This window comes from Streptomyces sp. NPDC104096 (genome assembly GCF_055584385.1).
On sequence record NZ_JBVJMD010000036.1, the window covers coordinates 1 to 56,734 of the forward strand.

49 protein-coding genes (1 of these 49 cut by a window edge) are annotated in these 56,734 nt (G+C 72.0%); 34 read left to right on the plus strand and 15 right to left on the minus strand.

All coding sequences use genetic code 11. The annotated features are described in order from the left end of the window. The 9 genes from ACZ60B_RS28960 to ACZ60B_RS29000 all read left to right on the plus strand — a co-directional run. Nucleotides 1-594, plus strand: a 594-nt coding sequence (locus ACZ60B_RS28960) for an IS630 family transposase (RefSeq protein WP_469391980.1), incomplete at its 5' end; no start/stop codon positions are given. A 296-nt stretch (nt 595-890) separates the two neighbouring features. Continuing rightward, nucleotides 891-1,511: an RDD family protein gene (locus ACZ60B_RS28965; protein WP_469391982.1), complete on the plus strand. Its 621-nt coding sequence runs from the start codon at nt 891-893 to the stop codon at nt 1,509-1,511. Between the two features lie 400 nt (nt 1,512-1,911). After that, nucleotides 1,912-3,438, plus strand: coding sequence for a leucyl aminopeptidase (locus tag ACZ60B_RS28970; RefSeq protein WP_469391985.1), 1,527 nt, complete (start codon nt 1,912-1,914; stop codon nt 3,436-3,438). A 350-nt stretch (nt 3,439-3,788) separates the two neighbouring features. Next, nucleotides 3,789-5,177 carry a dihydrolipoyl dehydrogenase gene (lpdA, locus tag ACZ60B_RS28975; protein WP_469391987.1) on the plus strand — a complete coding sequence of 463 codons (1,389 nt, stop codon included), beginning with the start codon at nt 3,789-3,791 and terminating at the stop codon, nt 5,175-5,177. A 58-nt stretch (nt 5,178-5,235) separates the two neighbouring features. Further along, nucleotides 5,236-7,023 (plus strand): 2-oxoglutarate dehydrogenase, E2 component, dihydrolipoamide succinyltransferase, encoded by a 1,788-nt coding sequence (gene sucB / locus ACZ60B_RS28980; protein ID WP_469391989.1) that lies wholly within the window; start codon nt 5,236-5,238, stop codon nt 7,021-7,023. Between the two features lie 240 nt (nt 7,024-7,263). After that, complete coding sequence (locus ACZ60B_RS28985) at nt 7,264-7,887, plus strand: GntR family transcriptional regulator (RefSeq protein WP_392617076.1); 624 nt, start codon at nt 7,264-7,266, stop codon at nt 7,885-7,887. A 302-nt stretch (nt 7,888-8,189) separates the two neighbouring features. Then, nucleotides 8,190-10,895, plus strand: a complete 2,706-nt coding sequence (gene aceE, locus ACZ60B_RS28990) for a pyruvate dehydrogenase (acetyl-transferring), homodimeric type (RefSeq protein ID WP_469391992.1) — start codon at nt 8,190-8,192, stop codon at nt 10,893-10,895. A gap of 107 nt (nt 10,896-11,002) precedes the next feature. Continuing rightward, nucleotides 11,003-12,079 carry a helix-turn-helix transcriptional regulator gene (locus tag ACZ60B_RS28995; protein WP_469391994.1) on the plus strand — a complete coding sequence of 359 codons (1,077 nt, stop codon included), beginning with the start codon at nt 11,003-11,005 and terminating at the stop codon, nt 12,077-12,079. Between the two features lie 56 nt (nt 12,080-12,135). Further along, the gene (locus ACZ60B_RS29000; RefSeq protein WP_469392117.1) at nt 12,136-12,654 is read left to right on the plus strand and encodes a DUF4240 domain-containing protein; all 519 of its coding nucleotides are present in this window, start codon (nt 12,136-12,138) and stop codon (nt 12,652-12,654) included. Nucleotides 12,655-12,680: 26 nt separating this feature from the next. Here ACZ60B_RS29000 and ACZ60B_RS29005 read toward each other — a convergent pair whose 3' ends face one another. Both ACZ60B_RS29005 and ACZ60B_RS29010 read right to left on the minus strand, forming a co-directional pair. Next, a complete protein-coding gene (locus ACZ60B_RS29005; RefSeq protein ID WP_469391996.1) occupies nt 12,681-12,926 on the minus strand; it encodes a hypothetical protein in 246 nt (81 codons plus the stop codon). A 50-nt stretch (nt 12,927-12,976) separates the two neighbouring features. After that, nucleotides 12,977-13,789, minus strand: coding sequence for a peptidoglycan recognition protein family protein (locus tag ACZ60B_RS29010; protein ID WP_469391999.1), 813 nt, complete (start codon nt 13,787-13,789; stop codon nt 12,977-12,979). A gap of 265 nt (nt 13,790-14,054) precedes the next feature. Here ACZ60B_RS29010 and ACZ60B_RS29015 point away from each other — a divergent pair, with 265 nt between their 5' ends. Beyond that, nucleotides 14,055-15,239 (plus strand): MarP family serine protease, encoded by a 1,185-nt coding sequence (locus tag ACZ60B_RS29015; RefSeq protein WP_469392001.1) that lies wholly within the window; start codon nt 14,055-14,057, stop codon nt 15,237-15,239. Nucleotides 15,240-15,305: 66 nt separating this feature from the next. Here ACZ60B_RS29015 and ACZ60B_RS29020 read toward each other — a convergent pair whose 3' ends face one another. Then, entirely contained in the window at nt 15,306-15,815 is a 510-nt protein-coding gene (locus ACZ60B_RS29020) for a GNAT family N-acetyltransferase (protein WP_469392003.1), read from the minus strand. 119 nt (nt 15,816-15,934) lie between these two features. Between ACZ60B_RS29020 and ACZ60B_RS29025 the strand changes: the two genes are divergently transcribed. After that, nucleotides 15,935-16,828 carry a TIGR01777 family oxidoreductase gene (locus tag ACZ60B_RS29025; RefSeq protein ID WP_469392006.1) on the plus strand — a complete coding sequence of 298 codons (894 nt, stop codon included), beginning with the start codon at nt 15,935-15,937 and terminating at the stop codon, nt 16,826-16,828. 161 nt (nt 16,829-16,989) lie between these two features. Beyond that, on the plus strand, nt 16,990-18,390 hold the full coding sequence (locus tag ACZ60B_RS29030; RefSeq protein WP_469392008.1) for an NAD(P)/FAD-dependent oxidoreductase: 1,401 nt from the start codon (nt 16,990-16,992) through the stop codon (nt 18,388-18,390). A gap of 90 nt (nt 18,391-18,480) precedes the next feature. On the opposite strand, the gene ACZ60B_RS29035 is transcribed toward ACZ60B_RS29030, so the two are convergent. Continuing rightward, nucleotides 18,481-20,007, minus strand: coding sequence for a regulator (locus ACZ60B_RS29035; protein ID WP_469392010.1), 1,527 nt, complete (start codon nt 20,005-20,007; stop codon nt 18,481-18,483). A 243-nt stretch (nt 20,008-20,250) separates the two neighbouring features. Between ACZ60B_RS29035 and lipB the strand changes: the two genes are divergently transcribed. The 4 genes from lipB to ACZ60B_RS29055 all read left to right on the plus strand — a co-directional run bounded on the left by lipB (nt 20,251) and on the right by ACZ60B_RS29055 (nt 23,427). After that, on the plus strand, nt 20,251-21,048 hold the full coding sequence (gene lipB, locus ACZ60B_RS29040) for a lipoyl(octanoyl) transferase LipB (protein WP_384733488.1): 798 nt from the start codon (nt 20,251-20,253) through the stop codon (nt 21,046-21,048). Nucleotides 21,049-21,173: 125 nt separating this feature from the next. Further along, nucleotides 21,174-22,139 (plus strand): lipoyl synthase, encoded by a 966-nt coding sequence (lipA, locus tag ACZ60B_RS29045; RefSeq protein ID WP_162468769.1) that lies wholly within the window; start codon nt 21,174-21,176, stop codon nt 22,137-22,139. 300 nt (nt 22,140-22,439) lie between these two features. Beyond that, on the plus strand, nt 22,440-22,646 hold the full coding sequence (locus ACZ60B_RS29050) for an SCO2195 family GlnR-regulated protein (RefSeq protein ID WP_469392013.1): 207 nt from the start codon (nt 22,440-22,442) through the stop codon (nt 22,644-22,646). Between the two features lie 79 nt (nt 22,647-22,725). Further along, nucleotides 22,726-23,427, plus strand: a complete 702-nt coding sequence (locus ACZ60B_RS29055) for a DUF4191 domain-containing protein (protein WP_469392015.1) — start codon at nt 22,726-22,728, stop codon at nt 23,425-23,427. A gap of 106 nt (nt 23,428-23,533) precedes the next feature. On the opposite strand, the gene ACZ60B_RS29060 is transcribed toward ACZ60B_RS29055, so the two are convergent. Continuing rightward, nucleotides 23,534-24,004: an RDD family protein gene (locus ACZ60B_RS29060; protein WP_469392017.1), complete on the minus strand. Its 471-nt coding sequence runs from the start codon at nt 24,002-24,004 to the stop codon at nt 23,534-23,536. 209 nt (nt 24,005-24,213) lie between these two features. Here ACZ60B_RS29060 and glnA point away from each other — a divergent pair, with 209 nt between their 5' ends. The 4 genes from glnA (at nt 24,214) to pspAB (ending at nt 27,741) form a co-directional block, all read left to right on the plus strand. Continuing rightward, a complete protein-coding gene (gene glnA, locus ACZ60B_RS29065) occupies nt 24,214-25,623 on the plus strand; it encodes a type I glutamate--ammonia ligase (protein WP_152889348.1) in 1,410 nt (469 codons plus the stop codon). A 238-nt stretch (nt 25,624-25,861) separates the two neighbouring features. Then, complete coding sequence (locus ACZ60B_RS29070) at nt 25,862-26,119, plus strand: SCO2583/SCO2584 N-terminal domain-containing protein (RefSeq protein ID WP_469392020.1); 258 nt, start codon at nt 25,862-25,864, stop codon at nt 26,117-26,119. 105 nt (nt 26,120-26,224) lie between these two features. Continuing rightward, entirely contained in the window at nt 26,225-27,148 is a 924-nt protein-coding gene (htpX, locus tag ACZ60B_RS29075) for a zinc metalloprotease HtpX (protein ID WP_469392022.1), read from the plus strand. A gap of 2 nt (nt 27,149-27,150) precedes the next feature. Continuing rightward, entirely contained in the window at nt 27,151-27,741 is a 591-nt protein-coding gene (gene pspAB, locus ACZ60B_RS29080) for a PspA-associated protein PspAB (protein WP_469392024.1), read from the plus strand. A 61-nt stretch (nt 27,742-27,802) separates the two neighbouring features. On the opposite strand, the gene ACZ60B_RS29085 is transcribed toward pspAB, so the two are convergent. Further along, complete coding sequence (locus ACZ60B_RS29085) at nt 27,803-28,081, minus strand: hypothetical protein (RefSeq protein ID WP_469392026.1); 279 nt, start codon at nt 28,079-28,081, stop codon at nt 27,803-27,805. 252 nt (nt 28,082-28,333) lie between these two features. After that, nucleotides 28,334-29,668, minus strand: coding sequence for a DUF2252 domain-containing protein (locus ACZ60B_RS29090; protein WP_469392028.1), 1,335 nt, complete (start codon nt 29,666-29,668; stop codon nt 28,334-28,336). 255 nt (nt 29,669-29,923) lie between these two features. Here ACZ60B_RS29090 and ACZ60B_RS29095 point away from each other — a divergent pair, with 255 nt between their 5' ends. After that, nucleotides 29,924-31,111 (plus strand): winged helix DNA-binding domain-containing protein, encoded by a 1,188-nt coding sequence (locus ACZ60B_RS29095; RefSeq protein ID WP_469392030.1) that lies wholly within the window; start codon nt 29,924-29,926, stop codon nt 31,109-31,111. Between the two features lie 204 nt (nt 31,112-31,315). Here ACZ60B_RS29095 and ACZ60B_RS29100 read toward each other — a convergent pair whose 3' ends face one another. Next, nucleotides 31,316-31,630, minus strand: coding sequence for a hypothetical protein (locus ACZ60B_RS29100; protein ID WP_469392032.1), 315 nt, complete (start codon nt 31,628-31,630; stop codon nt 31,316-31,318). A gap of 174 nt (nt 31,631-31,804) precedes the next feature. Here ACZ60B_RS29100 and ACZ60B_RS29105 point away from each other — a divergent pair, with 174 nt between their 5' ends. The 8 genes from ACZ60B_RS29105 to ACZ60B_RS29140 all read left to right on the plus strand — a co-directional run bounded on the left by ACZ60B_RS29105 (nt 31,805) and on the right by ACZ60B_RS29140 (nt 40,470). Then, a complete protein-coding gene (locus tag ACZ60B_RS29105; protein ID WP_469392034.1) occupies nt 31,805-32,173 on the plus strand; it encodes an ArsC/Spx/MgsR family protein in 369 nt (122 codons plus the stop codon). Between the two features lie 242 nt (nt 32,174-32,415). After that, nucleotides 32,416-33,129 (plus strand): hypothetical protein, encoded by a 714-nt coding sequence (locus tag ACZ60B_RS29110; RefSeq protein ID WP_469392036.1) that lies wholly within the window; start codon nt 32,416-32,418, stop codon nt 33,127-33,129. A gap of 610 nt (nt 33,130-33,739) precedes the next feature. Continuing rightward, nucleotides 33,740-34,768 (plus strand): glutamine synthetase, encoded by a 1,029-nt coding sequence (gene glnII / locus ACZ60B_RS29115; RefSeq protein ID WP_469392038.1) that lies wholly within the window; start codon nt 33,740-33,742, stop codon nt 34,766-34,768. A gap of 322 nt (nt 34,769-35,090) precedes the next feature. After that, on the plus strand, nt 35,091-35,669 hold the full coding sequence (locus ACZ60B_RS29120) for a winged helix-turn-helix domain-containing protein (RefSeq protein ID WP_469392040.1): 579 nt from the start codon (nt 35,091-35,093) through the stop codon (nt 35,667-35,669). Nucleotides 35,670-35,738: 69 nt separating this feature from the next. Further along, on the plus strand, nt 35,739-36,779 hold the full coding sequence (locus ACZ60B_RS29125) for an NAD-dependent epimerase/dehydratase family protein (RefSeq protein WP_469392042.1): 1,041 nt from the start codon (nt 35,739-35,741) through the stop codon (nt 36,777-36,779). Between the two features lie 31 nt (nt 36,780-36,810). Beyond that, nucleotides 36,811-38,091 carry a sensor histidine kinase gene (locus ACZ60B_RS29130; RefSeq protein WP_469392044.1) on the plus strand — a complete coding sequence of 427 codons (1,281 nt, stop codon included), beginning with the start codon at nt 36,811-36,813 and terminating at the stop codon, nt 38,089-38,091. After that, a complete protein-coding gene (locus tag ACZ60B_RS29135) occupies nt 38,076-38,729 on the plus strand; it encodes a LuxR C-terminal-related transcriptional regulator (RefSeq protein ID WP_469392046.1) in 654 nt (217 codons plus the stop codon). Before ACZ60B_RS29130 ends, ACZ60B_RS29135 begins: the two co-directional genes overlap by 16 nt. 169 nt (nt 38,730-38,898) lie before the next feature. Then, nucleotides 38,899-40,470, plus strand: coding sequence for a DUF1996 domain-containing protein (locus ACZ60B_RS29140; protein ID WP_469392048.1), 1,572 nt, complete (start codon nt 38,899-38,901; stop codon nt 40,468-40,470). A gap of 97 nt (nt 40,471-40,567) precedes the next feature. Here the strand turns inward: ACZ60B_RS29140 and ACZ60B_RS29145 are convergent, their stop codons facing one another. Continuing rightward, nucleotides 40,568-40,975, minus strand: coding sequence for a hypothetical protein (locus ACZ60B_RS29145; protein WP_469392050.1), 408 nt, complete (start codon nt 40,973-40,975; stop codon nt 40,568-40,570). A 119-nt stretch (nt 40,976-41,094) separates the two neighbouring features. Between ACZ60B_RS29145 and ACZ60B_RS29150 the strand changes: the two genes are divergently transcribed. The 3 genes from ACZ60B_RS29150 to ACZ60B_RS29160 all read left to right on the plus strand — a co-directional run bounded on the left by ACZ60B_RS29150 (nt 41,095) and on the right by ACZ60B_RS29160 (nt 44,557). After that, complete coding sequence (locus ACZ60B_RS29150; protein WP_469392052.1) at nt 41,095-41,595, plus strand: tetratricopeptide repeat protein; 501 nt, start codon at nt 41,095-41,097, stop codon at nt 41,593-41,595. Between the two features lie 166 nt (nt 41,596-41,761). After that, the gene (locus ACZ60B_RS29155; RefSeq protein WP_469392054.1) at nt 41,762-43,675 is read left to right on the plus strand and encodes a hypothetical protein; all 1,914 of its coding nucleotides are present in this window, start codon (nt 41,762-41,764) and stop codon (nt 43,673-43,675) included. A 117-nt stretch (nt 43,676-43,792) separates the two neighbouring features. Continuing rightward, complete coding sequence (locus tag ACZ60B_RS29160) at nt 43,793-44,557, plus strand: TetR/AcrR family transcriptional regulator (RefSeq protein ID WP_469392056.1); 765 nt, start codon at nt 43,793-43,795, stop codon at nt 44,555-44,557. Between the two features lie 29 nt (nt 44,558-44,586). Here ACZ60B_RS29160 and ACZ60B_RS29165 read toward each other — a convergent pair whose 3' ends face one another. Both ACZ60B_RS29165 and pulA read right to left on the minus strand, forming a co-directional pair. Beyond that, nucleotides 44,587-44,946, minus strand: coding sequence for a 5-carboxymethyl-2-hydroxymuconate Delta-isomerase (locus ACZ60B_RS29165; RefSeq protein ID WP_469392058.1), 360 nt, complete (start codon nt 44,944-44,946; stop codon nt 44,587-44,589). A gap of 171 nt (nt 44,947-45,117) precedes the next feature. Then, the gene (gene pulA / locus ACZ60B_RS29170) at nt 45,118-50,526 is read right to left on the minus strand and encodes a pullulanase-type alpha-1,6-glucosidase (RefSeq protein ID WP_469392060.1); all 5,409 of its coding nucleotides are present in this window, start codon (nt 50,524-50,526) and stop codon (nt 45,118-45,120) included. Between the two features lie 231 nt (nt 50,527-50,757). Between pulA and ACZ60B_RS29175 the strand changes: the two genes are divergently transcribed. Beyond that, nucleotides 50,758-50,925 carry a hypothetical protein gene (locus ACZ60B_RS29175; RefSeq protein ID WP_469392063.1) on the plus strand — a complete coding sequence of 56 codons (168 nt, stop codon included), beginning with the start codon at nt 50,758-50,760 and terminating at the stop codon, nt 50,923-50,925. 13 nt (nt 50,926-50,938) lie between these two features. On the opposite strand, the gene ACZ60B_RS29180 is transcribed toward ACZ60B_RS29175, so the two are convergent. Further along, nucleotides 50,939-52,228, minus strand: coding sequence for an RNA-guided endonuclease InsQ/TnpB family protein (locus ACZ60B_RS29180; protein WP_469392065.1), 1,290 nt, complete (start codon nt 52,226-52,228; stop codon nt 50,939-50,941). Nucleotides 52,229-52,413: 185 nt separating this feature from the next. On the opposite strand from ACZ60B_RS29180, the gene ACZ60B_RS29185 reads away from it, so the two are divergent. Next, complete coding sequence (locus ACZ60B_RS29185; RefSeq protein WP_469392067.1) at nt 52,414-52,752, plus strand: carbohydrate-binding module family 20 domain-containing protein; 339 nt, start codon at nt 52,414-52,416, stop codon at nt 52,750-52,752. Nucleotides 52,753-52,762: 10 nt separating this feature from the next. Here the strand turns inward: ACZ60B_RS29185 and ACZ60B_RS29190 are convergent, their stop codons facing one another. The 3 genes from ACZ60B_RS29190 to ACZ60B_RS29200 all read right to left on the minus strand — a co-directional run. After that, a complete protein-coding gene (locus tag ACZ60B_RS29190; protein ID WP_469392069.1) occupies nt 52,763-54,139 on the minus strand; it encodes an alpha-amylase in 1,377 nt (458 codons plus the stop codon). A 134-nt stretch (nt 54,140-54,273) separates the two neighbouring features. After that, complete coding sequence (locus tag ACZ60B_RS29195) at nt 54,274-55,938, minus strand: glycoside hydrolase family 13 protein (protein ID WP_469392071.1); 1,665 nt, start codon at nt 55,936-55,938, stop codon at nt 54,274-54,276. Between the two features lie 183 nt (nt 55,939-56,121). After that, nucleotides 56,122-56,734, minus strand: the 3' portion of a protein-coding gene (locus tag ACZ60B_RS29200; protein WP_469392073.1) for a sugar ABC transporter permease. It continues 299 nt past the right edge of the window; the window shows 613 of its 912 coding nt (coding positions 300-912); its start codon lies beyond the right edge, outside the window; it ends in the stop codon at nt 56,122-56,124.

The window sequence follows — 56,734 nt, forward strand, 5'->3', positions numbered from 1 at the left end:
CTGGACCCGCCCGAGCGGGCCCTGGTGTTCTGCGTCGACGAGAAGTCGCAGATCCAGGCACTGGACCGGTCCCAGCCCGTGCTGCCGATGATGCCCGGGGTTCCCGAGCGGGCGACCCACGACTACGTCCGTGCCGGCACCACCACGCTGTTCGCCGCGCTCGAGGTCGCCACCGGCAAAGTGATCGGCTCCCTGCACCGCAGACATCGGGCGGAGGAGTTCAAGAAGTTCCTGATCAAGCTCGACAAAGAGGTGCCTGCCGGTCTGGATATCCACCTGATCTGCGACAACTACGCCACCCACAAGACCCCTGCGATCAAGAAGTGGCTGCTGGCCCACCCCCGGTTCCATCTGCACTTCACGCCGACCGGCTCGTCCTGGCTGAACCTCGTCGAGCGCTGGTTCGCCGAACTGACCAACAAGCAGATAAGGCGAGGCGTCCACAGGTCCGTCCAGGCCCTGGAGAAGGACATCCGCAACTGGATCGCCGCCTGGAACACCGACCCCAAGCCCTACGTCTGGACGAAGACTGCGGACGAGATCCTCGAACGCCTCGCCTCATATCTGAACAGAATTCCCGACTCGGAACACTAGGGCGTGTTTCGAAAGTGGCGTCGTCCGCCCGAAGGGCGGGCCCGGCGGCGTCTGGTGCGTGCGATCGCAAGACGGAGGATCACCCCGATACTGGACGTATCGGAGTGATCCCGACAACGCGGCTGGGGGTGCCCCCTCTGGGGGAGTGCGTGCCAGACGCCGCCGGGCAGACGGGACTTTCGAAACACGCCCTGGTTCGCCGTCGGCCGGCGCTCGCCCCTCGAACGGAGCGCGGCCTGCGACGTACTAGTCTGTTGCGCCTCACACGGACGGATGATCACGATCGGGGGACGTTCGTGCCGAAACTGCGCCGCGCCATGGCCTGGTTCATCGATTTCGCGCTGGTGCTCGCGGGGGCGTCGGCGCTCGCGGTGCTCACCTTCCACCGGATCTCCGGGCTCGTCACCGACGTGCCCGAACTCGCCACCCGCGGCGGCCTCGACCTGCTGGCCTCGCGCGGCGACGTCGTCGGCGCCGGGGAGCACTTCGGGCTGTCCCTGTGGAACAAGGCGGTGCGGTACGTCGAGGAGGCCTTCGGCGTGCTGGTCGTCGCCACCTTCCTCTACCAGTGGGCCTGTCTCGCCCTGGCCGGACGCACCCTCGGCAAGGGCCTGCTCGGCCTGAAGGTCGACCGCACCGCCCCGCGCCGGGCCGCGCTGCGGGCCGCGGTGACCACCGCCGCGGACGTCGCGGTGTACGCCGTCGCCTGCGTGCTGCTCGTCGAGGGCCGCTTCCTGCTGTCGCTGACGATGTGGGCGGTGGCGGTCGCCGTCTTCTTCCTCAACGCCCTGCCGGTCCTGCTGCCCGGCCGCCGCTCCCTCGCCGACCGGGTGGCCGGCACGGCGGTGACCGGGTTCGGGCTCGGCCGCGGCCGAGCCGCGTCCACGCCCGCTCCCGAGGCGGCACCGGCTTCGTAGCGAACTCCGCCGGGCCGTACGGGAGTCGGCGCGACGGCGGCTCGCGGGCCGCGCCCCGGAAGGCGCCACGGACCGGGCCCCGACGGCGACGCCTGCGGCGGCCCGCCCGTGGCGCGGTCCGGGCGGCGCGAGGCCGTTCGCGACCCGCCGGGTGTGGCCCGGGGCGGGGAGTGCGAGGATCGGGAAGTGACGACGACGCCACCGACGGGTGAACGCCCGCAGGAATGAGCGAAAGCCCTTACGCGCGTAGGCTCCTCCCAGACGTCCGCACCGGTCCGCCGCACCGGTGAGGGCCCTGGTGGAGACCGCTCCCGCCGGCCCGCCAGGTCGGCACACGGGCCAGGTCGACCCACACAGTTCGGCCACAGACACTCCTCACCGGAAGCGAGATTCCACCACCGTGACTGCTCTCACTCTCAGCACCGCCGCGGCGCCCGGTCTCCGGGCCGACGCCATCGTGATCGGTGTCGCCAAGGGCTCGAAGGGTCCGGTCGTCGCACCGGGCGCCGAGGCCGTGGACCAGGCTTACGACGGCAGGCTCGCCGGCGTCCTCGAGACCCTCGGCGCCTCCGGTGCCGAGGGCGAGGTGACGAAGCTGCCCGCACCGACGGGCTTCAAGGCCCCCCTCGTGGTGGCGGTCGGCCTGGGCGCGCAGCCCGAGAAGGACGCCGCCTACGACGCCGAGGCGCTGCGCAGGGCCGCCGGCGTGGCCGCCCGCACCCTCACCGGGGTCAAGAAGGCCGCCTTCGCGCTGCCCCTCACCGACGCCGCCGCCCTGGGCGCGATCGCCGAGGGCGTGCTGCTCGGCGCGTACGCCTTCACCGCCTACAAGGAGAACGGCAAGGACGCCAAGGCCCGGGCCGGCAAGGCCCCGCTGGCCGAGGCCGCGCTGCTCGGCGGCAGGTCCCGCGACAAGGAGCACAAGGCCGCCGTCGAGCGCGCCACGGCCGTCACCGAGGAGCTCAACCGCGCCCGCGACCTGATCAACATGCCGCCGAACGACCTGGACCCGGCGGCCTTCGCCGCCATCGCCCAGGCCGCGGCCAAGGAGCACGGCCTCAAGGTGCAGGTGCTCGACGAGAAGGCCCTGGAGAAGGGCGGCTACGGCGGCATCTTCGGCGTCGGCAGGGGCTCCGCCTCCGGCCCGCGCCTGGTCAAGCTCTCGTACACCTCCTCGAAGGCGGACAAGCACCTCGCCTTCGTCGGCAAGGGCATCACCTACGACTCGGGCGGCATCTCGCTGAAGCCCGCCGGTCACAACGAGACGATGAAGTGCGACATGAGCGGTGCCGCCGCCGTGTTCGCCGCGGTCGTCGCGGCCGCCCGCCTGGGCCTGGAGGTCAACGTCACCGGCTGGCTGGCGCTGGCCGAGAACATGCCGTCGGGTTCCGCCACCCGTCCGGGTGACGTGCTGCGCATGTACAGCGGCAAGACCGTCGAGGTCCTCAACACCGACGCCGAGGGCCGCCTGGTCCTCGCCGACGCGCTGTGGGCGGCCTCCCAGGAGAAGCCCGACGCCGTCGTGGACGTGGCGACCCTGACCGGCGCGATGGTGCTGGCGCTGGGCAGCCGCACCTTCGGCATCATGGCGAACGACGACTCCTTCCGCAGCGCGCTGCACGAGGCCGCCGAGGAGGTCGGCGAGCCGGCCTGGCCGATGCCGCTGCCGGAGCACCTGCGCAAGGGCATGGACTCCCCCACCGCCGACATCGCCAACATGGGCGAGCGGATGGGCGGCGGCCTGGTCGCCGGCCTCTTCCTGCGCGAGTTCGTCGGCGAGGGCATCACCTGGGCGCACCTCGACATCGCGGGACCGGCCTTCAACGAGGGCGGGCCCTTCGGTTACACGCCCAAGGGCGGTACCGGCAGCGCGGTGCGCACCCTGGTGCGTCTCGCCGAGCTCACGGCGGCCGGCGACCTCGGCTGAGGACCGCGGCCCGCTCCGGCAGGGGGACTGTGCGTCTGATCACTCGGCCCGCCCCGCCCACCTCCGGGTACGGCGGTGCGGACCGGGTGCGGCCGGCCGCGGACCCGCGGCCCAGCCGCTGATCGGCGCGGTCCCCCGGCCGTTCGGGGGAGCGCTCCCCCGGTCGCCACGACCGGACGTGGGACGCCTCACACTCAGGCCCCGCGTCTCGTCCACCCTCGACAAGTGCGAAGATGGGGCTCGGCAGGACAGGGCCCCCACCGAAGGGCCGAACGCAAAAGAGCGGCCGGACACCAGCCGCCGACCGGTCACTGGAGACCGGCGTGGCGCACATGCATGGAGGACGTGACGTGGCGAACGACGCCAGCACCGTTTTCGACCTAGTGATCCTCGGCGGTGGCAGCGGTGGTTACGCCGCGGCCCTGCGCGGGGCGCAGCTGGGTCTGGACGTCGCCCTGATCGAGAAGGACAAGGTCGGCGGTACCTGCCTGCACCGGGGTTGCATCCCCACCAAGGCCCTGCTGCACGCGGGCGAGATCGCCGACCAGGCCCGCGAGAGCGCGCAGTTCGGCGTCAAGGCCACCTTCGAGGGCATCGACGTACCGGCCGTCCACAAGTACAAGGACGGGGTCATCTCGGGCCTGTACAAGGGCCTCCAGGGTCTCATCGCGTCCCGCAAGGTGACGTACATCGAGGGCGAGGGCCGGCTGTCCTCCCCCACCTCCGTCGACGTGAACGGCCAGCGCGTCCAGGGCCGCCACGTCCTGCTGGCGACCGGCTCCGTGCCGAAGTCGCTGCCGGGCCTGGAGATCGACGGCAACCGCATCATCTCCTCGGACCACGCCCTCGTCCTGGACCGCGTGCCGCAGTCCGCGATCATCCTGGGCGGCGGCGTCATCGGCGTCGAGTTCGCCTCGGCGTGGAAGTCCTTCGGTGCCGACGTGACCGTCATCGAGGGCCTCAAGCACCTCGTCCCGGTCGAGGACGAGAACTCCTCCAAGCTTCTTGAGCGCGCGTTCCGCAAGCGCGGCATCAAGTTCAACCTGGGCACCTTCTTCTCCAAGGCCGAGTACACCCAGAACGGCGTCAAGGTCACCCTCGCGGACGGCAAGGAGTTCGAGGCCGAGGTCCTCCTCGTCGCCGTCGGCCGCGGCCCGGTCTCGGCCGGCCTCGGCTACGAGGAGCAGGGCGTCGCGATGGACCGCGGCTACGTCCTGGTCGACGAGTACATGCGTACGAACGTTCCCACCGTCTCCGCCGTCGGCGACCTGGTCCCGACGCTCCAGCTCGCGCACGTCGGCTTCGCCGAGGGCATGCTGGTCGCCGAGCGCCTGGCCGGCCAGAAGGTCGTCCCGATCGACTACGACGGTGTCCCCCGGGTGACCTACTGCCACCCCGAGGTCGCCTCCGTGGGCATCACCGAGGCCAAGGCCAAGGAGATCTACGGCGCGGACAAGGTCGTCGCGCTCAAGTACAGCCTGGCCGGCAACGGCAAGAGCAAGATCCTGAACACCTCCGGCGAGATCAAGCTCGTCCAGGTGAAGGACGGCGCCGTGGTCGGCGTCCACATGGTCGGCGACCGGATGGGCGAGCAGGTCGGCGAGGCCCAGCTGATCTACAACTGGGAGGCGCTGCCCGCCGAGGTGGCCCAGCTCATCCACGCCCACCCGACGCAGAACGAGGCGCTCGGCGAGGCCCACCTGGCGCTGGCCGGCAAGCCCCTGCACGCGCACGACTGACCCTCGGTCGAAGACGCCACACACAGACTTCCGCAATTCGTTAGGAGCAACCGAAACCATGGCGGTTTCCGTAACCCTTCCGGCGCTCGGCGAGAGCGTCACCGAGGGCACCGTCACCCGCTGGCTGAAGGCCGAGGGTGAGCGCGTCGAGGTCGACGAGCCGTTGCTCGAGGTCTCGACCGACAAGGTCGACACCGAGATCCCCTCCCCCGTCTCCGGTGTGCTGTCCTCCATCAAGGTCGCCGAGGACGAGACCGTCGAGGTCGGCGCCGAGCTCGCCGTCATCGACGACGGCACGGGCTCGCCCGCCGCCGCCCCCGCTCCGGCCGCCGAGCCGGCTGCGGCTCCGGCCGCCGCCCCGGCCCCCGTGGCCGAGGCCCCCGCCCCGGCCGCCGCCCCCGCCCCCGCTGCGGCGCCGGCCGCCGCCCCGGCCGCCGGCGCCTCGGGCACGGACGTGGTCCTGCCCGCGCTCGGCGAGTCCGTCACCGAGGGCACCGTCACCCGCTGGCTGAAGGAGGTCGGCGAGGAGGTCTCGGAGGACGAGCCCCTGCTCGAGGTCTCCACGGACAAGGTCGACACCGAGATCCCGGCGCCCGTCTCCGGCGTGCTGCTGGAGATCGTGGTCGGCGAGGACGAGACCGCCGAGGTCGGCGCCAAGCTCGCCGTCATCGGAGCGGCTGGCGCCACCCCGGCCGTGGCTGAGGTTCCGGCCCCCGCGGCTCCGGCCCCCGCCGCCCCGGCGCCCGCCGCCGCTCCGGCCCCCGCCGCCCCGGTGGCTCCGGCCGCTCCGGCCCCCGCGCCCGCCCCGGTCGCCGCCCCTGCTCCGGTCGCGGCTCCGGCCCCGGTCGCCGCTCCGGCCCCCGCGCCGGTCGCCCCCGCGCCGGTCGCCCCGGCCCCGGCCGCCACCGCCGGTGACGACGGCGCCTACGTGACCCCGCTGGTGCGCAAGCTCGCCGCCGAGAACGGTGTCGAACTGTCCGCCGTCAAGGGCACCGGCGTCGGCGGCCGTATCCGCAAGCAGGACGTCCTCGCCGCCGCCGAGGCCGCGAAGGCCGCCGCCGCTGCCCCGGCTCCGGCCGCCGCCGCCCCGGCCGCCCGCAAGACCCCGGCGCTGGAGGTCTCCCCGCTGCGCGGCCAGACCGTCAAGATGCCTCGCATCCGCAAGGTCATCGGCGACAACATGGTCAAGGCCCTGCACGAGCAGGCCCAGCTGTCCTCGGTCGTCGAGGTCGACATCACCCGTCTGATGAAGCTGCGCGCGCAGGCGAAGGACTCCTTCGTGGCCCGCGAGGGCGTCAAGCTCTCCCCGATGCCGTTCTTCGTGAAGGCGGCGGCCCAGGCGCTGAAGGCCCACCCGGTCATCAACGCCCGGATCAACGAGGCCGAGGGCACGATCACCTACTTCGACTCCGAGAACATCGGTATCGCGGTGGACTCGGAGAAGGGCCTGATGACCCCGGTCATCAAGGGTGCGGGCGACCTGAACATCGCCGGCATCGCCAAGGCCACCGCCGACCTGGCGGGCAAGGTCCGCGCCAACAAGATCACCCCGGACGAGCTGTCCGGCGCGACCTTCACCATCTCCAACACCGGCTCGCGCGGCGCGCTGTTCGACACGATCATCGTGCCGCCGAACCAGGTCGCGATCCTGGGCATCGGTGCCACGGTCAAGCGCCCGGCCGTCATCGAGACGGAGGAGGGCACGGTCATCGGCGTCCGCGACATGACGTACCTGACCCTGTCCTACGACCACCGCCTGGTGGACGGTGCCGACGCCGCGCGTTACCTGACCGCGGTCAAGGCGATCCTGGAGGCCGGCGAGTTCGAGATCGAGCTCGGCCTGTAGTCCTTGCGGGAGGCTTGGAGGAGCAGTCCTCGCACGGCGCTCCCACGGTGCCCCCGGCCGGAACCTCCGGCCGGGGGCACCGGCGTATGTCCGGCGGGTCAACGGCCGTGGACAGCGTGTAAGCCTCGTCTCACCTGCGCGAAAGCGCCCCGATGCGCCCCTGCGGGACGTGTCCGCGGCCTTATTGTCTAATGGTCAAACGCCCCCGGGGGCCTGTGGGTCCCTCCCTAAGGAGCTCTCATGACCGCGCCCGTCGTCCACTCGCTGCGCGAACAGATCCGCGAGCACATCGTGGAGGGGATCGTCAGCGGGCGCTGGCAGCCGGGCGAGCGGATCGTGGAGCGGCGGATCGCGACCGAGCTGGAGGTCAGCCAGACGCCGGTGCGCGAGGCGCTGCGCGAACTGGAGTCGCTGCGGCTGATCGAGTCGGCGCCCAACAAGGGCGTACGGGTGCGCAACCTGACCGCGGCCGATCTGGAGGAGAGCTATCCCGTTCGGGCCGGTCTGGAGGCCATCGCGGCGGAGCTGGCGGCGGACCGGCTGGCGGCGGACTGCTCGGCCCTGGAGCCGCATGTCGCCGCGCTGTACGAGGCCGACCGCAAGGCGGACGGCACGGCCCAGGTGCGGCACACCGTGGGCTTCCACCGGGAGCTGGTGCGGGCGGCCGGCAACTCGGTGCTGCTGCACACCTGGGAGGGGCTCGGCATCGAGGTGTTCACGGCGCTGTCGATCCGCTGGCTGGGGACGGTGCAGCAGTCGTACGCCGAGGAGCACGAGGAGCTGGTGCAGGCGTTCCTGCGCCGCGACCCGCGTATCGCGGAGCTCGTGAAGGCCCACGTCCTGGGCTGCGCTCCGCGCCCCTGACACCCCCCTGACACGCCCCTGACACGACCGGGCGCAGCCGAGCACAGCCGCGCTCACCTGCGGGAATCCGAGCGGAATCAGCGAAAAAAGTCGGCACCGCGTGCCTGCCCGAAGGGCACGCGGTGCCGACTTTCTCGTCATCAAGAGATTTTGCCCTCGACTCTTTGATCGATCATCGATCAGGGGGTTAGAGTCACCGACGGGCTTCCACCAGAAAGCCCATGCCCTGTCCTGCCAAAGACCAAGGGCAACCCCCCGAAAGACCTCACAGGGAACCCCCTTCGACTGAGGAAGGCGGCGTAATGACCGACCCCAACGCCATCCAGCCGAGCGCGCTCGACCAGCTCCCGGACCGTGACCCGGAGGAGACCGCCGAGTGGCAGGCCTCGCTGGACGCGGTCGCCGAGGCGGCCGGGCCGCACCGTGCGGCATACCTGATGCGCCGCACGCTGGAGCGTGCCGAGGGCAACGGCATCGCGCTGCCCAAGCTCCTGGAGACGGACTACGTCAACACCATCCCGACCGCCGCCGAGCCGACCGTGCCCGGTGACCCGGAGATGGAAGCCCGCATCACCGCGTGGAACCGCTGGAACGCGGCCGCCATGGTGACCCGCGGCGCGAAGCACGGCGTCGGCGGCCACATCGCCACCTTCGCCTCCGCGGCCTGGCTGTACGAGACCGGCTTCAACCACTTCTTCCGGGGCAAGGAGGCCGACGGCTCGGGCGACCAGCTCTACATCCAGGGCCACGCCTCCCCCGGCATCTACGCCCGCGCCTTCCTCGACGGCCGGCTGAACGAGCACCACCTCGACAACTTCCGCCAGGAGGCGGCCGGCAACGGCCTGCCCTCCTACCCGCACCCGCGGCGGCTGCCCTGGCTGTGGGAGTTCCCGACGGTCTCCATGGGCCTCGGCCCGCTGTCGGCGATCTACCAGGCCCGCTTCAACCGCTACCTGACGGCGCGCGGTATCAAGGACGTCTCCGACTCCCACGTCTGGGCGTTCCTCGGCGACGGCGAGATGGACGAGCCCGAGTCGACGGCGGCTCTCGCGCTCGCCTCCCGCGAGGGTCTGGACAACCTGACCTTCGTCATCAACTGCAACCTCCAGCGCCTCGACGGCCCGGTCCGCGCGAACTTCAAGATCGTGCAGGAGCTGGAGGCCCAGTTCCGCGGCGCGGGCTGGAACGTCGTCAAGTCGCTCTGGGGCACCGCCTGGGACGAGCTGTTCCAGCTGGACACCACCGGCGCGCTCGTACGCCGACTGCGCGAGGTACCCGACGCCCAGGTGCAGACGTACCAGACGCGCGGCGCCGCCTACATCCGCGAGGACTTCTTCGGCAAGGACCCGGCGCTCGTCGAGATGGCGAAGCTGCTGAGCGACGACAAGATCCTCGACTGCTTCCACCTCTCCCGCGGCGGCCACGAGTCCCGCAAGGTCTACGCGGCCTACCGGGCGGCGCTGGAGTTCAAGGGCGCGCCGACCGTCATCCTGGCGCAGACCGTCAAGGGCCACACCCTGGGCGAGGGCTTCGCGTCGAAGAACGCCAACCACCAGATGAAGAAGCTGACGGTGGACGAGTTCAAGACGATGCGCGACCTGCTCGAACTCCCCATCCCGGACAGCAAGTTCGCCGACGGCGTGGTCCCCTACGGCCACCCGGGCGCGGACGCCCCCGAGGTGCGCTACCTCCAGGAGCGCCGCGCGGCGCTCGGCGGACCCGCCCCGGCCCGCCGCACGCACGCGCTCGCCCCGCTGCCGGCCCCCGCCGAGAAGGCGTTCGCCTCCTTCGACAAGGGCTCCGGCTCCCAGAACGTCGCCACCACCATGGCCTTCGTCCGCCTGATCAAGGACCTGGTCCGCGACAAGGAGACGGGCAGGCGCTGGGTGCCGATCGTCCCCGACGAGGCGCGCACCTTCGGTATGGAGTCGCTCTTCCCGTCGCTGGGCATCTACTCGCCCAAGGGCCAGACGTACGAGCCGGTCGACCGCGACCAGCTGATGTACTACAAGGAGGCCAAGAACGGCCAGATCCTCAACGAGGGGATCACCGAGGCCGGTTCGATGGCCGACTTCATCGCCGCGTCCACCGCGTACGCCACGCACGGCGAAGCGATGATCCCGTTCTACATCTTCTACTCGATGTTCGGCTGGCAGCGCACCGCCGACCAGATGTGGCAGCTCGCCGACCAGCTCGGCCGCGGCTTCCTGGTCGGCGCCACGGCCGGTCGCACCACGCTGACCGGTGAGGGCCTCCAGCACGCGGACGGCCACTCCCCCGTCATCGCCGCGACCAACCCGGCGGCCCTGACGTACGACCCGGCCTTCGCCTACGAGGTCGCGACGATCGTCAAGGACGGTCTGCGCCGCATGTACGGCGAGGCCGCCCCGGGCGAGGACCCGAACGTCTTCTACTACCTCACCGTCTACAACGAGCCGATGCCGCAGCCGGCCAAGCCGTCCGGCCTCGGCATCGACGAGGGCATCGTCAAGGGCCTGTACCGCTTCAACACGGCGGAGTCGGCGGGTCTGAACGTGGCCGGGGCCAACCCCCCGCGCGTCCAGCTGCTGGGCTCCGGCACGGCCATCCACTGGACCCTCCAGGCGCAGCGGATGCTCGCCGAGGAGTGGGGCGTGGCCGCGGACGTCTGGTCCGCCACGTCCTGGACCGAGCTGCGCCGCGACGCGCTGGAGGCCGACGCGGCCCTGCTGCGCGGCGAGGAGCGCGTCCCGTACGTCCGTCAGGCGCTGCACGGCGCCGAGGGCCCGGTGCTCGCGGTCTCCGACTACATGCGCCAGGTCCCCGACCAGATCGCGCAGTGGGTCGAGCAGGACTGGTCGTCGCTGGGCGCCGACGGCTTCGGCCTGTCGGACACCCGCGAGGCGGCCCGCCGCCACTTCGGCGTCGACGCCCAGTCGGTCGTCGTCGCGGCGCTGGCGCAGCTCGCCCGGCGCGGTGAGGTCAAGGCGACCGCGGTGAAGGAAGCACGGGACCGGTACGGCCTGTAACACTGGATCCGGTGGAGGGGCACGGCGACCGACCGCCGTGCCCCTCCACTGTCATGTGCCCCGGACGCGTCCCCCGCGCTGTCGGTGGGGCCCGGCATCATGACGGTATGCGCGCTGCCCGGCTGATCAAGATGGTCCTGCTGCTCCAGTCCCGGAGCTCCATGACCGCCGCCGAGCTGGCCGGGGAGCTGGAGGTCTCGGAGCGGACCGTCACCCGGGACGCGCAGGCCCTGTCCGAGGCGGGGGTCCCGGTGTACGCGGAGCGGGGGCGGGCCGGCGGGTACCGGCTGGTCGGCGGATACCGTACGCGGCTGACCGGGCTGGCCCGCGGCGAGGCCGAGGCGCTGTTCCTGAGCGGGGTGCCGGGGGCGCTGCGGGAGATGGGGCTGGAGGACGCGGCCTCGGCCGCCCGGCTGAAGGTGTCGGCGGCGCTGCTGCCCTCGCTGCGGGACGCCTCGCGTTCGGCGGCGCAGCGCTTCCACCTCGACGCCCCCAACTGGTTCGCCGAGCCCGCCACGCCCGGGCTGCTGCCCGCCGTGGCGGACGCCGTGTGGGACGACCGACGGATCACGGCCCGCTACCGGCGCACGGAGCGCGGTGGGCGGGCCGGGCCCGTGGCCGGACGGGAGCCCGCCCGGGACGCCGGGCGGGAGGTCGGGCGGAAGACCGAGAGGGAGACCGAGCAGGAGGTCGGGCAGGAGGTCGAGCGGGAGCTGGAGCCGTACGGGCTCGTGCTCAAGGCGGGCGTCTGGTACCTGTGCGCGCGGGTGGCGGACGGCGGCGCCCTGCGGGTCTACCGGATCGACCGGTTCACGGCGGTGGCCGCCCACGAGGAGCGCTTCACCCGCGACGAGGCGTTCGACCTGCCCGCCTTCTGGCAGGAGCGCGCCGAGCAGTTCGCGCGCTCCCTGCTGCGGGCCGAGGTCGTGGTGCGGCTGTCCGGCGAAGGCATACGCAGACTGCCGTACGCCGTCGATCCGCGCGCCGCCCGGCGGGCGCTGGCGGCCGCGGGCGCCCCGGACCGGGACGGCTGGGTGACGGCGACCCTGCCGGTGGAGTCCGAGGAGGTCGCCCACGGTCAGCTCACCGGGCTCGGGCCCGAGGTCGAGGTGCTGGCGCCCGCGGGGCTGCGGGAGCGGTTCGCGCGGGACGCGGCGCGGTTCGCCGGGCTGTACCGCTCATAACGATCCGCCGCACTCCACGTGCGTCGCCCTCCGCCAGGCACGATGCTGGACCCGTGATGGACGAGACGGAGTTCTGGGAACTCGTGGACACCGCCCGCGAGGCCGCCGACGGCGACCCCGAGGAGCAGGCCGACGTGCTGACGGACCGACTGCTGCGGCTGGACCCGGACTCGGTGCTCGACTTCGCACGTCACTTCGAGTCCCGCTACAACCGCGCCTACACCTGGGACCTGTGGGGGGCCGCCTGGGTGCTGCTCGACGGGGCCAGTGACGACGCGTTCGACTTCTTCCGGTGCTGGCTGATCGGCCAGGGCCGGGACGTCTTCGAGGGCGCGCTGCACGGCCCGGACTCGCTGGCCGACCTGCTGGGCGAGTTCGACGAGGAGATCGACGGCGACGGCGAGGAGCTCGGTTTCGCGGCCGACGAGGCCTACGAGCAGCTCACCGGCACCGTCGCCCCGGACCTGGGCATCCCGGCCCCGCCCGCGGAGCCCGAGGGCGCGCCGATCGACTTCGAGAGCGAGCAGGCCCTCGCGGAGCGCTACCCCAGACTGTGGGACCGCTTCCGGGGCTAGCCGCTCGTACCGACCTCGAGCGGTGTTCACACGGACGCGCGCCGGCGGCCCGGGTCCGAGGGGAGGTACGCCTGCGGCTGCTCGGCGTTCACCGCGTGGTGCAGCGGTGCCCTGTTGGCCTGGTCGAGGGCGGACGCGGTCACCGCGGCCGGTCCCAGGACGACGGTCGCGACCGCGCAGAGCACCGCCCACGGGCTGCGCGCGGCCCCCGGGCGGCCGGCGTCCCGCTCCGTGGTGTCCGTGCGGCGGTCGGTCGTACGCCTGCTGCTCATGAGTTCCCCGCCTCCGGTCGGCTGCTGTCGCCACCGACCGTAGGCCGCCGTCATCTGAGGACCCTGCGGCCCGTCTGTGGCGTCGCTGTGGGTGTCCTGCCCTGGAGCCGTGCCGCCGCCTGCCGGATGGCCGGCAGCTTGGCGATGAGGGCCGCGCCGGGGCAGCTGGTCATGAAGCCGTCCTGGTGCGCCGCCAGGGCGGGCAGCATGGCGGCCTGGCCGGCCGGGTACCGGCTGAGGTTGTTGCTGGACACGAGGCGCACCTTGATGCGCGGGTCGATGTCGGCCAGGCCCAGCTTCCAGGCGGCCAGCGCGGCGATCGAGTCGGTCATCGCCTTGGGCACGGCCACCCCGTCCGTGAAGGTGCCCAGCGCGGCGATGCCGGCGGTGCGGTGGTTGAAGCCCTGGGTGTGGGCGCCGGTGACGGCGCGGTCGACACCGCCCGCGCGGCCCTCGTAGATGGTGCCGCAGCGGTCGACGACGAAGTTGTAGCCGATGTCGTCCCAGTCGCGGGCGCCGGTCTGGCCCGAGTACAGGTAGCGGATGATGCGGGGCGCGTCGGCGCAGGCGTAGCCGTTGGGCGAGTCCGTGTGGTGGATGAAGACGGCGACGACCTTGTCGTCGTAGCGCGGCGGCGGCTGCGGGTGCGAGGCGGTGGCGTCCAGCCAGCCGGAGCGCGGCACGATGCGCGGTTTCGCCGCGGTGTGGACGGCGTGCGGGCTCTGGCTGAGGGCCGGGTGCTCGGGCCGGGCGGCGAGGGAGGCCGTCGCGGCGCCGTCGCCACCGCCCGCGTACAGCGCCAGCGCGACGAGGGCGGTGAACCCGGGCAGACAGGCCAGCAGCACCAGCACGGGGCTCGGCACCCGTGGGAAACGCCGTTCTCGTTTCCCACGCACTCTTCGAAAGCCGGGTCTGAAGACACACATGGTCCCACTGTCGGGGCGCACGACATCGTCCGCGATATGCGCTGTGCCACTCGGTGGAACCATCGTCCCGGTCCGTGGCGTTTCTGTGGGTACACGCGTACGCGGCGGCCTCCGCTCGGCCGGCCGCGCGCGGCTGATCACCGGGACCGTCCCGCGCGTACTAGGAGACGCCCCTTGAGGGGTCCGAGAGAAAGGCGGCTCCGTGGACCTGCTCGACTTGGTGCTGTTGCTGGTGATCCTGGCCTACGCCGGGTCCGGCTACCGGCGTGGGCTGGTGGCCGGCTGTGTGTCGCTCGCCGGGTTCGTGGGCGGCGCGGTGATCGGCGTGTGGATCCTGCCGTGGGTGATGCGCCTGGTGACGCCGGGGACGACGGCGGCGACGGTCACCGCGGTGCTGACGGTGCTGGTGCCCGCGGCGGTGGGGCACGAGCTGGCCGGGCGGCTGGCGCTGAAGCTGAGACGGGAGCTGGACCGGGGGCCGCTGCGGGTGCCGGACGGGATCGGCGGGGCCGCGGCGAACACGGTCGCCGTGCTGCTCGTGGCGTGGGTGGCCGCGAGCGTCCTGGGCGCGTCCTCGTCCCCGCTGGTGACGACGGCGATCCGTGACTCGGCGCTGCTCGGCGGGGTGCAGCGGGTGATGCCGGACACCACTCCGGCCTGGTTCTCGAACGCCACGTCGGCGCTGACCCAGGCGGGCTTCCCGCAGGTCTTCAACCCGTTCGAGAACGAGTCGACCGCGCAGGTGGCCGAGCCCTCCGGCGACAACGTCACCCCGCGCGCGACCCGCGCGGCCGAGCGGAGCACGGTGAAGATCGAGGGCTCCTCGGGCGACCAGGGCCGCGAGGGCAGCGGTTTCGTGTACGCGGCGGAGCATGTGATGACCAACGCGCACGTGGTGGCCGGCATCGACCGCCCGAGCGTGCGCGTCGGCGGCGTCGGGCAGTCGTACCGGGCCCGGGTGGTGCTGTTCGACCCGGACAAGGACGTGGCGGTGCTGTACGTGCCCGATCTGCGCGCCCCCGTGCTGCGCCTCGACGACGAGGCCGGGCGCGGCGAGGCGGCGGTGGTCGCGGGGTATCCGCAGGACGGCGACCTGAACCTCCAGGCGGCGACGGTCGCGAACCGGATGAAGGCGACCGGCCGGGACATCTACAACGACTCCGTCGTCACCCGGGAGATCTACTCGATCCGCTCGACCGTGCGGCCGGGCAACTCCGGCGGCCCGCTGCTGACCACCGACGGGCGGGTGTACGGCGTCGTCTTCGCGCGCTCCACCTCGGACCACGAGACCGGCTACGTGCTGACGGCGGCCGAGGTCTCCTCCGACGCGGAGCGCGCGGCGCGCTCGACGGCACCCGTGGACACCGGCGAGCTGATCACGTCCTGAGCGCCGCGGCGGGCCGCCGCTCCCGTCCTGGACGTCACGGCACGCCCGCCGATCACGTCCTGGGCGTCACAGCGGGCGGCCCATCAGTACGTCGTCGACGTACTCGCCGCCCAGGAAGAACTCCTCGGGCTGCACGCCCTCGACGACGAAGCCCTCGGAGGCGTACAGCGCACGGGCCGCCGTGTTGTGCCCGAGGACGCGCAGGCTGATCCGCCGGGCGCCCTGGCGGCGGGCCTCCACCACGGCGGCGCGCAGCAGCGCGCGTCCGACGCCCCGGCCGCGGGCCTCCTCGGCGACGGCGAGGCCGCGGATCTGGCGGACGTGCGCGTTCGAGGCGAGCGAGGTGGCCAGGCCCAGGCGGATGTAGCCGACGACCCGGCCGTCGAGTTCGGCGACCAGATGGTCCCGGGGCCCGGTGCGCTCGGTGAAGAACGGCTCGTACGGCTGCCGCGGCGGCGGGCCGACCGCGTGCAGGTACGACCAGACCGCGCGGTCGAGACGGCCGAGGGGCTCCTCGTCGTCGAACGTGGCCAGGCGTACGTCGAACAGGGCAGGGCGTATCTCGGGCACCGGCATGGGGGCAGCCTACGACGCGGGGCAGCGGAGCCCGCACGGCGTCCGGAACGGGCACCCCGGCCGGGAACGGCGGGTCGCGTCATGGGTTTTCGCCGGCCCGACCGGTGAGGATGGACGGTATGGAACGCAAGCGAATCGCGGTGGCGGGCGCCTCCGGTCTGATCGGCGGTGCTCTGGTGCGGTCCTTGACCGCGGACGGGCACGAGGTGGTGCGGCTGGTGCGCCGTGCGGCCCGGGGCGGGCACGAGGTCTGCTGGGACCCCGGAGGAAGGTACGTGGACACGGCCGGGCTCGACGGCTGCGACGCCGTGGTCAATCTGGCGGGCGCCGGGGTCGGCGACCGGCGCTGGACGGAGGCGCGCCGCAAGGAGATCCACGACAGCCGGGTGCTGGGTACGGCGGCGCTGGCGGAGGCGGTGGCCGCGCTGGACCGGCCGCCGCGGGTGTTCGTCAACGGCAGCGCGATCGGCTTCTACGGGGAGACCGGGGACCGGATCGTCGACGAGGACGCGCCGGCCGGGCGGGGCTTCCTGGCCGAGCTGTGCGTGGAGTGGGAGGCGGCCGCGGCGCCCGCGCGGGAGGCGGGCGTGCGGACGGTGTTCCCGCGGACCGGGCTGGTGGTGGCGCGCGGGGGCGGGGCCTGGCAGCGGATGTTCCCGCTGTTCGGGGCGGGGCTCGGGGGGCGGATGGGCGACGGGCGGCAGTACTGGTCGTACATCTCGCTGCACGACGAGGTGGCCGCGATCCGGCATCTCCTCGCGCGCGAGGACCTGTCGGGGCCGTTCAACCTGACGGCCCCGCAGCCGCTGACGAACCGTGAGATCACCGCGGCGATGGGGCGCGTACTGAACCGGCCGACCCTCTTCACGGTGCCGCAGGCGGTGCTGCGGGCGGCCCTCGGGGAGCTGGCCGGAGAGGTGCTGGGCAGCCAACGGGTGGTGCCCAAGCGGCTGCTGGAGTCGGGGTTCGCCTTTGCGTTTCCGGGGATCGAGGACACGATCCGGGCGGCCTGACTCCGGAGACGACCGTATGCGACCGCCGTGCGACCGTGCTCTGTCCATGCGCGACTGCCGCTGACCGATCACCGCCCTAACCTCGATCCGAACTCGGGCATCCCGGACGCCCGTTGGGGGCATGACGTCTCCACCGGCCGCGCAACCTCGAGGAGGGGCACGTGCTTGAGCCCGCGTACCAGGCAGACGTCGTCGTCGTGGGAGCCGGCATCGCCGGCCTCACGGCGGCACATCGGCTGACCAGCGCAGGAATCACGACCGCAGTCCTGGAGGCCGCCCCCTGCCCGGGCGGCCGCATGTCGACCGAGAAGGTCGACGGCTTCCGGCTGGACCGGATCGGACAGCTGCTGAACACGGCGTATCCCGAACTGCACCGCACCCCGGGGCTCGACGGGCTCGTGCTGCGCCCCTTCGCCCCGGGCGTCCTGCTGCACAGCGACGGCCGTCGGCGCCGGGCGGGCGCACCGGCGGGCGGAGGGAGCGCAAGGGGCGCACTCCATGCCGTGCGCGCCCTCGCAACCGCCCCCAGGCCGTCCACCACCCTGCCCAGGCCCCTGCCCCGGCCCCGCGGCGGCTCCCCTCGCGGCGCGTCCGTGCCCCGGGCCCGCGCGGGCGCCCCGCTGGGGACCGCCGTCGACCAGGCCCGGCTCGGCGCCGCCCTCACCCGGATCGCGCACACGCCCCTCGAACGGCTGCTGTCCCGCCCCGAGGCCCCGGCGGGCCTCGCCCTCGCCGCCCGCGGTGTGCCCGCGCGGACGGTCGACGGCTTCCTGCGCCCCCTGCTCGCCGCCCTGCTGTGCGACCCGGACCTGACGTCCTCCAGCAGGTGCGCGGACCTCGCGCTGCGCGCCTTCGCCTCGGGCCGGCTGTGCCTGCCCGAGGGCGGCGCCGAGGCACTGCCCGAACTGCTCGCCCGGGCCCTGCCGCCGGGCACCCTGCACACCGGGGTGCGGGTCACCTCGGTCGCCACCAACGCGGTGACCACCGCGGAGCACGGCGTGTTCCGCTGCCGCGCCGTCCTGGTGGCCACCGACGCGCGCAGCGCCGCCGAACTGCTGCCCGGTCTGCGCGTGCCGGAGTTCCACCCGGTGACGGTCGTCCACCACGCCACCGACGAGCCGCCTCGGACCGGCGCGTCCCTGCTGCTGGACGCCGACCGCGGCGGCCCCGTCGCGCACACCGCGGTGGTCAGCCAGGTCGACCCCAGCCGGGCTCCCGCGGGCCGGGCGCTGGTCTCGTCCACGGTGCTGGGCCCCCCGCCGGCCGACCTCGACACCGCCGTACGGATCCATCTGGCGCGGATGTACGGCACCTCCACCGCGCGCTGGGAGACCCTCGCCGTGCACCACGCCGCCGACGCGGTGCCCGCGATGCGCCCGCCGCACGACCTGCGCCGGGCGGTACGGCTGCTGGCGGGGCTGTACGTGTGCGGCGACCACCGCGACACCAGCACCGTGCAGGGCGCGCTGCACTCGGGCCGACGGGCCTCGGCGGCGATCCTGGCGGACCTGGGCGCGGCGGGGCCGATGCACACGGCGGAGCCGCTGCGCACGGCGGCCTGAACCGGCCCGCCGCCGCCCGCTCGTCCGGACCGGCCGCCACCCGCCCGCCCCGGGGCGGGCGGCGGCCGGCCCGTGCCGGTACGCGTCCGCTCACCCGAGGACGGCGGCCACCTTGTCGCGGTACCCGCGCACCGGCGCCGCGTCCTTGTACGGCTCCAGCCGCCGCTCGAAGTCCCGTACGTACTCCGTGGCCCGCACCGACCGCATCTCCGCCGCCTGTCCGGCGGCCTCGGCGCCGAGCTGGCAGGCCTGGTCGAGTTCGCCGAGGCCGAGCCGGGCGGTGGCGAGCACGATCCGGCAGAACACCCGGCTGCGGGCGAAGGAGGGGGCGCGCAGTTGCAGGGAGCGCTCGGCGTGCTGGGCCGCGGCCCGGAACTGCTGGAGGTCCCGGTGGCAGTGCCCGAACTCGTCGGCGAGCTGCGCCTCGTCGAAGAACCGCGCCCAGTACGGCACCTCGTCCCCGGGCCGGGCCGCCTCCAGGGCCCGCTCGGCCCGTACCAGGGAGGCGGTGCAGGCGCGCACCTCGCCCAGCACGCCGTGCGCGCGGGCCTCGACCGAGTGCAGCAGCGCCTGGAGGACCGGCGGGGCGCTGGTGCCCACGCCCTGCTGGGCGACCCGCGCGAGCTGCACCGCCTCGCGCCCGTGCGCCAGGTAGACGGCCTGCCGGCTCATGGTGACCAGGACGTACGAGCCGTACGCACGGTCCCCGGCCGCCTGGGCCAGCCGCAGCGCCTGCACGAAGTAGCGCTGGGCGAGTCCGTGCGCGGCGATGTCGTACGAGGTCCAGCCGGCCAGCCGGGTCAGGTCGGCGGCCGCGGCGAACAGCCGGCGGCCGGTCTGCTCGCCGTAGACGCCCCGCAGCATCGGTTCGCACTCGTGTTCCAGATAGCGCACCAGGGCCTGGCGGGCGTGGCCGCCGCCGTAGGCGTCGTCGAGGGTGCGGAACAGCTCGCCCACCGAGCGCAGCGCGGCGATGTCGCCGCCGCTGACGCGCTGGCCGGGACCGCGTTCGCTCTGGCCGCGCCGCCGGACGGGGGGTCCCTGCTGCTCGGGCGGGAGCGCCGGCCTCGGCACGGCGGCGCGGACCTGGGCCGGCACCTGCCCCGGCAGCAGGGCCGACACCTGGGCCACGGGCTGGGCCGGCACCCGGGCGGGCGGTTCGCCGCGGGCGACCCGTTCGTCGGCCCGGCCGATCAGCCAGTCCCGGCTGGGCACGACGAGCCCCGCCGGGGTGAACGCGATCTTGCGCAGCTCGGCGTGGCTGCCGGAGTCCTTGCGCCACAGGCCGCTGACGATGTCGACGGCCTCCTCGGGCGTGCCCGCGAACTCCAGGCCCGCGTACACCGGGGCGCAGGCGTCCAGGCCGAGTTCCTGGGCGGAGAGCCGGCGCCCCAGCCGGCGGGTGAACACCTCGGCGATCAGGGCGGGGGTGGTGCCCCGGGGCTGCTGTCCGCGCAGCCAGCGGGTCACGGAGGTCTTGTCGTATCTCAGGTCGAGCCCGTGCTCGAGACCGAGCTGGTCCACGCGACGGGCGAGACCTGCGTTGGAGAACCCCGCTTCTGCGATGAGCGCGGCGAGCTGGCGGTTGGGAGTGCGCTGCGCGGGTCGGTCCGTCATCTGCGGTGCGGTCTCCTGCCTTTCGGGCCTCGCTGGCCCCAGCGTTGCCCGGATTGCCTGTGAGCAGCCCAAATGGGCTCGTGAACGGCGCGAATGTAGCTGAGCGTAAGCAGTCGATCGCACATCTCGACGTTCATTCATCCGATCGTGTGAGGATTAACCGTGCGGCTGACGGGATTCGGTCGGACGTACAGTGGCGTAGGCATGTTTCGTGCCTTACGACCTTCTAGGGAGGCGCTTGCCGTGAGTGAGTTGCGGTTCGTCCGTATGGGGTTCGGCGCGGACGCCGTCGAGTACCAGGAGGCGTGGGACGAACAGCGCCGGGTGCACGCGGCCCGCTTCGCCGACGAGATCCCCGACACCGTGCTGCTCCTGGAGCACCCGCCCGTCTACACGGCCGGACGGCGCACGGCGGACAACGAGCGCCCCCTCGACGGCACCCCGGTGGTCGACGTGGACCGCGGCGGCAAGATCACCTGGCACGGTCCGGGCCAGCTCGTCGGCTACCCCATCCAGAAGCTGCCGCGCCCGGTCGACGTCGTCGCCCATCTGCGCCGCCTGGAGGACGCGATGATCCGCGTCTGCGCCGAGTTCGGCGTCGAGACCAGCCGGGTCGAGGGCCGGGCGGGCGTGTGGGTGCTGGGCGACCCGGTCGAGCAGCGGCCGTCGCTCGGCGGCCTCTCCCTGGACTTCGACCCGCGGCTGACCGACGAGGAGTTCGACCCCCGCCTCGACGGCCCGGAGTACGCGCCCTCGAACGCCGGCCAGCGCCGCGAGGACCGCAAGATCTGCGCCATGGGCATCCGGGTCGCCAAGGGCGTCACCATGCACGGCTTCGCCCTCAACGTGAATCCGGACACATCCAGCTTCGACAAGATCATCCCGTGCGGCATCCGCGACGCCGGTGTGACCTCCCTCGCCCACGAGCTGGGCCGCGCCCTCACCATCGAGGAGGTGCTGCCGGTGGCCGAACGGCACCTGGCCGACGTCCTGGGCAACGCGGACCTCAGGCCGCGCGAGATCGAGAAGGCGACCGCCTGACCGGGAATGCGACCGGAGGCCGAGGGGTTGGCCTCACGGGCGGGCAGAGCCCGGCAAACACGAGGCGTACGCTGGTGTACGCCGAAGATTCGAAGACTACTCAAAGCAATCAGCAGGGAGCCGATGTGTCCGCAGTCGCACCCGACGGACGCAAGATGCTGCGCCTGGAGGTCCGGAACGCCCAGACCCCCATCGAGCGCAAGCCCGAGTGGATCAAGACCCGGGCGAAAATGGGTCCCGAGTACACGAAGATGCAGAACCTCGTGAAGAGCGAGGGCCTGCACACGGTCTGCCAGGAAGCCGGCTGCCCGAACATCTACGAGTGCTGGGAGGACCGCGAGGCGACCTTCCTCATCGGCGGCGACCAGTGCACCCGGCGCTGCGACTTCTGCCAGATCGACACCGGCAAGCCCGAGGCGCTCGACCGTGACGAGCCGCGCCGCGTGGGCGAGTCCGTGGTCACCATGGACCTGAACTACGCCACCATCACCGGCGTCGCCCGCGACGACCTGGAGGACGGCGGCGCCTGGCTGTACGCCGAGACGGTCCGCCAGATCCACGCGCAGACCGCCGGGCGCGAGGCCGGCCGCACCAAGGTCGAACTGCTCGCCCCCGACTTCAACGCGGTCCCCGAGCAGCTCGCGGAGGTCTTCTCCGCCCGCCCCGAGGTCTTCGCGCACAACGTCGAGACGGTCCCGCGCATCTTCAAGCGGATCCGCCCCGGCTTCCGCTACGAGCGCTCCCTGAAGGTGATCACCGCCGCGCGCGACTACGGCCTGGTCACCAAGTCCAACCTGATCCTCGGCATGGGCGAGACCCGCGAGGAGGTCAGCGAGGCGCTGCGGCAGCTGCACGAGGCCGGCTGCGAGCTGATCACCATCACGCAGTACCTGCGCCCCTCCGTGCGCCACCACCCGGTGGAGCGCTGGGTGAAGCCGCACGAGTTCGTCGAGCTGAAGGACGAGGCCGAGCAGATCGGCTTCTCCGGTGTGATGTCGGGCCCGCTGGTCCGCTCCTCGTACCGGGCGGGCCGGCTGTACCAGATGGCCGTGGAGAAGCGCGGAGCATACATCGCCACGCAGGCCGTCTGACGGAGTGCCGGCGATCGTGCCCCGAATGGGTGCGAGACAAGCGTGTGAACTCACGCACAAGTTACTACTGGCCAGTAACGGCCGATTCGACGCGGTCCCGACCGTCCTCGCAGATGAGGGCGCCGTCGGGGCCGCGTCGGCCGTCCGGGTCTCCGCATCAAGGCTTCACGGCCGTTTGACCGGTCGGTCATGCCCTGGTAACACCAATCAGTGACGCTGGTGTCACACCACGTAGACCAGCGACCAACCCGCAGTAGCCCGAGCCCGGGCCCCGGTGACCTACCGAGGGGACTTTCCACGATGCAGGCCGCGCCCGTACACGCCACAGCGATCCCGTCCTTCACCGACGCCCTGCGGGCGGTCGAGTCGTTGCTCATGAGCGGTGGCCAGCGCACCGCCCGCCGCAACGCCTGGACCTCCGTCCTGGAGGACCGCCGCCGCGCCAAGGACCGGTCCGAGACCGAGCGCGTCCTCGAGGAGACCCTGTCCGCGTCCGCGCGTTCCTGAGGTCCCCGGACGCCCCCTTCCGCCCGCTCCGCGGGCACTGCCGTCGTCGTCGCCCCGAGGGGCACGTAGACTTCGTGGCATGGCGAGGAAGGACAACGCGGCGGACGCCGCGAACCCCGGGCGACTGAAGCAGATCGCTCTGACGTACAAGATGACCCGCAAGGCCGACAAGAAGATCGGTCTTGTACTCGCGGCTGTCGGCATCATCACCTTCGGTGTCTTTCTCGCGATCGGTTTTCTGATCGGTCACCCCATCTATCTCGGCATCCTGGGCCTCCTGCTCGCCATCCTCGCGACGGCGATCGTGTTCGGGCGCCGGGCCGAGCGGGCCGCTTTCGGCCAGATGGAGGGCCAGCCGGGCGCGGCGGCGGCCGTGCTGGACAACATCGGCCGGGGCTGGACGACCACCCCCGCGGTGGCGATGAACCGCAGCCAGGACGTGGTGCACCGCGCGGTCGGCAAGGCCGGCATCGTGCTGGTCGCCGAGGGCAACCCGAACCGGGTGAAGTCCCTGCTGGCCGCCGAGAAGAAGAAGATGAACCGCGTGGTCGCCGACGTGCCGGTGCACGACGTGATCATCGGCAACGGCGAGGGCCAGATCCCGCTGAAGAAGCTGCGCACGACCATGCTGAAGCTGCCGCGCGTGCTGACCGGCCCGCAGGTCACCTCGACCACCGACCGGCTGCGCGCGCTGGGCGACCTGATGAGCAACATGCCGCTGCCCAAGGGCCCGATGCCGAAGGGCATGCGCCTGCCGAGGGGCGGGGCGAACGGCCGCTGAGCCACCGCGTACGGATCCCCGTACGACGACCTCCGACGAAGAAGGGGCGCCCGGATCACTCCGGGCGCCCCTTCTTGCCGTTCCGGTCCTGCCGTTCCGGGAAGTCCTAGATACGCACCTCGACCGTGCGGGCCAGCCGGTCGTGCAGCCCCCGGCCGTCGCGGTCCCAGATCAGGGCCGGGACGGCGACGCACAGCAGCACGGTGCGCACCAGGGCGCGCAGCGGGTTGACCGTGCCGGTCCCCAGCGTGACCACCCGCAGCCCGAAGAGGCGCTTGCCGGGGGTGGAGCCGACCGTGCCGACCGTCAGCACACCCAGGACGAAGAAGACGAGCAGCGTCCAGTTGCCGGTGGTACGCGGGTCATAGCCGTCCGTGACCAGGCTGTATGCGATCAAGAAGCACAGGCCCCAGTCCACGGCGATGGCCCCGAGCCGCCGTCCGGGGCGGGCGATCGAGCCGGGCCCCTCCTCCGGCAGGCCGAGTTGCTCGCCCCGGTATCCGAAATCGCCGCCCGCGTCTTCCATGGCCGCCCGCGGCCCGGAGAGCCACGATCCGATTGCTTGCCTGTTGTCCACCCGCCCACGGTACTGCGCCCGGATATGACCGGGGGACGCCGGGGTGGTCAGGGGCTACGGTGGAACCGGACCCGGTTAACTTCTGCGAAACAAACGGGTCACGCCGGAGAAATCACCCATCCCTAGTGTCGAGGCCACCGTGTGCCACCGCACTGGCCGCACGAACGAACTACCACCCCGGCAGGACGGTCGGGAGTAGGAGGAGCTGGATGTTCCAGAACGCCGACGAGGCCAAGAAGTTCATCGCGGACGAGGACGTCAAGTTCGTCGACGTCCGGTTCTGCGACCTGCCGGGTGTCATGCAGCACTTCTCGCTGCCCGTCGAGGCGTTCGACCCGGACGAGGAGCTCGCCTTCGACGGCTCGTCGATCCGCGGCTTCCAGGCCATCCACGAGTCCGACATGGCGCTGCGCGCGGACCTGTCGACGGCCCGTGTCGACCCCTTCCGCCGGGACAAGACCCTCAACATCAACTTCTTCATCCACGACCCGATCACGGGCGAGCAGTACTCCCGCGACCCGCGCAACGTGGCGAAGAAGGCCGAGGCCTACCTCGCGTCGACCGGTATCGCGGACACCGCGTACTTCGGTCCCGAGGCCGAGTTCTACGTTTTCGACAGCGTGCGGTTCAAGACCTCGGAGAACGAGTCCTTCTACCACATCGACTCCGAGGCCGGCGCCTGGAACACCGGCGCGCTGGAGGACAACCGCGGCTACAAGGTCCGCTACAAGGGCGGCTACTTCCCGACCCCGCCGGTCGACCACTTCGCCGACCTGCGTGCGGAGATCTCCCTGGAGCTGGCGGCCTCCGGCCTCCAGGTCGAGCGCCAGCACCACGAGGTGGGCACCGCCGGCCAGGCCGAGATCAACTACAAGTTCAACACGCTGCTCGCCGCCGCCGACGACCTCCAGCTCTTCAAGTACATCGTGAAGAACGTCGCCTGGCGCAACGGCAAGACCGCGACCTTCATGCCTAAGCCGATCTTCGGTGACAACGGCTCGGGCATGCACGTCCACCAGTCGCTGTGGAGCGGCGGCTCCCCGCTGTTCTACGACGAGGCCGGTTACGCGGGCCTGTCGGACATGGCCCGCTACTACATCGGCGGCATCCTCAAGCACGCGCCGTCGCTGCTGGCCTTCACCAACCCGACGGTGAACTCGTACCACCGCCTGGTCCCGGGCTTCGAGGCGCCGATCAACCTGGTGTACTCGCAGCGCAACCGCTCCGCGGCCATGCGCATCCCGATCACGGGCTCCAACCCGAAGGCCAAGCGCGTCGAGTTCCGCGCGCCCGACTCCTCCGGCAACCCGTACCTGGCGTTCTCCGCGCTGCTGCTCGCGGGCCTGGACGGCATCAAGAACAAGATCGAGCCGGCCGAGCCGATCGACAAGGACCTGTACGAGCTGGCCCCCGAGGAGCACGCGGGCGTGGCCCAGGTCCCGACCTCGCTCCCGGCCGTCCTCGACTCGCTGGAGCGCGACCACGAGTTCCTGCTCGCGGGCGACGTCTTCACGTCCGACCTGATCGAGACGTGGATCGACTTCAAGCGCACGAACGAGATCGCCCCGCTCCAGCTCCGCCCGCACCCGCACGAGTTCGAGCTGTACTTCGACGTGTGATATCGCCCCAGGTCAGAGCGGGTTTCCGCTCCCCTGGTCCGTCTGTGGGCCGTCGGCCGGCCCTCCCGTGCGGGAGGGCCGGCCGACGGCTTTTCCGGCCTCCGGGGCCCGCGGGACCCGCTCGGACCACTTCCTCGGCTTTGCGTACAACCTTTCGGGTCCCGCAGGCTTCCTACAGGGGGGAGAATCAGATCCTCCCGGCGTTTCGCAAGCAGAGGGAAGCGGAGAGGCAACGGGGATGTCCGAGCACGATGACTTCGAGCACGAGTTCGATCACCGATGGGCGAGCGCGGCCGAGCACAAGGAGCCCTCGGCGCGGGCCCGGATGCTCGCGGCGCGCTGGAGGGACAACCCTCCGGAGCCGGTCCCGTTCCGCGCGGACCCCGGGCCGGCCGGACCGCGGCGCTCGTCGTGGAAGTCCACCGTCGTGGTGCTCGGCTGCGTGCTGGCGGTGATCCTGCTGCTGGGGTACGCGAGCACGCGCTCCTCCTACTGATCCGGGCAGGCTTCACGGCTTCCGGAGCAGCCCGGAACCGCCTCTGGGGCGAGGCCAGGTGCACACTGAAGTCAGGTACGAGTGCCTGACTGCGGGGTGAGGCAGATGCAGAGCCGATTCCGGAGCGACCGGCGGCTGACCGTACGGATGACGGTCACGCTGTTCCTGCTCGGACTGCTGTACGTGGCGTTCGCCGCCGCACTGATCGTGTTGCTGAAGTCGTGGGTCCTGGTCGTCGTCATCGCCGCCGGCGCGCTCGCCGCCCAGTACTGGTTCTCCGACCGGATCGCGATGTACGCGATGCACGGCCGGGTCGTGGAGCGGGAGGAGTACCCCGAGCTGCACGCCGTGGTCGACCGGCTGTGCGCGATCGCGGACATGCCCAAGCCGGTGGTCGCGGTCTCCGGACTGGGGATGCCGAACGCCTTCGCGACCGGCCGCAACCCCGACCACGCGGTGATCTGCGTGACCACCGGGCTGCTGCGGCGGCTGGAGCCCGCGGAGCTGGAGGGCGTCCTGGCGCACGAGCTGTCGCACGTGGCGCACAAGGACGTCGCCGTGATCACCGTGGCGTCCTTCCTCGGTGTGATCGCGGGCCTGATCGTGCGGTTCGCCTTCTACTCCGAGCTGTTCGGCGGGCGGGGCCGCAAGGACCAGAACACCCTCGTCGTGTTCGGGGTCGTGATGGGGGTGTCGGCGGCGGTGTACGCGCTGAGCTTCCTGCTGATCAGGGCCCTGTCCCGGTACCGGGAGCTGGCCGCCGACCGGTCCGCCGCGCTGCTGACCGGGCGGCCCTCGGCGCTGGCCTCCGCGCTGACGAAGGTCACCGGGGACATCGCCCGGATCCCGACCGAGGACCTGCGTACGGCCCAGGCGTTCAACGCGTTCTACTTCACCCCCGCACTCGGCGCCGGGCCCACCCTGGGCAAGCTGTTCTCCACCCACCCGAGCCTGGAGCAGCGGCTCGAACAGCTGGGGCGGATCTCCGCCGAGCTGGGCGAGGCCGCGGTGCCCGGGAAGACGGGCTGAACATGGGGCTGCTGGACATCCTGCTCGGCCGCACGAAGGCGGTCGCCCCCGATCTCGACCGGCTCTTCGCGCTGCCGTCGGCGGCGGTGACGCTGGAGGCGGCGGCCGGCTTCACGCCGACCGGTCAGGGGGCGGTGTGCTTCGCCACGGTCGAGGGCGCGGCCTTCGAACAGACGCACCGCGAGGTGCAGGCCCTGCTCGACGCGGACACCGACCGCACCGGGCCCCCGGTCCGGCTGACCCAGGACGACTACGGCTACTCCTGGCTGGTCTCCGTCCGCGCCCCCGACGAGCTGCCCCTCCTGGTCAACGACCTGCACGCGGTGAACACGTCGATGGAGGCCAACGGGTTCGGACCGCAGCTGCTCTGCTCGCTGGCGAGCTTCGAGAAGCGCGGTCAGGACCCGGAACGCGCGCTGGCCCTGGTGTACCTGTACAAGCGCGGCACGTTCTATCCGCTGTGCACGCTGCCCGGCCGGCACCGACGCGACAACGCGCTGGAACTCCAGGTGGCCGCCCTGCTGGAGAACGACCTGCGGGTGGAGAAGGACAAGGCCCGGTGGTTCCCGCTCTGGGACGCACCGGGCCTGTGACCGGGTGCCCCCGGCCGGTGCCGGCCGGGGGCGGTCGACGTGCGCCGGACCCGGTCCGGTCTCAGGTACCCCGGTCCTGGCGGCGGGCCTCGAAGGGACGCTCACGACGGTAGCGGCGCTCCCACTTGGCCTGCTGGTCACGGCGGGCCCGGTACGCCTTGTAGGTGGCGGGCGGCGCCGGTGCCGCGGGGGTGCCGGTGCCCGGGGCGGACGCCGAGGCCGAGCTCCGTCCGTACCGCAGGTACAGCAGGAGCAGCGCGGCGGCGGCCAGCCACCAGACGTGGTCGGTGAACCCGAGGACCACCAGGGCGACGGCTCCGGCCATGACGATGCTGTTCATGATGGGCCCCCTCTCCGGGTCCGTGCCCGTGCCCCGTGCGGGGAGCGGGCGGGTGGGTCGTCGATCGATCGACGATGGCGCACCCAGCGTAGCGACGTGCTCACTCGGCGTGCATCTCCTTTTCTCCCGCCCGGAGTTCATGGGGCCGGGGTGAGCCCGGGGACGCGGACGGCGCGGGCGGCGGGAGCGGCACCCTGAGCGGACGCGTCGTACGCGAACGGGCGTGTCCGGCTCCGGCGGACCGGGGCCCGGTCAGCCCTCCGGCGCGGCCCGCACCACGCCGGCCGCCACCGCGGCGACCAGGACGGCGTGATCGGCGGCGGTCCGGTCGGCGTAGCCCATCGCGAAGTCGGCGACGGACCGGTCGAAGGTGTCGGCCGAGCCGAGGTAGGAGGCGATGGCGATACGGTCGCCGGAGCGGGCGTGGGCGCGGGCCAGGGCGGTGCCGCACAGCCGGGCGTACCGGAGGAGGGCGGCCGGGCTCGCGCCCGCGACGTTCGCCGGGCCCTTCGTGTCGCGCAGCTGACGCCAGTAGAAGGCGCGGCCCTGCGGCCCGGTCGTCCAGCCCAGGAAGACGTCCCCGGCGGCCTGGAGCAGCCGCTGTCCCGCGACGACCCGGTGGCCGTGGTGGACGTAGGGCCCGCTGGGCAGATGCCGTTCCAGTACGGACTCCCTGGCCTCCTTGATCTGGAGGAACAGCGGGTCGTCGTCGTCCGCTCCGGCGAGCAGCACGAGGAAGCAGCGGGTGCCGATGCTGCCGACACCGACGACCTTGCGCGCCGCGTCGACGAAGCGGTAGCGGTCCAGGAGCAGCCGGCGTTCCTCCGAGAGGGTGGAGCGGTAGTCGCTGAATATCTTGCGGAGCGCGGCCGTGTCGGGGGCGCCCACGGACTCCAGGAAGGGCGGGTCCTGGATGATGCGCCGCCGGCCGTCGACGACCTCGCTCAGTCTGCCGAGCGCGTGCAGGCTGGTGCGGCGGCGGGCGCGGGTGAGGCTGGAGTCCTGACGGCGGCGGCCGTCCCGGACCAGGGGCAGCAGCCGGTCGGCCTCGATGCGCTCGTACCAGACGGCGAGTTCGCCGAGCCGGGCCAGTCGTCGCATGGCGGCGTGGTACCCGGCCACGGCCGCGAGGGCGGCCCGGCGGACCTTCGTCTCGGGGTGCCCGTTCTCCCGGGCGGCGACGGCGACGGAGGCGGCGAGCCGTTTGACGTCCCATTCGAAGGGGCCGGGGAACGTCTCGTCGAAGTCGGCGAGATCGAACAGCAGGGTGCGTTCCGGGGAGACGTACAGACCGAAGTTGAGCAGGTGGGCGTCGCCGCACAGCTGGACGGTCAGACCGGTGTGCGGCTGGGCGGCGAGGTCGCCGGCCATGACCGCGGCGGCCCCGCGCAGGAAGGCGAGCGGGGAGGTGCTCATCCGCCCGTACCGGACGGGCAGCAGCTCCGGCAGCCGGTCCCGGCCCTGCCGTTCCAGTACGACGACGGGGTCGGGCCGTTCGACCGAGGGCAGCCACAGGCCGTGCGCGGAGCGCGCCACGTACTTGCGGGCGGCCTTGCCGCGCTGGGCGCGGTCGGCCGGGGTGGTCATGGCCCGGACCCACGCCGTGCCGCCCCCGGAGCCGGTGCGGTGTCCGGGAGCGCCGCCCGCGTCCGCCGTGGTCTGCCGTGCAGTCCCATCCGACCTCCCTGCCGAGCCTCGCCCCGTGAGGGCAGTAAAAGCGCTGGGCACGGGGGCCGCATGCCCGGCGGCGCGATCGTGTGACGGGCCGGTCCGGGCCCGGTTGTCAGTGGGGTCGGCGAGGATGTCCGCAGGACGGCGGGGCACGCACGGGCGGAGGTCGGCATGAGCGAAGGACGACGGTACATCGACGGCGCGGAGCGGCGGGCCCGGCTGGCGCTGCGCCACCGGCTGACGGGCTCGGCGCGCGCGGCGGCCCCCGAGGACGTCGCCCGCTCCCTGGTCGCCCTGCACGGCAGCGACCCGGCGACGGTGTATCTGGCGGTGGGGGCGCGGCTGGCGGATCCGGCGACGACGGTCGACGCGACCGACCGGGCGCTGTACGAGGACCGCGACCTGGTGCGGATGCACGGGATGCGGCACACGGTGTTCGTCTTCCCCGCCGCGCTGACCGCGGTCGTGCACGCCTCGACCGGTCTCGACGTGGCCGCCCGGGAGCGCGCCACGCTGCTGAAGGACATGGCGAAGGCGGGCGCGCCGGACGCGGCCTGGCTGCGGGAGGTCGAGGAGTCGGCGCTGGCCGCGCTGGCCCGGCGCGGCCAGGCGACGGCGACCGAACTCGCCCGTGAGGAGCCCCGGTTGCGGGAGAAGTTCGTGTACGCGCCCGGGAAGAGCTACGAGGGGATCCACACCGTCTCGACCCGGCTGCTGAGGGTGCTGGGGGTGGAGGGGAAGGTGGTCCGGGGGCGTCCGCTGGGTTCGTGGACGTCCAGCCAGTTCCGCTGGGCCCCGGCTCCCGAGCATCCCGAGCTGGACGCCGCCGAGGCGCGGGCGGACCTGCTGCTGCGCTGGCTGACGGTCTGCGGTCCGGCCACCGAGGCGGACCTGAAGTGGTGGACGGGGTGGCGGGTCACGGACGTCCGGCGGGCGCTGGCCTCGATCGGGGCGCGGGAGGTGGAGCTGGACGAGGGCACGGGGTACGTCGTCGCCGGCGACGTCGATCCCGTGGCCGGGCCCGGTGAGCCGTGGGCGGCGCTGCTGCCCGCGCTCGACCCGACGGCCATGGGCTGGCAGCGGCGGGACTGGTATCTGCCGCCCGAGCTGCGTCCCCTGTTGTTCGACTACAGCGGGAACATCGGGCCGACGGTGTGGTGGAACGGGCGGGTGGTGGGGGGCTGGGCGCAGCGCCCGGACGGGGAGATCGTCTGGCGGGTGCCGCAGGCCGGGGACGGGGTGGGCCGGGAGGCCGAGACGATGATCGCGGCGGAGGCGGAGCGGTTGCAGGGGTGGGTGGGGACGACCCGGGTGACCCCCCGGTTCCGGACCCCGATGGAGCGGGAGCTGGCGGGGTAGGCCCGGGAGGCGGGGGTGGTGCAGGCCGCGGGCCCGCGTGGGCGGGGGAACCGGGCCGCGGCCGGGAAAGGCGGCCTACGGGTGCCGGGCAGCAGCCGGGAAGCAGACTTCGGACGCCGGGCGGCAGCCAGGAGGCGGACGCCGGGCGGGCCGGTTCGCGGGCTGCGCCGGGCTCGGTCGTGAGGACCGGCCCGGCGCCCCCGTTCACCTCGAGTAGCGCATCAGTGCCCGCACCATGTGGCACGTGGTGGCCGACGGCGGGTGGACGCCGATCTGTTCGGCCGCGCTCCGTATCGTCTCGTCGGAGGCCTGGTTCGGGACGTAGACGCCGGAGTCGAGCAGGGCGATGGCGAGGCGCATCGCCTTGAGACGGCGGTTGTGCGTGACGTACCACGCGCGCGGACGCCCGGCCGGCAACGGCTGCTTCAGGACCGGTTCGTAGGGCAGGTCGAGCAGAACGGGACGCTTCGCGGTGGACTGGGTCGGCAACGGCTTCGGCTTCAGTGCGGCAGCGGGCACAGGCATCCTCCTGTCGCGATCAGGGTGTCCCCTCCGGAGTTCGGCCACCCCGGCGACACCCTCGAACACTGCTTCTATTCTACCGCCCGGCACTGACAAACGCCCCTGGCCACAAGGGCTCTCGGGGCTTACGGGGCCCTTGTGGGAGACGAGTTCTCCCGTACCGTGAGGACCATGGAAATCTGGATCAATCCGGCCTGCTCCAAGTGCCGCAGCGCCCTCACCCTGCTCGACGCCGAGGGCGCCGAGTACACCGTCCGCCGCTACCTCGAGGACGTGCCGACCGAGGACGAGATCAGGGCCGTACTGGACCGCCTCGGCCTCGAACCGTGGGACATCACCCGCACCGAGGAGGCCGCCGCCAAGGAGCTCGGCCTCAAGGAGTGGGCACGCGACGCCGGCGCGCGCGAGCGGTGGATCGCGGCGCTCGCCGGACATCCGAAGCTCATCCAGCGCCCGATCATCACCGCGGACGACGGCACGGCGGTGGTGGCCCGTACCGAGGACGCCGTACGGGAGGCGCTGTCCCGGACCGGGGAGTGAACGGGGTGGGCCGGGAGTGAGCCGAGGGCGGGCCGGGCAGCCGGCCCGGACGGCGGGACGCGGGACGCCGCCCACGGCCCTCGGTCCGCGCCACCACCCACCACCCGCGGTACGCGGTGCGTCCCGGTGCCCGAACTGGCGTGTGACACAAGCCACTTCAATGATCCCGGTAACCGTTGAGTAACGCCGTTCGGTATCTCGTACATAGCGACGTAGCACCCCCTACCCCTCAGGAGGCGCGCATGTCGCGCAGGAGAAACCTCGGCCCGAAGAAGTCGATCGCGCTGCTCGTCGGTGCCGCGGCCGTGGCGGGAGGCGGCGCCTTCGTCATGGCGAACACCTCGAACGCCGCGCAGTCCCCCAAGGCCCTGTCCGCCGGGGACTCGACGGTCTGCCTGGGGCTCGCCACCGCCATCGGCAACAACCAGGCGTTCATCGCCGGCCAGCGGGCCAATCCGGACGCGCAGTCCGCGGCCCGCATCGCCAACCGCGAGGCCGTCATCGCCCAGATCCAGGTGCAGCAGAAGGCGTCCGGATGCACGGTCGGGGAGTCGGCTCAGGGCTCCCAGCCTGCTCAGACCGCCCCCGCGCAGACGGCCCCCGCACAGACCGCGCCCGCGGGCAACGCGGGTGCCGGAAACACCGGGAACGCGGGCAACGCCGGGAACGCGGGCAACGCCGGTAACGCCGGCGGTGGCGCCGCCGCCGGTCAGCAGGTCTGCAACGGCTCCACGGTCACCCTCTCGGGCGAGGGCGGCGCTCCGGCGGCGTCCAGCAACCAGTTCCCCTCGGGCACGAAGCTGAAGGTCACCAACCTGGACAACAACAAGTCCACGACGGTGACGGTCACCTCGGTCTCCGGAAGCTGTGTCCTGCTCAACAACGCCGCCTTCGAGCAGGTCCGTGAGCCCGGCAAGTTCCTGATCCGCCGGGCCGTGATCGAGAAGGTGGGGTGAGGCTCGACGCGGGAGCAACTCCGTGAGGCGGCACCCCGATTGAGGGGGCACGGCATGCGGCGGCGCGCGGCGGGAGAGACCTGACAGGACTCCCGGCCCCACCCGCGGCGGCAGCGCCGGCCCGGGCCGTCGCCTCGTACGTGTCACCGATCCTGCTGTTCCCCGCCAGGAGCAGCAGGATCGGCATGTCCGGGCCCCGCCGCGCGTCCGGCAGGGAGCGCGGGCCGGTCACCGGCCCCGTGGACGGGACGGCCGGCGACCGTGGGGGAGTGAGGGTCGGCGGCCCTCCGGGAGTGACGGCCGGCGGCCCTCCGGGGGGACGGCCGGCGGCCGGGGCGGCCGCGGCCCGGCTCACACCCATCGCATACGAGACGGGTCCGCGGCCCCCCTCCCGGGCGCCCGGGGGGCGCGCACCGCGGACCGCCACGCCCCGGGCCTCCCACCGAGTGAATCGCGCCACATCATGGCCAGGTAACACGGGGTTCACAATCGAGCAATGATCGGGAAATCGGCCGTTGGCAGTCTGCGGGGCATCAGGTGCGGCGCCCCAGTGCCGCAGCGCCGCAGCACCCGCAGTGCGCCTAAAGACCCACCCCGAAGGATGTGGCCCGTGAGCTTCAAGGCTGAGTACATCTGGATCGACGGCACCCAGCCGACGGCCAAGCTCCGTTCCAAGACGAAGATCCTGGCCGACGACGCCAAGGGCGCCGAGCTGCCGCTCTGGGGCTTCGACGGGTCCTCCACGAACCAGGCCAAGGGCCACGCCTCCGACCGAGTGCTCCGGCCGGTCTTCACCTGCCCCGACCCGATCCGCGGCGGCGACGACGTCCTCGTGCTGTGCGAGGTCCTCGACATCGACATGACGCCGCACGAGACCAACACGCGTGCCGCGCTGGCCGAGGTGGCCGAGAAGTTCGCCGCCCAGGAGCCGATCTTCGGCATCGAGCAGGAGTACACCTTCTTCGACGGCCCGCGTCCGCTGGGCTTCCCCGAGGGCGGCTTCCCGGCTCCCCAGGGCGGCTACTACTGCGGTGTCGGCGCGGACGAGATCTTCGGCCGTGACATCGTCGAGGCGCACCTGGAGAACTGCCTCAAGGCGGGCCTGGGCATCTCCGGCATCAACGCCGAGGTCATGCCCGGCCAGTGGGAGTTCCAGGTCGGCCCGCTGTCCCCGCTGGAGGTCTCCGACCAGCTGTGGGTGGCCCGCTGGCTGCTCTACCGCACCGCCGAGGACTTCGGCATCTCCGCGACCCTCGACCCCAAGCCGGTCAAGGGCGACTGGAACGGCGCGGGCGCGCACACCAACTTCTCCACGAAGGCGATGCGCGAGGGCTACGACGCGATCATCACCGCGTGCGAGTCGCTGGGCGAGGGCTCCAAGCCGCTCGACCACGTCAAGAACTACGGCGCCGGCATCGACGACCGCCTGACCGGTCTGCACGAGACCGCCCCGTGGAACGAGTACTCGTACGGCGTCTCCGACCGTGGCGCCTCGGTCCGCATCCCGTGGCAGGTCGAGAAGGACGGCAAGGGCTACATCGAGGACCGTCGTCCGAACGCCAACGTCGACCCGTACACGGTGACGCGTCTGATCGTCGACACCTGCTGCACCGCGCTGGAGAAGGCCGGCCAGGTCTGATCCCCACGTCTGCTCCGAAGGGGCGCCCGACGTCATGTCGGGCGCCCCTTCGGCATGTTGGGCGTCCGAGCAGTGAGAGAGACCTCCTGCCGCGCCTGTGCGTCTGCTTCAATGGTCCTATGGCCAGCCCCCAGAAGCACTCCGCGACAGGTCGCCATGACCTCGAGCCCTTCTGGCCTTCCCGTCAGCACCACGACTTCGACCGGGTGTGTTGTCGCGCGACGAACGCGCGGGCCCTCTAAAGCCGTACACCCGCGGCCTTCGGCCGGCGCGCACGACGTACGTCCTCGACGAACTCCTCGCGCGAAAGAGCTGACCTCTCATGGCGACCACGCATTCTCTCCCCACCTCCCCCCTCACCCCCTCTTCCCCCGCACGGCACCGGCTGCGGGCCGTCGACCGGGACGAGGTCGTCGACATGACGGACCTCCTGCCGCCGGGCGCCACCTGGCTGCCCGCCCCGCAGCACACCCTGCCCGCCCTGCCGGGCCATCCCCCGATGGTCGGCTACCTGGTCCTCGTGCCGGCCGACCAGCAGCCGCCGTTCCTGCCGGTGGCGCCGCCCGACACACCACGGGCCGCGGAGCCGGCCGTCCCGGCCCCGGGCGAGCCGCTGGTGCGCATCGACACCGCACAGCGCACCGCGTCGGTGAGCGGACGGCAACTCGACCTCACCTACCTGGAGTTCGAGCTCCTCGCCCATCTGGTCGCGCACCCCAACCGGGTGCACACCCGTGACCATCTGGTCAGCACGGTGTGGGGCTACGGCCATGTGGGCGACGGCCGTACCGTCGACGTCCACATCGCCCGGCTGCGCCGCAAGCTGGGCATCGAGCACCGCAGGTCGATCCAGACCGTCCGCCGCGTCGGCTACAAGTTCTCCCCGCCGGTCGCGCGCTGAGCCTCTGCCCCCTCTGCCCGCAGCAGATCACGGTTCCCTCCCGCGGCCCGAGCGGGCACAGTCACCGGCATGAGACTTCTGGTGCTGGGTGGTTCGGAGTTCGTGGGGCGGGCCGTGGCCGAGGCGGCGCTCGCGCGGGGCTGGGAGGTGACGGTGTTCAACCGGGGGCGGCAGCAGGCCGTCCCCGGCACCCACCGTCTGCTCGGCGACCGCACCGCGCCCGACGGGCTCGCCGCCCTGGCGCGCGGCGAGTGGGACGCCGTCGTCGACACCTGGTCGGCGGCGCCCCGCGCGGTGCGGGACACGGCCCGGCTGCTGCGGGGGCGCGCGGGCCGGTACGTGTACGTGTCGAGCTGCTCGGTGTACGCCTGGCCCCAGCCCGTCGGGTACGCCGAGGACACGCCCGTGGTCGAGGGCGCCTCGGCCGACGCGGAGCGGACCGACTACGCACGCGACAAGCGGGGCGGCGAACTGGCCGCGCAGGCGGAGTTCGGGGCGGAGCACTCGGTGCTCGCGCGGTGCGGACTGATCCTCGGGCCGTACGAGAACGTGGGGCGGCTGCCCTGGTGGCTGACCCGGATCGCGCGCGGCGGCCCCGTCCTCGCCCCGGGCCCGCGGGACCTGCCCCTCCAGTACGTCGACGTCCGCGACCTCGCCGGGTGGCTTCTCGGTTCGGTTGAAAGGGAGTTGAGCGGCCCGTACAACCTGGCGTCCGCGCCGGGGCACACCACCACGGGCGGGCTGCTGGAGGCGTGCGTACGGGCCACCGGCGCGGCGGCCGAACTGCGCTGGACCGATCCGGAGGTCGTCCTCGGCGCGGGCATCGAGCCGTGGACCCAGCTGCCGGTGTGGGTGCCCCCGGACAGTGACATGCACGACAGCGTGCACACGAGCGACACCTCGCGCGCGCTGGCGACGGGCCTCGACTGCCGGCCGGTCGCCGAGACCGTGGCCGACACCTGGAGCTGGCTGCGCGGGATCGGCGGCACGCCGCCCCAGCGCCCGGACCGGCCCGTCCCGGGACTCGACCCGGCGGTGGAGGCGAAGGTCCTGGCGGCCGGCGGAGGTGTACCTGGCACCACCCCCGCAGAGGGGGACTCGGCCCAGTGACCGGCGGTCGGCGCTCGGCGAGACTGACGCCATGGACACCCACTCGTTCGGCGGCAACATCGGTACGCGGGTCCGGACCACCGCGCTGACCTCGGGGCGGGGGCTGGCGCTGGCCGTGGCGTCGCTGCCCGAGGCCCTGCTGTGCTACACGCTCTGCCTGGTCTCGATCGCGTTCGTCCCGGTCGTCGGGATCGGGCTGTTCACCACCCCCTGGGCCGTCAGGTGGCTGCGGTCCTTCGCCGACCGGCGGCGGGCCCTGGCGGCGAAGTGGTGCGGGATACGCATCCCCTCGGCGTACCGGCCGCTGCCCGCGGACGGCAAGCCCTGGGCGCTCACGTACGCGCTGCTCAGGGACCCGGCCACCTGGCGGGACCTGCGCTGGCTGCCGGTCGACGCGACGGCCGGGTTCGCGACCGCGCTGCTGCCCGCGCTGCTGCCGCTGTACGCGCTGGAGGGATTCGCGCTGGCGGCGGGGATGTGGCGGATCTACGTGGGCGCGACCGGCGAGGCGTACTGGTACGCCTTCGTCCCGGTCTCCGGTCAGCTGCCGGCCCTCTCCGCGGGCGCTCTGGGCGTGGTGTTCCTGCTGCTCGGCGTCCGCTGGTCGCCCCGGCTGCTGACCGTCCACTTCCGGCTCACCCGGGCCCTGCTCGCCCCCGGGCAGGAGGAACTCGCCGAACGGGTACGGGTGCTGACCGAGACCCGGCGCGACGCCGTCGACACCTCCGCCGCCGAGCTGCGGCGCATCGAACGCGATCTGCACGACGGGGCGCAGGCCCGGCTGGTGGCCATGGGCATGGACCTCGGCACCGTCGAGATGCTCCTGGACAAGGACCCCGCGCAGGCCCGGCGGCTGCTCGCCCAGGCCAGGCAGTCGTCCGCCGACGCGCTCGCCGAACTGCGGGACCTGGTGCGGGGCATCCATCCGCCGGTGCTGGCCGAGCGCGGACTGGGCGACGCCGTACGGGCGTTGGCGCTGCGGCTGCCGGTCGCGACGGAAGTGGACGTGGAGCTGGCCGGGCGGGCGGACGCGCCGGTCGAGTCGGCCGCGTACTTCGCGGTCAGCGAGCTGCTCACCAACGCGGTCAAGCACGCGGACGCCGACCGGGTCTGGGTGGACCTGCACCACTTGGACGGCATGCTGCGGATCTCGGTCACCGACAACGGGCGGGGCGGCGCCGCGGTCGGGGCCGGCTCCGGTCTGAGCGGTGTCGAGCGACGGCTGGGTACATTCGACGGCGTCCTGGCCGTCAGTTCTCCCGCGGGCGGTCCCACCATGGTGACCATGGAGATTCCGTGCGCGTTGTCCTAGCCGAAGACCTGTTCCTGCTGCGCGACGGGCTGGTCCGGCTGCTGGAGGCCTACGACTTCGAGATCGCCGCCGCCGTCGAGTCCGGACCCGAGCTGACCCGGGCCCTGGCCGAACAGCGGCCCGACGTGGCGGTGGTGGACGTACGCCTGCCGCCGACCCACACCGACGAGGGCCTGCAGTGCGCGCTGCGGGCCCGCCGGGAGCGGCCCGGGCTGCCGGTGCTGGTGCTCTCCCAGCACGTCGAGCAGCTCTACGCGCGTGAGCTGCTCGCCGACGGCAGCGGCGGGGTCGGCTATCTGCTCAAGGACCGGGTGTTCGACGCGGAGCAGTTCGTGGACGCCGTACGACGGGTGGCGGGCGGCGGTACGGCCATGGACCCGCAGGTGATCCAGCAGCTGCTGGCGCGGCGGACGTCGGACGACCGGCCGCTGGACCGGCTCACGCCCCGGGAGCGGGAAGTGCTGGAGCTGATGGCGCAGGGGCGGACCAACGCGGCGATCGCGGCCCGGCTCGTCGTCACGGAACGGGCGATCGCCAAGCACACCGCCAATATCTTCGCCAAACTGGGACTGGAGGTGTCGGACGACGACAATCGCCGCGTCCTGGCGGTGCTCGCCTATCTGGACCGGAATCTCTGATCCCCGCAACTACCTGCATTGACGGTGAAGTTGGGGCGGGATTGCGTCGCGTTTCTCTCATGAATTTCTGAGATGTTTGAACACCCCTGGGACCGCCTCCGTATGGATGGGAGCCGCTTCACTCCTGTCGGGCGCCTCGATGCTGCCCCGCAAGGATCAGAGGAGTTCCATGGGACGCAATACACGTAAACGCCGTTCGTCGATGGCCACGAAGGCCATAGCCGCATCGGCGGCCCTAGCGCTCGGTGGGGGCGGGCTGATCTGGGCGAACTTCTACGCTTCGGCGCACGAGTCGAACAACAAGGGGTGGAACCAGACCAAGGCCGCCGCGGCCTCGCAGGCCGCGACCATCTCCTGCCCGGACGTCGGCCAGAAGCTGACCAACGTCCCGGCTCAGGCCCGCAACGATGTGAGCGGCGAACTCAGCAACCTCGACCGCCAGATCACCGAGGCCTACCAGCGTCTCGCCACCACCCGGGACGCCCAGGCGCGGGACGCGAGCTTCGTCCAGAACAGCATCCTGCAGCCCCTCCAGGACCGGCGGAAGAACATCTTCGACCGCATCCGGCTGGAGATCACCCGGGTCGGCGGCACCGCGCCCGCGGACCTGGACACCCTGATCAACTGCACCGCCACCCCGGCCAGCCAGACCAACGCGGGCGGCGGCCAGGCCAACAACGGCGGCCAGGCGAACAACGGCGGCCAGGCCGGCAACGGCCAGACCGCCAACCCCAGCCAGAGCGCCCCCGCCAACAACGGCGGCCAGGCCAACAACGGCGGCCAGACGGGCAACGGCGGGCAGACGGGCAACGGCGGCCAGGCCGGCAACGGTCCGAACGCGGCCGACTTCGTGGACATCACGAAGGTCCAGGCGAACGTCCCCGCCAAGCCCCGCCGGACGGGTCAGGCCTCGACCGGTACGTTCACCACGCGCTGCGGTGTCAACGCCAACGGCAACCACAACACCGACAACGTGATCGTGGCGCCCGGTGTGACCAACGGCGCGCACCACCTGCACGACTACGTCGGCAACCAGTCGAACGACGCCTTCGCGAACAACGACAAGTTCGCGGCGGCCGAGACGACCTGCCAGAACCAGCAGGACAAGTCGTCGTACTACTGGCCGGTGATCCGTCTTCAGAACGGAACGCAGGACTTCGACCAGAACAACGACGGCGGCGGCAAGGAAGGCAACGTCGGCAAGATCCTGGTCGCCAAGCAGGCCCAGATCAAGTTCGTCGGCAGCCCGACCAGCAAGGTCACCGCGATGCCGGAGTTCCTGCGGATCATCACCGGTGACGCGAAGACCACCACCAACGGTCTGGCGAACGCCAACGCGCACTGGAGCTGCACCGGCTTCGAGAACAAGGTGCAGCTGACGACGCAGTACCCGATCTGCCCCAAGGGCAGCAGCGTGGTCCGCACCTTCGCGTTCCAGAGCTGCTGGGACGGCCAGAACGTGGACAGCGCCAACCACCGCACGCACGTCGCCTTCGCCGACGCCAACGGCAACTGCGCCAACGGCTTCAAGGCGATCCCCCAGCTGACGATGCGCCTGGTGTACGACGTCCCGGCCCCGGTCATCCAGAACGGCCAGGTCAAGAACCCGTACGCGGTGGACGGCTTCCCGGAGCAGCTCCACAAGGCGGCCACGGACCACGACGACTTCATCAACGTGATGTCGGCGGCCCAGAACACCAAGATCGCCAACTGCATCAACCGCGGTCAGCGCTGCCAGTGACGGCAGTGACGGCACGGCGCTAGCGCGAGAAGAGAACCGGCGGTGGGATCTCCCACCGCCGGTTCTTCGTGTATCCGGGGGTCTGCCGCGGCCGGCTTCAGTGACCGGTGTGCGCCCCGTGGTCGACGCCCTGCTCGATGTCCCCGCCGAGGGTGCCGCGCAGTGCCGCCACCGTGCTGTTCTCGCCCACGGCCACCCACTTGCGGCCGACCAGGTAGTGACCGCCGTAGTCCTTCGCGGAGTTGATCCACTCGCGCTGTCCGCGGTCGGTGGCGAAGGTGGCCAGGATGAACTTGCCCGCGGCGACCTTGCACACCGCCTGGCGGATCTCGTCGGCGTCGGTCTGCATGTCGGGCGTGCACTTCACCTCGGCGGCCAGGTGCTCCAGGCTGCCGGTCGCCGTCGCCGGCACCGCCGCCTTCGTGTCCGTGGCGGTGCCGCAGCCCGCGAGCACCAGCGCCGCCACGGCGGCGGCCGCCGCGAGCATCGGTCGGGTCACGTTCATCTGTCCTCCCTGCAAGAGCCTCGTCCTGGATACGGCTGCGGCGCGCGGCGCACTCAAACGAGGTCCAGGATGCCCGAAACCGGCCGCCGCGCCACGCACATACGTGCGAGGGTGAGCGGATGAACCACGACTGGGACGACCGGGTGACCGCGGCATGGGCCCGCTTCGACGACTACGCCGAGCGGGACGCGGCCGATTTCCGGGCCCTGATCGACGCGCTCGTCGCCGAACTGCCCGAGGGCAGCCCGCTGGGCCCGTTCGAACAAGCCTGCGCCTGGGACTCGACGGGACACTCGGACCGGGCCGTCCCCCTGTACCGGGAGGCGCTGGCGCGCGGTCTCGACGGCTACCGGGGCCGCCGGGCCCGCATCCAGCTGGCCAGCTCCCTGCGCAACATCGGCCGGGCGGAGCAGGGCGTGGAACTGCTCACACCCGAACTGAACGGTCCGTCGGACGAGTTGGACGACGCCGTACGCGCCTGTCTGGCGCTGTGTCTGTCCAGCCTCGGCCGGGACCGTGAGGGCCTCTCCCTCGTCCTGGGCGCCCTGGCACCGCATCTGCCGCGCTACCAGCGGTCGATGGGCAACTACGCGCGGGCGCTGGTCGAACCGCGGGACTGACGCACGGGCCGCGGGCGCACGGCGGGCACCGCGCCGGGCCGCACGGCGTTCGGCGCACGGCGTTCGGCGCACGGCGGACACGGCAGGCACCGCGCCGCGCCGAACCGGACCGCACGGCGAGCCACCGGGGTGGTGACCAACCACCGATTCGCTCGTTCTGCTGAACGTGCAGCCACAGCATGTCGCCCCGCGCCCCCCATCGTCCGCCACCGACGTCGACGTCGAGCAGGTCGAGGCCGCGCTCGTCGAGCACTATCCGCGGCTCGTCCGGCTCGCCTATCTGGTGCTGCCGCCCGGCCTGGGCCGGAGCCGGCGGGTCCTGACCGCGCACGCCCTCGCCCAGCGCGCGCTGCCCGGCCGACGCGCGTCCGGGCCCGCCATCCCGGCCCAGTCGAAAGACCGGGACGGCGATCCGGGCTACGCCTTCGTCCGCCGCCAGGTCGTGCGTACGGCGCTGGAGGCGGGGCTGCCGCTGCGCCGCGCGGCCTGGCCCAGGCGCGCCCAACTGCCGCCGCTGCTGCCCCAGGTGTGGGGACTGCGCCTGTTCCCACGGTCGGGCGGCGCCGAGGAACTCGCCCTGGAGCAGCGGCTGGCGGCACTGTCCGGACCGGCCCGCGCCGCCCATGTGCTGCGCGGTCTGGAGCGGCTCCAGGACGGCGCCGTGCGCAGGGTGCTGAGGTCGGCGGGCGTGGCCGACCCGGACGCCGCGCTGCGCGAGGCCGACACCGTCCCCCCGCAGTACGCGCTGTTCGAGTCGCCCGCGTTCGACCCCTGCGCGCTCCAGGCCCGGCCGACCGATCTGATGCGGCGCCGCCGGCACTCCCGGGCCGTGCTGGCCGCCGCCGCCGCGCTCGCGGTGTGCGGCGCGCTGGTGGCCCTGCCGGGCGGCGGCTGGGGCCCCGACGGCGCCGCCGCCCCGCCGTACGCGCGCAACCCCGCCGCCGAGGCGGCCCTGGACCCCGGCAAGCTGCTCCGGGTCGCGCCGGCCGCGTGGAAGTCGTCCAGCCGCACCGACTTCTCCGTGTGGCCCGCCCGCGGCGCCCTGACCGGCGACAGCGCGCTGCTGCGCCGCGCCCTCGCGGTCTGGGCGCGGCCCGGCGCGGACGTCCGGGTCTCCGGCACCCCCGGCACCCCCACGGGCGGTCCGGCCGGACCGCCCCAACTGCTGTACGCGGGCCCGGTCGACAAGGCGCGCGTGGTGATCCTGTACGACGGTCTGCGCATCGCCCGGTACGCCGAGCCGAAGGACGGCACACAGGGCGCCGCCCTCGACTTCGCCCGGGTCGACGGCGCGACGGCCGCCGAGGCGGGCGCGCTGGTCCTCGGCCGGTCCGACAACAACGTGCGCTATCTGACCGCGCCGTGGGTGACGAAGGCGGCCGAGCGGGATCTGACGAAGCCCTCGGCCGGCGCGATGGACCTCGACCTGACCGACGGGATCACCACGCCGCTGGCCAGCCCGGCCGCCCAGACCGGCACCTGCACCTCGTGGAACGTGCTCCAGCTCACCGACGCCCAGGGCACCCGTCTGCTGACGGACCTCGGCGAGCTGGTGCCGGCCCGGCTGACCACGGGGAAGCCGACCGCGCCGCACGAGGCGACCGGCGCGAAGTCGCTGAGCGCCTGGGCGCCGTTCGCCTGCTCGCTGGCCGACGCGCGGGCGCAGGGCGTGCGGTCGGTGAACGCCTGGCAGTACGCCGAGCAGACGCTGCCGGACGCGGGCGGCACCGCCGCCTGGGTGTGCACCAGGGCCGAGACCTGGCGGGGCGACGGACCCCGGGTGCTGGCCCAGTTCCACACCCCGGGCGGGACGTACGGCGCGATCGCCGCGCGGGCGGAGGACAGGCCCGCGTGCGGCGGCCGCGATCCGCACGTGCTGGCGGGCGTGCTGTGGAAGTCGCAGACCGGCTCCTGGTACCTGCTGGCCGCGGGCAGCAAGGACACCGCCTCGATCCGTACGACGGGCGGGGTCCACGCGAGCACCCGGGGCCGCCTGCTGACGGCGCGTACGAAGCAGGGCGCGCAGGCCGGACTCGAAGGGACCCTGGACGACGGAAGGCCGATCAGCGGGCTGCGGTGAGACAGCGGCCCGCGCCGCGACGGCACGGGTGAGAAGTGAGCGACCGGTGTGGGGCGTGTGAACATTCTCGGCAGCACCGGTCCGTTCGGGTCCGGTCGCTGTCGGTAAAGTGTCCGTATGACTACCGGGGTTCGCCGCAGAATGGGAGTCGACGAGCGACGGCAGCAGTTGATCGGCGTCGCCCTCGACCTGTTCAGCCGCCGCTCGCCCGACGAGGTCTCGATCGACGAGATAGCGGCGGCCGCAGGCATCTCGCGGCCGCTGGTCTACCACTACTTTCCCGGCAAACTCAGCCTCTACGAAGCGGCGTTGAAGCGTGCCGCGGAGGATCTGTCGGCCCGGTTCACCGAGCCGCGCGAGGGTCCGCTCGGAGCCCGGCTGCTGCGGGTGATGCGCCGGTACTTCGACTTCGTGGACGAGCACGGGCCGGGTTTCTCGGCCCTGATGCGCGGCGGTCCCGCGGTCCCCGCGGGCGAGTCCCGACCGATGAGCCATGTCTCGGCCACCAACGCCCTCATCGACTCCGTACGACAGGCCGCGTACGAGCAGATCCTGGCTCATCTGGGGGTCACGGACCCGCCCGCGCGGCTGGAGCTGGTGATCCGCTCCTGGATCTCGCTCGCCGAGTCGACCGCGCTGATCTGGCTGGACGGCCGGCGCATCCCGCGGGCGGAGCTGGAGGTCCAGCTCGTGCACGACTTCGCGGCGCTCACCGCCGTGAGCGCCGCGTTCGACGACGGGATGCGCAGGCTGCTGCGTCCGATGCTCCAGGACGAGCCGGCCGACGGCCCGTTCAGCGACCTGGCCGGCCGGCTGCTCGCCCTGGCCGCCGAACCCGAGCCCGAACCCGGGCACGAGCCCGAACACGGCCCGGGGGCCTGAGCCCCCGGTGCCGTGTCACCTCTGCCGTGTCACCGGTCCTCGAACTTGCGGTACGACGGGTCGAGGTCGCGCACCTCGGCCGAGGCGTGCAGGGCGAGGCCCGCGGCGGGCTTCACGTACTGACGCAGCAGTTCGAGCGCGGCCTCGGTGAGCCGGGCCTTGGTCTCCTCGGTGCGGCCGGCCAGCAGGGCGATGTGGACGTGCACGACGGCATGTCCCTCGGCGTCCGGGCCGACCACGTCGTCCGCGGTCCTGCGGAAGCGCGTCTTGCAGGCCGGCGGCTTCGCGGCCGCGATCTCGACGGTGGCGGTGTGCAGGGCCCGTGCGAATCCGGGCCGGTCGAAGTCGTCCGCGAGCCGGTCCGAGTAGTCGACGGTGATCTGCGGCATGGAGCACTCCTGTTCTGGGGCGACGAATCACCCTAACCGCAGGGCCCCACCGCCTCGCGCCGCCGTCCGCATGGCGGCCCGCGGGCGGCCGTGACCTCGGCCGCGCCGTCCCCGGGACGGCGCGAGGGGCGGACCCGTGACGGACCCGCCCCCCTGGACTACGGACAGCCGTCAGGCGGTCCGGGAGAACACCGCGACCGTGCGTCCGGGGACGGCGAAGGTGCCGGAATCCCGGTCGTAGGCCACGGACTTGACCGTGGCGTCCGCGCCCGACGCCTGCACCGGGTGCAGGCGGTAGCCCGTCCCGGCGAGCGCGTCGACGGTCTGCCGCTGGGCGGTCGGCGTCGCGTTGAACACGACGACCAGGTCACCCAGCTTCATGGTGATCACGCCGGGCGTCTCGCTCTTCCCGGACAGCGGGAAGGACAGGTCCGCCTGCACCTGCGCGGTGCTGCCGAGGGAGAACCCCTGCTCGGTGGTACGGATCCGCAGCAGGTCCCGGTACGCGGCCGAGGCCCCGGTGATCTGTGCGCAGCCCACACTGACGGAGCTCAACAGCGGCTTGGCGTAAGGCCACTTGGACTCGTTGTCGGCGGCCGGCGGCAGCCCGCGCCCGAAGCCGTTGCCGTCGGCGCAGTTCCAGTGGATGGCGTTGAACCAGTCGCCGCTGTCGAAGGAGTTGCGGTCCAGCGACTTGGAGCGCAGCAGGTCCGAGCCCGCCTGGGACAGGGACGGCCCCTGGGAGAGGGCGGCCGTGGCCATGGCGAGGACCTGCATCCGGGCCCGGTCGGACGCGGAGGTGTCCTTGGGCAGCTTGTAGGTCAGGGCGTCGAACAGCGACTCGTTGTCGTGCGCGTCCGTGTAGGCGAGGGCGTCGCCGGGGGCGTCCGCGTAGCCGGCGGGCGCGCCGTTGTAGTCGACCTCGGCGCCGGTGACGTCGTGGCCGTCGTTGTCGGTGAAGCGGTACCTGGCGAGGTTGCCGGTCAGACCGACCTTGATCAGGTCCTGGTAGTGCAGGAGGCGGGCCTTCTGCTCGGCCTCGGTCCCGTTGCCGGTGGAGGAGTTCGGGTCGGTGTAGAGACCGGACGCGAAGCCCTGGATGCCGGGGTCGGAGTCGAAGGGGCCGCCGCCGCGGACCGCGTCACGGGCCCGGTCGGAGAAGGTCGCGATGCCGGTGCCCGCCATGTTCTGCTGGGTGGCCTGCACGAACCGGGCGTCGTCGGCGACCTCGCCGAAGTTCCAGCCCTCCCCGTAGAGGATGATCTTCTTGCCGTCGACGCCGTCCTTCGCGAGGGTCAACGCGTCGAGCGCCTTGCGCACGGCCAGGATGTTGGCCTTCGGGTGGTGGCCCATCAGGTCGAAGCGGAAGCCGTCGACCTTGTACTCCTTGGCCCAGGTGACGATGGAGTCGACGACCAGCTTGCCCATCATGGCGTTCTCGGTCGCGGTGTTGGAGCAGCAGGTGCTGTTCGCCACCGAGCCGTCGGCCAGGAGCCGCTGGTAGTAGCCGGGCACGACCTTGTCGAGCACGGAGGTGTCGGCCTGGCCGCTGGCGGCGGTGTGGTTGTAGACGACGTCCATCACGACCCGCAGGCCGTCGTCGTTGATCGCCTTGACCATGCTGCGGAACTGGACCGTGCGGGCGGTGCCGTCCGGGTCGGTGGCGTACGAGCCCTCGGGGACCGTGTAGTGGTACGGGTCGTAGCCCCAGTTGTAGGCGTCCTTCGCGGCGGTCTTCGCCACGCACGCCTGCTGCTCGTCGGAGTCGGCCGGGTAGGCGGCGAGGTCGCAGTCGGGGGTGGCCTGGTCGGCCTTCTTCTCGGGGATGGTGGCGATGTCGAAGGCGGGCAGCAGATGCACGTACGAGGTGCCGGCCTGCGCCAGCTCGCGCAGGTGCTTCGAGCCGTCGCTGTTCTTGTCCGTGAAGGCCAGGTAGGTGCCCTGGTCCTTGGCCGGGACGGTCGGGTCGGCGACGGAGAAGTCCCGGATGTGCAGTTCCTGGATCTGCGCGTCCTTCAGCGGTACGGCCGCGGGCTTGACCAGGGTCGACCAGCCGCCGGGGGCGAGGGCCTTGTCGTTCAGGTCGACGACCAGGCTGCGCTCGGAGTTCGCGCTCAGCGCGACCGAGTACGGGTCGGTGACCTTGTTCGTCACGATCTTGCGGACGCTGGGGGCCCAGACCTTCACCACGTACCGGTAGGGCTTGCCCTTCCAGGAAGCGGGGCCGGTGACGGACCAGACGCCGGTCGCCGCGTCGCGGTGCATGGGCACCGCCGCGCCGGCCAGCTCGAGGGAGACGTTCTGTGCCGTGGGCGCCCAGACGGACAGGGTCGGCTTCCCGTCGCGGAACACCGGGCCCAGGTTCGCCCTGGTCGCGTCGTACAGGTCGTCGAGCACGCCCGCGATCTGGACGCCGGTCGCGGAAAGCACCGCGCCGTTGGCGGCGAGCTGGGAGGCCACGATCTGGCCGCTCAGCGCCTCGCGCACCCGGCCGCGGTCGCGCGGGTCGACGGTCCAGGCGGTGTAGTCCTTCAGGTGCGGGAACTTCGCCTTCTGGGCGTCGGTGAGGGTGGACTTCGTCAGTCTCAGCCAGCGCTCGTCGTCGCTGGTGAGGGCGCCGTCCTCGACGGTGATCGAGCCGTCGTGGGAGTAGCGCAGCTGGGTGGAGGCGGCCGCGTCGGAGCCGTTCCAGGCGAGCGTGTCCCGGTCGATCCAGACCGCCTTGGAGGTGGTCAGGTCGAGGGCGGCCGCGGAGCCGGCGGGCTGCGGCAGCAGGTACTTCTCCTGGCCGTTCAACAGCCACACCTCGTAGCCGTTGGCCTTGAGGTCCAGGGACTGGTCCGAGGGCAGGTCCTTGTTGTCGCCGTTGTGGATGATGTAGCTGAGGCTGGTGGCACCGTCGGTGAGCGGTACCTCGAAGACCGCGCCATAGGCGTCAGTCTTCACCGGCTTCAGGGGGCTCGGCCAGTCGGTGGGGTTCGCGGCGCCCGTCCAGACGTGCAGGCCCCAGCCGTCGTAGTCGCCGTCGGCGCGGTGGTAGTGGATGACCGCCTTGGTCTTGTCCTGCGCCGGGGCGGCGGGGTTCGCGGTCAGTACGTCCGGCCTGCCCTGCTCGATCCAGACCTCACCCGTCTTGGTGACGTCGATGCTCCGGTCGGACGAGACGTCCTTGTTGCCGTCCTTGTCGATGACCAGGAAGCCGACGTTCGAGGCGCCGGGCTTGAGCTTGACGTAGGCGAAGGCGCCGTAGGCGTCGCGGCCGGTGAAGGGGTGGCTGGCCGGCCAGGTGGTGGCCTCGCCGTCGGCGAGGTCGCCCCAGGCGTACAGGCCCCAGTTCGCGTAGTCGCCGTCCGTGCGCTTGTAGTGGACGACCGCGTAGTCGCGGGAGGACGCGGTGGGGACCTCCGGGGCGGGCGCGGTGCCCGTGGTGCTCGCCGCGGTGGCGCTCGCGGTCCGCCCGGCGGAGTCGATCACGACCGCCTTGTAGCGCAGCGCGGTGCCGGCCGGTACGTCCTTGCCGATGGCCTGGGTGACCTTGTACGGGGCGTGGTCGGCGGAGCCGAGCGTGACCCACTTGCCGTTGCCGGTCTGGGCGGCGAAGACGACCCGGTCGAGCTGACCGCCCTGGACGTCCGCGGTGAGCTCGACGGTCCCGGTGGCGCCGGCGTCCGGGGCCTTGAGGGCGATCGTCGGCCTGGTGGCGGGCTTGGCGAGGCGTCCGGCCGCCTTGAGGACGACGGCGGATCCGGCCGGGACGGTGACGGTGACCTTGCGGTCGGCGTTCGAGGCGACGACGGCGCCGGTGCCGTACAGGCCCCGGTACGCCATGCGGGCCGAGCCGGTGGCGAAGGTGGCGCTCTTCGCGCTGTCGGCGTTGTTGAAGGCGACGACGTACTCGGCGCCGGTCCTGGCGTCGGTGCGGGTGAGGGCGTAGACGCCGGGGCCGTCGGCCGCGTACCGCTGGGTCTGGACCCCATCGGTGAGCGCCGGGTTGTCCTTGCGGAGCTTGGACAGCGCGGCGATCTGCCGGTAGAGCGGCGCCTTGGTGTCGTAGGCGTCGGCGGCGTGGGTGCGGGCGGTGCCGATCTCGTCGTCGTCGAGGTAGTCGGCGACCTTGGAGGCGAACATGGTCTGGCGGGCGTCCTTGTCGCCGCCGGAGCCGGTGAAGCCCTGCTCGTCGCCGTAGTAGACGACCGGGTTGCCGCGGCTGAGGAACATCAGCTCGTTGGCGAGGCGGTCCTTCTTGAGCAGTTCGGCGTCGGTGGCCTTCGGGTTGTCCTGGTTCAGGAAGTACCCGATGCGGCCCATGTCGTGGTTGCCGAGGAAGGTGACCTGCTCGTAGGCGTTGGCCTTGTCGGTCGTGTACTTGTAGTCGTCGCCGAAGACGGCGGCCAGCTTCTGCGCGCTTGCGCCCTGGGAGGCGTACTGGCGGGCCGCGTCCTGGAAGGGGAAGTCGAGGGTGGCGTCGAGGCGGCCCTGGGTGACGTAGGGCGAGGTGATCGAGGTGTCTGCGGAGTAGACCTCGCCGAACATGAAGAAGTTCTTACGGCCGTGCGCGGCCGCGTACGCGTCCAGTGCGGTCGCCCACTGCGTCCAGAACTCCATGTCCACGTGCTTGACGGTGTCGATGCGGAAGCCGTCGACGCCGAAGTCCCGCACCCAGCGCTGGTAGATCTTCTCCATGCCGCTGACGACCTCGGGACGCTCGGTCCACAGGTCGTCCAGGCCGGAGAAGTCGCCGTAGGTGGTGGACTCGCCCGCGTAGGTCGAGTCGCCCCGGTTGTGGTACATCGTCGGGTCGTTGAGCCAGGACGGCACCTTGGCGTTCTTGTTCGCGGCGGCGACGGTCGGCGTGCGCGGGAAGGAACCGGTGCCGACGGCCGGGAACTTCCGCCCGCCGGCCGCGTAGTCGGCGTCGTCGAAGGGCTGTCCGTCCTTCGTCAGGTAGGGGAAGGCGCCCTTGGACAGGTAGTCGTAGGACTTCTCCTGGTAGTCGACGACGTCGGCCGTGTGGTTGGTGATGACGTCGAAGAAGACCTTCATGCCCTTGGCGTGCGCCTTGGCGATGAGGGTGGAGAGGTCCTTGTTGGTCCCGAAGTGCGGGTCGACCTGGGTGAAGTCGGTGATCCAGTAGCCGTGGTAGCCGGCCGAGGCGTCGGCGCCGGTCCCCTGCACGGGCCGGTTCTTGAAAATGGGGGCCATCCAGATGGCCGTGGTGCCCAGGTTCTTGATGTAGTCGAGCCGGTCGGTCAGGCCCTTGAGGTCACCGCCCTGGTAGAAGCCCTTGTCGGTGGGGTCGTAGCCGGTGCTCAGGCGTGAGCCGGTCAGTCCGCCCTTGTCGTTGGACCGGTCGCCGTTGGCGAACCGGTCCGGCATGACGAAGTAGAACTGCTCCCGGGTGTCGTCGTGCCGGGCGGGCTCGGCGGCGAGCCTGGCGTCCGAGGGGGGTGCGGGCGGGGCGGCCGCGTGCGCGGCCAGCGGCTGCACCAGTGCGGCGGCGAGGGCCACGGCGGCGACGGCCGCGACCCGTCTGGCTCTGCGGATTCGGCGCGTCCCGGGCGCCGGCCAACTCGGTATCACAGGCGTGAACTCCTTGCGATTACGGCTCTCTTGGGTCCGACCCCAACACCGCGGCTCGGCTTCGATGCCGGGCGCCCGCGCGACCGTACCGCTAACGAAAGGTTTACAGCAAGAGGCTTGAAACTCACAGCAAGAACTTTCACCGACGACCTTGACGCCCCCTCCCAACTGCCGCACTCTCACCGGTTGTTGAAGCACGTACCCCCCGTGACCTCATTTCCGGAGCCGCACATGACCAGATTTCGACGTTCCCCCCGGCCGCCCGGCGCGCCGCGCCGCGCCGGTACCGCGGTGGCCGCCGGCGCCCTCGCGCTGGCCGGGGCGGTGGCCCTGCCGGCCGCTCCGGCGCGGGCCGACGCCTCCGCCAAGGGCGACGCGATCGCCAACCTGTGGGATTGACATCCTCCTCCTCTTAAATGAGGGGGATTCCAACCCGAAGGGGTTGAGGTTCACGGGCGTTCGGACGGCTGGTGGCCGTTGTCGCCCCTCCGGCACCGGCTGAGCGCCGGGGGCGGGGGATCCCGCCCTGTCCTGCCGCGACGTTGACTGCTGCGTTCTCATCGGCGTTGCAGGTGAAGCCGCAAGAGGAACAGACGAACTCGGCTTGGCTCTTGCGCGAGTTCTTGTCGATCCAGCCGCAGGCGCTGCACCGCAGAGAGGTGTAAGGCGCGGGTACGTCCTCGACCCGGCCCGGTGCCTTGTGCCCGGTGCGCCGGCGGAGCAGGCCCCAGCCCTGGGCGAGGACCGCCCTGTTCAGCCCGGCCTTGGCCCGGACGTTCTTCCCAGGCTGTTCGGCCGTTCCCCTTGCGGAGGCGGTCATGTTCTTGATGTTCAGTTTCTCGAACCGGATCACGTCATAGGTCCGGGCGAGCATCGTCGAGGTCTTCTCACACCAGTCCTTGCGCCGGTCGGCCTCACGCGCCCTGAGCCTGGCGGCCGTGGCGTGAGCGGCGGTCTTGGCCTGGCTGCCCTTCGGGGCGCGTGCGGCGCGCCGCTGGTGTTTGCGGATCTGGGCGCGTTCCTTGACGGTGAGCTGGGGGCAGTTCAGTTTCCGGCCGTCGGAGAGGGCTGCGGTGATCTTCACGCCCCGGTCGATGCCGATGACCTCGCCGGTGCCGGGTGCGGCGAGCGGTTCGGGGATGACGGCGAACGCGATGTGCCACCGGCCGTTGCGGAAGGTGACGCGGAACGTCTTGGCCTTCGGCAGCTCGGCGCGGGTGAGGCGGAAGCGGACCCAGCCGCAGCCGGGCACCTTCACCCGCGCCCACCGCCGGTTCAGTTTCTGCACCACCACCGAGCGGCCCATGACCTGTCTGCCGGTCTTCGCGTTCAGCTTCGGTGAACCGTCCGGCCCGAACTCCGGGACCCGGTCGGTGCCGATGACACGGAAGCCCTCGTGCGAGTGTTTCCTGCGCCAGGTCGGCTCACCGGACCCGGAGGTGAAGCGGGCCGTCTTGGCTGCGGCGAAGTCCTTCAGGGCCTGCTGCTGCACATCCGCGTTCCCGGCCGCCAGCCACGGGTTGTCACGCCGGGCCTCGGTCAGCTGACGGCACTGCTCCGCAAACCCGGGCGCAGAACTGCGGCCGGACCGCCAGTGCGCGTGCTGCTCCACCGCCAGGTTCCACACGTACCGGGCGTGCGCACAGTGGCCGAGCATGATGCCCGCCTGCGCGTTCGTCGGGTACAGCCGGAAACGTGACATGCCGCGAACCTAGCCACCCCGTTCCCCTCCCGCGCGCGTCTTCGACCGGTCTCACCCGTCAGAGTGACCGACACATCCCCCTCCTCCGAAGCGGCCTTTGGTCGCAGAGCCCCAGGCCTGCCGTCACCACCACCTGCCCGCGGCCGGCCCTGTAATCACACCTTCCGCAACGCCGGATCACCCTGATGGCGCCCCGGCCCCCCTGCCCGCCGCGCGGGAGCGGGCACCCCGGCCCTGAAGAACCGGCCTTCAACGAGTACGCGACGACCGACTGGGGCACCGACCTCTACGTCGTCGGCTCCATCGCCTCGCTCGGCTCCTGGAACACGAGCGACGCGATCCCGCTGTCGTCCGCCGCGTACCCGACCTGGAGCCGAACGGTCATCGTCCCCAGGAGCACGGCCTTCACGTACAAGTACATCAAGAAGGACGGCTCCGGGAACGTGACCTGGGAGTCCGGCACGAACCGCTCGTACACGACGGGCAGTTCGTCCGGCTACACCACGAGTGACACGTGGAAGTGACCTGCCCGGCTCAGCAGCCCGACTTGCCGGAGTAGATCGCCAGGGCCGTGTTGGCGGCCAGGGTGGCGGTGAACTGCCCACTGGAGTTCACCGCCACCGTCGTGTTGTTCTGCACGTTGCAGTACGTGCCCGCCGACAGCGACGTCTGGTACGTCCGGGTGAGGGACGAGGACTCGTGGTTGATGGCCACGTAGCCCTTGGTGCCGCGACCGAAGGCGATCGCGTCGTTCCCGTTGTCCCACCAGTTGGAGAGGGCCTGTCCTCTGGTCGCGTTGCGGAAGGCGACCATCGACTTGATCTCGGGCCAGGCGTGCTGGCACTTCCACCCGTCCTGCCAGCAGGCGTTGACCGTGCCGCCGTTGGGCGGTCCGGCGTCCACGTCCGACCACTCGTAGCCGGAGTTGATGTCCGGGGCACCGTAGGGGTAGGCGAGCATGAAGACGTTGGCGAGGGTGTAGTTCGCCCCGTCCTTGTAGTTGAGGGTGGAGCCGTTGCGCTCGGTGTCGTGGTTGTCGACGAAGACACCGGCCACCGAGCTGTTCATGTAGCCCCAGCCCTCGCCGTAGTTCTTCAGGTAGGCGAGGTTCTCGTTGTTGAAGACCCGCTTGAGGTCGTAGGCGTAGCGGAACTCCTGGACGTCGCCGTTGCCGGTGTACTCGGTGGGCTGGACCGCCTCGCCGGAGCCGTAGATGACCTCCTGCTTCCAGTACACCGAGGGGTTGGTCAGCCGGGACTTGATGTTGGCGAGGTCGGCGGTGTCGATGTGCTTGGCCGCGTCGATGCGGAAGCCGTCCACGCCCAGGGTGAGCAGGTCGTTCAGGTAGCCGGCGATGGTCTTGCGGACGTACTCCTCGCCGGTGTCGAGGTCGGCGAGGCCCACGAGTTCGCAGTGCTGCACGTTCCAGCGGTCGCTGTAGTTGCCGACCTGGGAGGTGCAGTCGTCGAAGTCGTAGGAGGAGTACAGGCCGGGGTAGTTGTACTTCGTGTACGACGAGCCGCCGGTGCCGGTGCTGCCGGTGCCGGCCGACATGTGGTTCACGACGCTGTCGACCACCACCTTCACCCCCGCCGCGTGGCAGGTGTTCACCATGTTCTGGAAGGCGGTGCGGTCGCCGAGCCGTCCGGCGATCCTGTACGACACCGGCTGGTACGAGGTCCACCACTGCGAGCCCTGTATGTGCTCGGCGGGCGGCGAGACCTGGACGTACCCGTAGCCCGCGGGGCCGAGGGTGTTGGTGCACTCCTTGGCGACCGAGGCGAACTTCCACTCGAAGAGGACGGCGGTGACGTCCTTGGTGCCGGGCGGGGAGGCGTGCGCGATGGTTGGGGTCATGACAAGGGTGGTGGCTGCAAGGGCCAGCGCCCCCGAGAGGATTCTGCGTGCCATGTGGGGTTCCTTCGTCACTGAAGGTTCTTGCTGAAAAATTTCCGCAAACTTGCGGTGACGAAGATGTTAAAGGCCCGCTGCCTGAAAAGGCAGCGGGCCGTGTGAAGTTGATGCAAGAACTTTCGGTGCGGCCGTCAGGCCGTGGTGAACCAGACGGTCGTGTCGGCCGGCACCTTCGCCTCGCCGCTCGCCTCGGTCACCTCACCGCTGGCCAGCAGGACCCGCCCGTACGCCGGGACGTTCACCGACTCGCCCGTGGTGTTGGTGACGCACACGAACTTCCCGCGCCGGAAGGCCAGCGTGCCCTCGGGGGCACGCAGCCACTCCACCGTGTCGCCCTCGCCCAGGTCGGCCCGGCCGCGACGGACGGCGAGCGCGGCGCGGTACAGCTCCAGGGTGGAGCCGGGCACGCCCTGCTGCGCCTCGACGCTCAGCTCGCCCCAGGAGTCGGGCTGCGGCAGCCAGCTGCCGCCGCTGCCGAAGCCGTACGAGGAGCCCTCGCGGGTCCACGGGATCGGCACCCGGCAGCCGTCGCGGAAGCCGTCCTGGCCCGCGCCGCGGAAGTACGCCGGGTCCTGGCGCACCTCGTCCGGCAGGTCCACGACGTCCGGCAGGCCGAGCTCCTCGCCCTGGTAGATGTAGGCGGAACCGGGCAGCGCCAGCATCAGCAGGGTGGCGGCACGGGCCCGGCGCAGGCCGAGCTCGCGGTCACCGGCCGTGCGGATCTGGGTGCCGAGGCCGGGCGGGTTGGCGAACCGGGTGGCGTGCCGGGTGACGTCGTGGTTGGACAGCACCCAGGTGGCGGGGGCGCCGACCGGGCGCATGGCCTCCAGGGTGCGGTCGACGACCTCGCGCAGCTCGGCCGCGTCCCACTCGGTGCCCAGGTACTGGAAGTTGAAGGCCTGGTGCAGCTCGTCGGGGCGGACGTAGTTCGCGGTGCGCTCGACGGTCGGGGTCCACGCCTCGGCGACGAGGATGCGCTCGCCCGCGTACTCGTCGACGACCGTGCGCCACTGCCGGTAGATGGCGTGCACGCCGTCCTGGTCGAAGAACGGCATGACATCGTTGCCCAGCAGCTTGAGCTGATCACGGGAACCGAGGTCTGGCAGACCCGGCGCCTTCACCAGGCCGTGGGCGACGTCGATGCGGAACCCGTCGACGCCCATGTCCAGCCAGAAGCGCAGGATCGAGCGGAACTCGTCGCCCACCGCCGGGTGGTCCCAGTTGAAGTCGGGCTGCTCGGGGGCGAACAGGTGCAGGTACCACTCGCCGTCCGCGACCCGGGTCCAGGCCGGGCCGCCGAAGATGGACTCCCAGTCGTTGGGCGGCAGTTCGCCGTTCTCGCCCTTGCCGGGGCGGAAGTGGTAGCGCTCGCGCAGCGGGGAGCCGGGGCCCTCCTCCAGCGCGCGCTTGAACCACTCGTGCTGGTCGGAGGAGTGGTTGGGGACCAGGTCGACGATGATCCGCAGCCCGAGCGCGCGGGCGTCGCGGATCAGCGCGTCGGCGTCCAGGAGGTTGCCGAACATGGGGTCCACCGCGCGGTAGTCGGCGACGTCGTAGCCGGCGTCGGCCTGCGGCGAGGCGTAGAAGGGGCTGAGCCAGACGGCGTCGACACCGAGGTCGCGCAGGTACGGAAGTCTGGCGCGTACGCCCTCCAGGTCCCCCATGCCGTCGCCGTTGCTGTCGGCGAAGCTGCGCGGATAGACCTGGTAGATGACCGCGTCCCGCCACCAGTCGCGGCTCTGGGCGACGGTGGCGACGGCGGTGCTTTCGGCCGGGTCGGCGGAGTGCTGGCTCATGGCGTCCTTGATGCGATCGGAGTCCCCCGCTCAAGCGGAGCCGAGTGCGGGGGAGGTTCGGGTCGACGGGTCGGTGCTGGTGGGGGGTGACGAGGCGGCCGCGGTGCCTGCGGGGTCGGTTGGGGCACCGCGGCCGCCACCCGCGCGGTCAGGCGCGCGGGAGCCGTGGGGGCGAGGAGGGCGTCAGCCCTTCGTGCCGCCCGCGGTCAGGCCGGTCACCAGGTTCTTCTGCACGAGGTAGAAGAACGCGGCGGCCGGTATCGCGATCAGCACGGCGGTCGCGGCCATCAGGTTGCGCTGGGCGTCGTGCTCGCTGACGAAGGACTGCAGACCGACGGCGAGCGTGTACTTGTCGTCGCTGAGCATGAACGTCGAGGCGAAGGCGACCTCGCTGAAGGCGGTGAGGAAGTTGTAGAAGGCGGCCACCGCGAGGCCGGGCTTGGCGAGCGGGAGGATGAGCCGGAAGAAGGTGCCGAAGGGGGTGAGCCCGTCGACGCGTCCGGCCTCGTCGATCTCGAAGGGGATGGTGTCGAAGTACCCCTTGAGCAGCCAGGCGCTGTACGGGATGACCGTCGTGCAGTAGACGAGGACCAGTCCGAAGTAGCTGTCGATGAGTCCCAGGTCCGAGAGGATCTGGTACATCGGCACCATCAGGACGGCGACCGGGAACATCTGGGTGACCAGCAGCACCCACATGAACTTCTTGTAGCCGGGGAAGCGCATGCGGGAGACCGCGTAGCCGGTGGTGGCGGCGATCAGCACACCGATGAGCGTGGTGCCGAGCGTGACGATCAGC

What these genes read in the sequence shown, in the direction of transcription:
- sucB (WP_469391989.1), top strand. Translation starts at nt 5,236, where the DNA reads ATGGCGGTTTCCGTAACCCTTCCGGCGCTCGGCGAGAGCGTCACCGAG.
- ACZ60B_RS28985 (WP_392617076.1), top strand. Translation starts at nt 7,264, where the DNA reads ATGACCGCGCCCGTCGTCCACTCGCTGCGCGAACAGATCCGCGAGCAC.
- aceE (WP_469391992.1), top strand. Translation starts at nt 8,190, where the DNA reads ATGACCGACCCCAACGCCATCCAGCCGAGCGCGCTCGACCAGCTCCCG.
- ACZ60B_RS28995 (WP_469391994.1), top strand. Translation starts at nt 11,003, where the DNA reads ATGCGCGCTGCCCGGCTGATCAAGATGGTCCTGCTGCTCCAGTCCCGG.
- ACZ60B_RS29000 (WP_469392117.1), top strand. Translation starts at nt 12,136, where the DNA reads ATGGACGAGACGGAGTTCTGGGAACTCGTGGACACCGCCCGCGAGGCC.
- ACZ60B_RS29005 (WP_469391996.1), bottom strand. Translation starts at nt 12,926, where the DNA reads ATGAGCAGCAGGCGTACGACCGACCGCCGCACGGACACCACGGAGCGG.
- ACZ60B_RS29020 (WP_469392003.1), bottom strand. Translation starts at nt 15,815, where the DNA reads ATGCCGGTGCCCGAGATACGCCCTGCCCTGTTCGACGTACGCCTGGCC.
- ACZ60B_RS29025 (WP_469392006.1), top strand. Translation starts at nt 15,935, where the DNA reads ATGGAACGCAAGCGAATCGCGGTGGCGGGCGCCTCCGGTCTGATCGGC.
- ACZ60B_RS29035 (WP_469392010.1), bottom strand. Translation starts at nt 20,007, where the DNA reads ATGACGGACCGACCCGCGCAGCGCACTCCCAACCGCCAGCTCGCCGCG.
- ACZ60B_RS29050 (WP_469392013.1), top strand. Translation starts at nt 22,440, where the DNA reads ATGCAGGCCGCGCCCGTACACGCCACAGCGATCCCGTCCTTCACCGAC.
- ACZ60B_RS29055 (WP_469392015.1), top strand. Translation starts at nt 22,726, where the DNA reads ATGGCGAGGAAGGACAACGCGGCGGACGCCGCGAACCCCGGGCGACTG.
- glnA (WP_152889348.1), top strand. Translation starts at nt 24,214, where the DNA reads ATGTTCCAGAACGCCGACGAGGCCAAGAAGTTCATCGCGGACGAGGAC.
- ACZ60B_RS29070 (WP_469392020.1), top strand. Translation starts at nt 25,862, where the DNA reads ATGTCCGAGCACGATGACTTCGAGCACGAGTTCGATCACCGATGGGCG.
- htpX (WP_469392022.1), top strand. Translation starts at nt 26,225, where the DNA reads ATGCAGAGCCGATTCCGGAGCGACCGGCGGCTGACCGTACGGATGACG.
- pspAB (WP_469392024.1), top strand. Translation starts at nt 27,151, where the DNA reads ATGGGGCTGCTGGACATCCTGCTCGGCCGCACGAAGGCGGTCGCCCCC.
- ACZ60B_RS29085 (WP_469392026.1), bottom strand. Translation starts at nt 28,081, where the DNA reads ATGAACAGCATCGTCATGGCCGGAGCCGTCGCCCTGGTGGTCCTCGGG.
- ACZ60B_RS29090 (WP_469392028.1), bottom strand. Translation starts at nt 29,668, where the DNA reads ATGACCACCCCGGCCGACCGCGCCCAGCGCGGCAAGGCCGCCCGCAAG.
- ACZ60B_RS29095 (WP_469392030.1), top strand. Translation starts at nt 29,924, where the DNA reads ATGAGCGAAGGACGACGGTACATCGACGGCGCGGAGCGGCGGGCCCGG.
- ACZ60B_RS29105 (WP_469392034.1), top strand. Translation starts at nt 31,805, where the DNA reads ATGGAAATCTGGATCAATCCGGCCTGCTCCAAGTGCCGCAGCGCCCTC.
- ACZ60B_RS29110 (WP_469392036.1), top strand. Translation starts at nt 32,416, where the DNA reads ATGTCGCGCAGGAGAAACCTCGGCCCGAAGAAGTCGATCGCGCTGCTC.
- ACZ60B_RS29120 (WP_469392040.1), top strand. Translation starts at nt 35,091, where the DNA reads ATGGCGACCACGCATTCTCTCCCCACCTCCCCCCTCACCCCCTCTTCC.
- ACZ60B_RS29125 (WP_469392042.1), top strand. Translation starts at nt 35,739, where the DNA reads ATGAGACTTCTGGTGCTGGGTGGTTCGGAGTTCGTGGGGCGGGCCGTG.
- ACZ60B_RS29130 (WP_469392044.1), top strand. Translation starts at nt 36,811, where the DNA reads ATGGACACCCACTCGTTCGGCGGCAACATCGGTACGCGGGTCCGGACC.
- ACZ60B_RS29140 (WP_469392048.1), top strand. Translation starts at nt 38,899, where the DNA reads ATGGGACGCAATACACGTAAACGCCGTTCGTCGATGGCCACGAAGGCC.
- ACZ60B_RS29145 (WP_469392050.1), bottom strand. Translation starts at nt 40,975, where the DNA reads ATGAACGTGACCCGACCGATGCTCGCGGCGGCCGCCGCCGTGGCGGCG.
- ACZ60B_RS29150 (WP_469392052.1), top strand. Translation starts at nt 41,095, where the DNA reads ATGAACCACGACTGGGACGACCGGGTGACCGCGGCATGGGCCCGCTTC.
- ACZ60B_RS29160 (WP_469392056.1), top strand. Translation starts at nt 43,793, where the DNA reads ATGACTACCGGGGTTCGCCGCAGAATGGGAGTCGACGAGCGACGGCAG.
- ACZ60B_RS29165 (WP_469392058.1), bottom strand. Translation starts at nt 44,946, where the DNA reads ATGCCGCAGATCACCGTCGACTACTCGGACCGGCTCGCGGACGACTTC.
- ACZ60B_RS29175 (WP_469392063.1), top strand. Translation starts at nt 50,758, where the DNA reads ATGACCAGATTTCGACGTTCCCCCCGGCCGCCCGGCGCGCCGCGCCGC.
- ACZ60B_RS29180 (WP_469392065.1), bottom strand. Translation starts at nt 52,228, where the DNA reads ATGTCACGTTTCCGGCTGTACCCGACGAACGCGCAGGCGGGCATCATG.
- ACZ60B_RS29185 (WP_469392067.1), top strand. Translation starts at nt 52,414, where the DNA reads ATGGCGCCCCGGCCCCCCTGCCCGCCGCGCGGGAGCGGGCACCCCGGC.
- ACZ60B_RS29190 (WP_469392069.1), bottom strand. Translation starts at nt 54,139, where the DNA reads ATGGCACGCAGAATCCTCTCGGGGGCGCTGGCCCTTGCAGCCACCACC.
- ACZ60B_RS29195 (WP_469392071.1), bottom strand. Translation starts at nt 55,938, where the DNA reads ATGAGCCAGCACTCCGCCGACCCGGCCGAAAGCACCGCCGTCGCCACC.